The sequence below is a fragment of the Luteibacter rhizovicinus DSM 16549 genome, from assembly GCF_001887595.1.
Lineage (GTDB): Bacteria > Pseudomonadota > Gammaproteobacteria > Xanthomonadales > Rhodanobacteraceae > Luteibacter > Luteibacter rhizovicinus.
Genome location: NZ_CP017480.1, coordinates 2,825,925 through 2,881,761, shown reverse-complemented (window position 1 = coordinate 2,881,761; position 55,837 = coordinate 2,825,925). Strand labels below are relative to the sequence as shown.

56 protein-coding genes (1 of these 56 running past the window's edge) are annotated in these 55,837 nt (G+C 64.3%); 35 read left to right on the top strand and 21 right to left on the bottom strand.

The genetic code is table 11. The annotated features are described in order from the left end of the window. From BJI69_RS13090 to BJI69_RS13055, 8 genes are all read left to right on the top strand, one after another. Window positions 1-1,021 carry the 3' portion of a tetratricopeptide repeat protein gene (locus BJI69_RS13090; protein WP_125903049.1) on the top strand. 938 nt of this gene lie to the left of the window's left edge, so 1,021 of the gene's 1,959 nt are visible here — the last part of the coding sequence; its start codon lies beyond the left edge, outside the window; its stop codon occupies window positions 1,019-1,021. Window positions 1,022-1,049: 28 nt separating this feature from the next. Further along, entirely contained in the window at window positions 1,050-3,035 is a 1,986-nt protein-coding gene (locus tag BJI69_RS13085; protein ID WP_052767044.1) for a hypothetical protein, read from the top strand. Window positions 3,036-3,057: 22 nt separating this feature from the next. Next, a complete protein-coding gene (locus tag BJI69_RS13080) occupies window positions 3,058-4,176 on the top strand; it encodes a glycosyltransferase family 4 protein (RefSeq protein WP_046966398.1) in 1,119 nt (372 codons plus the stop codon). Window positions 4,177-4,223: 47 nt separating this feature from the next. Beyond that, window positions 4,224-5,393, top strand: coding sequence for a DegT/DnrJ/EryC1/StrS family aminotransferase (locus BJI69_RS13075; RefSeq protein WP_046966397.1), 1,170 nt, complete (start codon window positions 4,224-4,226; stop codon window positions 5,391-5,393). 3 nt (window positions 5,394-5,396) lie between these two features. Next, entirely contained in the window at window positions 5,397-6,053 is a 657-nt protein-coding gene (locus BJI69_RS13070; RefSeq protein ID WP_125903048.1) for a PglD-related sugar-binding protein, read from the top strand. A gap of 78 nt (window positions 6,054-6,131) precedes the next feature. Next, window positions 6,132-7,496, top strand: a complete 1,365-nt coding sequence (locus BJI69_RS13065) for a lipopolysaccharide biosynthesis protein (RefSeq protein WP_046966396.1) — start codon at window positions 6,132-6,134, stop codon at window positions 7,494-7,496. Beyond that, a complete protein-coding gene (locus BJI69_RS13060) occupies window positions 7,459-8,412 on the top strand; it encodes an NAD-dependent epimerase/dehydratase family protein (protein WP_078023177.1) in 954 nt (317 codons plus the stop codon). Before BJI69_RS13065 ends, BJI69_RS13060 begins: the two co-directional genes overlap by 38 nt. Beyond that, window positions 8,409-9,431 carry a glycosyltransferase family 2 protein gene (locus BJI69_RS13055; RefSeq protein ID WP_046966394.1) on the top strand — a complete coding sequence of 341 codons (1,023 nt, stop codon included), beginning with the start codon at window positions 8,409-8,411 and terminating at the stop codon, window positions 9,429-9,431. Before BJI69_RS13060 ends, BJI69_RS13055 begins: the two co-directional genes overlap by 4 nt. Here BJI69_RS13055 and BJI69_RS13050 read toward each other — a convergent pair. Genes BJI69_RS13050 through BJI69_RS13040 form a run of 3 tightly spaced genes read right to left on the bottom strand, consistent with a single transcriptional unit; the run spans window position 9,428 to window position 12,048 of the window. Next, complete coding sequence (locus BJI69_RS13050) at window positions 9,428-10,207, bottom strand: class I SAM-dependent methyltransferase (RefSeq protein WP_046966393.1); 780 nt, start codon at window positions 10,205-10,207, stop codon at window positions 9,428-9,430. The two genes, BJI69_RS13055 and BJI69_RS13050, sit on opposite strands and share 4 nt — an antisense overlap. A gap of 3 nt (window positions 10,208-10,210) precedes the next feature. Next, on the bottom strand, window positions 10,211-11,188 hold the full coding sequence (locus tag BJI69_RS13045; RefSeq protein ID WP_052767042.1) for a glycosyltransferase: 978 nt from the start codon (window positions 11,186-11,188) through the stop codon (window positions 10,211-10,213). Between the two features lie 5 nt (window positions 11,189-11,193). Next, window positions 11,194-12,048, bottom strand: a complete 855-nt coding sequence (locus tag BJI69_RS13040) for a glycosyltransferase family 2 protein (RefSeq protein ID WP_046966392.1) — start codon at window positions 12,046-12,048, stop codon at window positions 11,194-11,196. A 171-nt stretch (window positions 12,049-12,219) separates the two neighbouring features. On the opposite strand from BJI69_RS13040, the gene pilB reads away from it, so the two are divergent. The 4 genes from pilB (at window position 12,220) to coaE (ending at window position 16,910) form a co-directional block, all read left to right on the top strand. Further along, the gene (gene pilB, locus BJI69_RS13035) at window positions 12,220-13,947 is read left to right on the top strand and encodes a type IV-A pilus assembly ATPase PilB (protein WP_046966391.1); all 1,728 of its coding nucleotides are present in this window, start codon (window positions 12,220-12,222) and stop codon (window positions 13,945-13,947) included. Between the two features lie 144 nt (window positions 13,948-14,091). Continuing rightward, window positions 14,092-15,357 carry a type II secretion system F family protein gene (locus BJI69_RS13030; protein WP_046966390.1) on the top strand — a complete coding sequence of 422 codons (1,266 nt, stop codon included), beginning with the start codon at window positions 14,092-14,094 and terminating at the stop codon, window positions 15,355-15,357. An 81-nt stretch (window positions 15,358-15,438) separates the two neighbouring features. Beyond that, complete coding sequence (locus BJI69_RS13025) at window positions 15,439-16,308, top strand: prepilin peptidase (RefSeq protein ID WP_046966389.1); 870 nt, start codon at window positions 15,439-15,441, stop codon at window positions 16,306-16,308. Next, window positions 16,305-16,910 (top strand): dephospho-CoA kinase, encoded by a 606-nt coding sequence (gene coaE / locus BJI69_RS13020; RefSeq protein WP_046966388.1) that lies wholly within the window; start codon window positions 16,305-16,307, stop codon window positions 16,908-16,910. The genes BJI69_RS13025 and coaE overlap by 4 nt, the downstream gene beginning before the upstream one ends. Before the next feature lie 110 nt (window positions 16,911-17,020). Here coaE and BJI69_RS13015 read toward each other — a convergent pair whose 3' ends face one another. Continuing rightward, window positions 17,021-18,274: a putative bifunctional diguanylate cyclase/phosphodiesterase gene (locus BJI69_RS13015; protein WP_052767041.1), complete on the bottom strand. Its 1,254-nt coding sequence runs from the start codon at window positions 18,272-18,274 to the stop codon at window positions 17,021-17,023. Further along, a complete protein-coding gene (locus BJI69_RS13010) occupies window positions 18,271-19,503 on the bottom strand; it encodes an HD-GYP domain-containing protein (protein WP_046966387.1) in 1,233 nt (410 codons plus the stop codon). Before BJI69_RS13010 ends, BJI69_RS13015 begins: the two co-directional genes overlap by 4 nt. Window positions 19,504-19,683: 180 nt before the next feature. Here BJI69_RS13010 and msrA point away from each other — a divergent pair, with 180 nt between their 5' ends. Continuing rightward, window positions 19,684-20,358, top strand: a complete 675-nt coding sequence (msrA, locus tag BJI69_RS13005; RefSeq protein ID WP_046966386.1) for a peptide-methionine (S)-S-oxide reductase MsrA — start codon at window positions 19,684-19,686, stop codon at window positions 20,356-20,358. Between the two features lie 48 nt (window positions 20,359-20,406). Here the strand turns inward: msrA and hutU are convergent, their stop codons facing one another. Continuing rightward, window positions 20,407-22,080: a urocanate hydratase gene (gene hutU / locus BJI69_RS13000; RefSeq protein ID WP_046966385.1), complete on the bottom strand. Its 1,674-nt coding sequence runs from the start codon at window positions 22,078-22,080 to the stop codon at window positions 20,407-20,409. A gap of 101 nt (window positions 22,081-22,181) precedes the next feature. Continuing rightward, window positions 22,182-22,625, bottom strand: a complete 444-nt coding sequence (locus BJI69_RS12995) for a hypothetical protein (protein ID WP_046966384.1) — start codon at window positions 22,623-22,625, stop codon at window positions 22,182-22,184. A gap of 56 nt (window positions 22,626-22,681) precedes the next feature. Here BJI69_RS12995 and BJI69_RS12990 point away from each other — a divergent pair, with 56 nt between their 5' ends. From BJI69_RS12990 to BJI69_RS12970, 5 genes are all read left to right on the top strand, one after another. Further along, entirely contained in the window at window positions 22,682-23,944 is a 1,263-nt protein-coding gene (locus BJI69_RS12990; RefSeq protein WP_078023175.1) for an alkaline phosphatase family protein, read from the top strand. A 9-nt stretch (window positions 23,945-23,953) separates the two neighbouring features. Further along, window positions 23,954-24,346: a putative signal transducing protein gene (locus tag BJI69_RS12985; RefSeq protein WP_046966383.1), complete on the top strand. Its 393-nt coding sequence runs from the start codon at window positions 23,954-23,956 to the stop codon at window positions 24,344-24,346. Next, the gene (locus BJI69_RS12980) at window positions 24,347-24,991 is read left to right on the top strand and encodes a biliverdin-producing heme oxygenase (protein ID WP_046966382.1); all 645 of its coding nucleotides are present in this window, start codon (window positions 24,347-24,349) and stop codon (window positions 24,989-24,991) included. Further along, a complete protein-coding gene (locus BJI69_RS12975) occupies window positions 24,984-26,495 on the top strand; it encodes a GAF domain-containing protein (RefSeq protein ID WP_052767040.1) in 1,512 nt (503 codons plus the stop codon). The genes BJI69_RS12980 and BJI69_RS12975 overlap by 8 nt, the downstream gene beginning before the upstream one ends. 102 nt (window positions 26,496-26,597) lie before the next feature. After that, the gene (locus BJI69_RS12970; RefSeq protein ID WP_046966458.1) at window positions 26,598-27,299 is read left to right on the top strand and encodes an arginyltransferase; all 702 of its coding nucleotides are present in this window, start codon (window positions 26,598-26,600) and stop codon (window positions 27,297-27,299) included. 83 nt (window positions 27,300-27,382) lie between these two features. On the opposite strand, the gene BJI69_RS22305 is transcribed toward BJI69_RS12970, so the two are convergent. The 3 genes from BJI69_RS22305 to BJI69_RS22900 all read right to left on the bottom strand — a co-directional run bounded on the left by BJI69_RS22305 (window position 27,383) and on the right by BJI69_RS22900 (window position 28,585). After that, a complete protein-coding gene (locus BJI69_RS22305) occupies window positions 27,383-27,961 on the bottom strand; it encodes a hypothetical protein (RefSeq protein WP_125903047.1) in 579 nt (192 codons plus the stop codon). 46 nt (window positions 27,962-28,007) lie between these two features. Beyond that, complete coding sequence (locus BJI69_RS12965; protein WP_125903046.1) at window positions 28,008-28,310, bottom strand: hypothetical protein; 303 nt, start codon at window positions 28,308-28,310, stop codon at window positions 28,008-28,010. Window positions 28,311-28,405: 95 nt separating this feature from the next. Next, window positions 28,406-28,585 carry a hypothetical protein gene (locus BJI69_RS22900; protein WP_244465204.1) on the bottom strand — a complete coding sequence of 60 codons (180 nt, stop codon included), beginning with the start codon at window positions 28,583-28,585 and terminating at the stop codon, window positions 28,406-28,408. Window positions 28,586-29,227: 642 nt separating this feature from the next. On the opposite strand from BJI69_RS22900, the gene BJI69_RS12955 reads away from it, so the two are divergent. The 5 genes from BJI69_RS12955 (at window position 29,228) to BJI69_RS12935 (ending at window position 33,151) form a co-directional block, all read left to right on the top strand. Beyond that, the gene (locus BJI69_RS12955; protein WP_046966379.1) at window positions 29,228-30,016 is read left to right on the top strand and encodes a cobalamin-binding protein; all 789 of its coding nucleotides are present in this window, start codon (window positions 29,228-29,230) and stop codon (window positions 30,014-30,016) included. Between the two features lie 120 nt (window positions 30,017-30,136). Further along, window positions 30,137-31,534, top strand: a complete 1,398-nt coding sequence (locus BJI69_RS12950) for a DUF3300 domain-containing protein (RefSeq protein WP_052767039.1) — start codon at window positions 30,137-30,139, stop codon at window positions 31,532-31,534. 9 nt (window positions 31,535-31,543) lie between these two features. Next, window positions 31,544-32,455 (top strand): DUF2950 domain-containing protein, encoded by a 912-nt coding sequence (locus tag BJI69_RS12945; protein WP_046966378.1) that lies wholly within the window; start codon window positions 31,544-31,546, stop codon window positions 32,453-32,455. Window positions 32,456-32,714: 259 nt separating this feature from the next. Then, window positions 32,715-32,894: a hypothetical protein gene (locus BJI69_RS22300; RefSeq protein WP_125903044.1), complete on the top strand. Its 180-nt coding sequence runs from the start codon at window positions 32,715-32,717 to the stop codon at window positions 32,892-32,894. 11 nt (window positions 32,895-32,905) lie between these two features. Next, window positions 32,906-33,151: a hypothetical protein gene (locus BJI69_RS12935; protein WP_046966377.1), complete on the top strand. Its 246-nt coding sequence runs from the start codon at window positions 32,906-32,908 to the stop codon at window positions 33,149-33,151. A 27-nt stretch (window positions 33,152-33,178) separates the two neighbouring features. Here BJI69_RS12935 and BJI69_RS12930 read toward each other — a convergent pair whose 3' ends face one another. Together BJI69_RS12930 and BJI69_RS12925 are read right to left on the bottom strand one after the other, a co-directional pair. Continuing rightward, the gene (locus BJI69_RS12930; RefSeq protein ID WP_078023173.1) at window positions 33,179-34,786 is read right to left on the bottom strand and encodes an arylsulfatase; all 1,608 of its coding nucleotides are present in this window, start codon (window positions 34,784-34,786) and stop codon (window positions 33,179-33,181) included. A 29-nt stretch (window positions 34,787-34,815) separates the two neighbouring features. Then, window positions 34,816-35,841, bottom strand: a complete 1,026-nt coding sequence (locus BJI69_RS12925) for an HAD family hydrolase (RefSeq protein ID WP_046966376.1) — start codon at window positions 35,839-35,841, stop codon at window positions 34,816-34,818. A 181-nt stretch (window positions 35,842-36,022) separates the two neighbouring features. On the opposite strand from BJI69_RS12925, the gene BJI69_RS12920 reads away from it, so the two are divergent. Beyond that, window positions 36,023-37,186 carry a BamA/TamA family outer membrane protein gene (locus BJI69_RS12920; RefSeq protein ID WP_071924958.1) on the top strand — a complete coding sequence of 388 codons (1,164 nt, stop codon included), beginning with the start codon at window positions 36,023-36,025 and terminating at the stop codon, window positions 37,184-37,186. A 13-nt stretch (window positions 37,187-37,199) separates the two neighbouring features. Continuing rightward, complete coding sequence (locus BJI69_RS12915; protein ID WP_211258459.1) at window positions 37,200-37,694, top strand: YidH family protein; 495 nt, start codon at window positions 37,200-37,202, stop codon at window positions 37,692-37,694. Here the strand turns inward: BJI69_RS12915 and BJI69_RS12910 are convergent. The 4 genes from BJI69_RS12910 to BJI69_RS12895 all read right to left on the bottom strand — a co-directional run bounded on the left by BJI69_RS12910 (window position 37,691) and on the right by BJI69_RS12895 (window position 42,272). Then, window positions 37,691-38,272 (bottom strand): hypothetical protein, encoded by a 582-nt coding sequence (locus BJI69_RS12910; protein ID WP_046966374.1) that lies wholly within the window; start codon window positions 38,270-38,272, stop codon window positions 37,691-37,693. The two genes, BJI69_RS12915 and BJI69_RS12910, sit on opposite strands and share 4 nt — an antisense overlap. 29 nt (window positions 38,273-38,301) lie before the next feature. Then, window positions 38,302-38,979: a response regulator gene (locus BJI69_RS12905; RefSeq protein ID WP_046966373.1), complete on the bottom strand. Its 678-nt coding sequence runs from the start codon at window positions 38,977-38,979 to the stop codon at window positions 38,302-38,304. 5 nt (window positions 38,980-38,984) lie between these two features. Beyond that, on the bottom strand, window positions 38,985-39,929 hold the full coding sequence (locus BJI69_RS12900; protein WP_046966372.1) for a SphA family protein: 945 nt from the start codon (window positions 39,927-39,929) through the stop codon (window positions 38,985-38,987). Between the two features lie 102 nt (window positions 39,930-40,031). Further along, a complete protein-coding gene (locus BJI69_RS12895) occupies window positions 40,032-42,272 on the bottom strand; it encodes a patatin-like phospholipase family protein (RefSeq protein ID WP_046966371.1) in 2,241 nt (746 codons plus the stop codon). A 241-nt stretch (window positions 42,273-42,513) separates the two neighbouring features. Here BJI69_RS12895 and BJI69_RS12890 point away from each other — a divergent pair, with 241 nt between their 5' ends. From BJI69_RS12890 to BJI69_RS12870, 5 genes are all read left to right on the top strand, one after another. Then, window positions 42,514-44,085, top strand: a complete 1,572-nt coding sequence (locus BJI69_RS12890) for a sensor histidine kinase (protein WP_046966370.1) — start codon at window positions 42,514-42,516, stop codon at window positions 44,083-44,085. Next, complete coding sequence (locus BJI69_RS12885) at window positions 44,055-44,708, top strand: response regulator (RefSeq protein WP_071924957.1); 654 nt, start codon at window positions 44,055-44,057, stop codon at window positions 44,706-44,708. Before BJI69_RS12890 ends, BJI69_RS12885 begins: the two co-directional genes overlap by 31 nt. Window positions 44,709-44,795: 87 nt before the next feature. Beyond that, window positions 44,796-45,227: a response regulator gene (locus BJI69_RS12880; protein WP_052767038.1), complete on the top strand. Its 432-nt coding sequence runs from the start codon at window positions 44,796-44,798 to the stop codon at window positions 45,225-45,227. A gap of 189 nt (window positions 45,228-45,416) precedes the next feature. After that, window positions 45,417-46,397, top strand: coding sequence for a formylglycine-generating enzyme family protein (locus BJI69_RS12875; RefSeq protein WP_125903043.1), 981 nt, complete (start codon window positions 45,417-45,419; stop codon window positions 46,395-46,397). Further along, window positions 46,394-47,065 carry a MarC family protein gene (locus BJI69_RS12870; protein ID WP_046966369.1) on the top strand — a complete coding sequence of 224 codons (672 nt, stop codon included), beginning with the start codon at window positions 46,394-46,396 and terminating at the stop codon, window positions 47,063-47,065. Before BJI69_RS12875 ends, BJI69_RS12870 begins: the two co-directional genes overlap by 4 nt. Here BJI69_RS12870 and BJI69_RS12865 read toward each other — a convergent pair. Together BJI69_RS12865 and pdxH are read right to left on the bottom strand one after the other, a co-directional pair. Then, window positions 47,040-47,480 (bottom strand): secondary thiamine-phosphate synthase enzyme YjbQ, encoded by a 441-nt coding sequence (locus BJI69_RS12865; RefSeq protein ID WP_046966368.1) that lies wholly within the window; start codon window positions 47,478-47,480, stop codon window positions 47,040-47,042. The genes BJI69_RS12870 and BJI69_RS12865 overlap by 26 nt on opposite strands. A gap of 13 nt (window positions 47,481-47,493) precedes the next feature. Further along, window positions 47,494-48,081 carry a pyridoxamine 5'-phosphate oxidase gene (gene pdxH, locus BJI69_RS12860; RefSeq protein WP_046966367.1) on the bottom strand — a complete coding sequence of 196 codons (588 nt, stop codon included), beginning with the start codon at window positions 48,079-48,081 and terminating at the stop codon, window positions 47,494-47,496. Between the two features lie 21 nt (window positions 48,082-48,102). Between pdxH and BJI69_RS12855 the strand changes: the two genes are divergently transcribed. Further along, window positions 48,103-48,915 carry a kinase gene (locus BJI69_RS12855; RefSeq protein ID WP_046966451.1) on the top strand — a complete coding sequence of 271 codons (813 nt, stop codon included), beginning with the start codon at window positions 48,103-48,105 and terminating at the stop codon, window positions 48,913-48,915. A gap of 85 nt (window positions 48,916-49,000) precedes the next feature. Here the strand turns inward: BJI69_RS12855 and BJI69_RS12850 are convergent, their stop codons facing one another. Beyond that, complete coding sequence (locus BJI69_RS12850; protein WP_046966366.1) at window positions 49,001-49,843, bottom strand: NAD-dependent epimerase/dehydratase family protein; 843 nt, start codon at window positions 49,841-49,843, stop codon at window positions 49,001-49,003. Window positions 49,844-49,850: 7 nt separating this feature from the next. On the opposite strand from BJI69_RS12850, the gene BJI69_RS12845 reads away from it, so the two are divergent. The 4 genes from BJI69_RS12845 to hemE all read left to right on the top strand — a co-directional run bounded on the left by BJI69_RS12845 (window position 49,851) and on the right by hemE (window position 52,842). After that, window positions 49,851-50,381: a shikimate kinase gene (locus tag BJI69_RS12845; protein ID WP_046966450.1), complete on the top strand. Its 531-nt coding sequence runs from the start codon at window positions 49,851-49,853 to the stop codon at window positions 50,379-50,381. Further along, window positions 50,381-51,448 (top strand): 3-dehydroquinate synthase, encoded by a 1,068-nt coding sequence (aroB, locus tag BJI69_RS12840; protein ID WP_046966365.1) that lies wholly within the window; start codon window positions 50,381-50,383, stop codon window positions 51,446-51,448. Before BJI69_RS12845 ends, aroB begins: the two co-directional genes overlap by 1 nt. Window positions 51,449-51,515: 67 nt before the next feature. Further along, on the top strand, window positions 51,516-51,779 hold the full coding sequence (locus BJI69_RS12835) for a WGR domain-containing protein (protein ID WP_046966364.1): 264 nt from the start codon (window positions 51,516-51,518) through the stop codon (window positions 51,777-51,779). Then, window positions 51,769-52,842 carry a uroporphyrinogen decarboxylase gene (hemE, locus tag BJI69_RS12830; protein WP_046966363.1) on the top strand — a complete coding sequence of 358 codons (1,074 nt, stop codon included), beginning with the start codon at window positions 51,769-51,771 and terminating at the stop codon, window positions 52,840-52,842. The genes BJI69_RS12835 and hemE overlap by 11 nt, the downstream gene beginning before the upstream one ends. A 129-nt stretch (window positions 52,843-52,971) precedes the next feature. On the opposite strand, the gene BJI69_RS12825 is transcribed toward hemE, so the two are convergent. Together BJI69_RS12825 and mrcB are read right to left on the bottom strand one after the other, a co-directional pair. Next, entirely contained in the window at window positions 52,972-53,484 is a 513-nt protein-coding gene (locus BJI69_RS12825) for a tetratricopeptide repeat protein (protein WP_046966362.1), read from the bottom strand. Between the two features lie 3 nt (window positions 53,485-53,487). Beyond that, on the bottom strand, window positions 53,488-55,815 hold the full coding sequence (gene mrcB / locus BJI69_RS12820; protein ID WP_046966361.1) for a penicillin-binding protein 1B: 2,328 nt from the start codon (window positions 55,813-55,815) through the stop codon (window positions 53,488-53,490). Window positions 55,816-55,837 lie beyond the last annotated feature (22 nt).

The following is a 55,837-nucleotide window of genomic DNA, read 5'->3' as shown; positions in this document are numbered from 1 at the left end:
GATAGCGGCCCTCGGCATCGTGATCTTCCTGGGCTGGCGCTACCGCAAGCGCTATCCGGCACTCGCCATGGCAGTGCTGTTCTACCTTGCGGCGCATCTGGTGGAATCCACGTCGATCCCCCTGGAACTCTATTTCGAGCACCGCAATTACCTGCCAGCACTATTGTTATTCTGGCCTCTTGGACTTGCGCTCAGCAGGTTGCGTTATCGTCTCGGGGCCATTGCGATCGGCGTCCTTCTCTCCGTCGGCGTGGGCACGATCACACTCGGAGTCACGAAGCTTTGGGGCAATCCTGTGGCGCAAGCTTCCATGTGGGCCGAAGACGCCCCGGGATCCGCGCGTGCACAAACCTATGCCGCACAGATGGAAGGCGAAGCCGGGCATCCGCGTCGAGGACTTCAACGCCTGGCTCTTCACCGCTCCGAATTCGCCGCCGAACCGCAGGTCGCGTTGGCGATCCTTGACCTGCGCTGCCAGCTCGGCGACGTAGACGCCGCTGACATTGCATTCGCCGGGACATCCCTGCAGATCGCGCCGCGCGACCCTGGAAAGCTCGTGCTCAATTGGTTCTCTCCGGCGATTGCAGTCGCTCGCAGCGGGACCTGCCACGGGCTGGACGCCGCCACGCTCGAGAGGATGCTGGACCGAGCTGCCACGAATCCACACGTGGTAGCTCTTCCGGGACGGATGCAGGACATCGAGCATCTCCGCGGTGAGCTGGCGCTTGCGCGTGGCGACACAACGGCTGCCCGTGCGCATTTCGACACCGCCCTGCGTCTCCTGCCCGCCGCTAATGTGGCTCTCGAACAAGCGGCCTCCCTCGGGCGAGCCAATGCACCTGACCTGGCAATCGGCCACCTGGACGTGTACGCGCAACTCACCCCACCCGCTATGCGTAGCCCGTCGACGGGCATGGCGTGGGTACACGACCAGGTACTGAGTCATCAGGACTATTGGAACAATGAGTTGGTGCACCTGCGCTCTGCGCTTTCGAACGCTTCAAAGGAGTCTTCCCAATGACCGTACCGTTTCCGGGAAGCATTCACTGATGCGCTTGCCCACGCTCCGTCAGATCGGCGCACTTCCAGCCGCCTGGATGGCACTAGCCGTCATTGCGACAGCGATGATTTATGTCTTGGGCCTTCCGGGCGCGTTCACCTTCGACGACTTTCCCAACATCGTCGATAACACCGATCTTCGCGTTGCCCACGCCTCGGTACCCAGCTTGATCTCGGCGGCCCTTTCGTCGCCGTCCAGCGACTTCAAGCGGCCGCTTGCGTCGCTGAGTTTTGCGCTGAACATCCTCGCCACTGGCATGAATCCAGTGCCGATGAAGATCACCAACATCGTGATCCATCTCTTGAACGGCGTATTTGTCTTTCTACTCACACGCAGGTTACTGGCACGCAATCCGCTGCAACCGGATTTGCATGAAAGCCGCACGGCGATACTCGTGAGCGTGGCCTGGATGGTTTTGCCCATCAATCTGACCGCCGTCCTGTACGTCGTGCAACGAATGGAAAGCCTCGCCAACCTGTTCGTACTTCTCGGGCTGTACGGGTACACCGTGGGTCGACAGCGGATGCTCCGTTCCGGAGACGGACGCCTGACCGTGACCATGAGCCTCGTCGCCTGCACGGCATTCGGCCTGCTCGCGAAGGAGACTGCGGTTCTCACGCCTCTGTATGCCTTCTTGCTCGAAATCTTCGTCTTCCGTTGGCAGACGGCGGCAACGGGTGGCCGCTTGCCGCGATCGCGCTTCGTCATCGCGCTGTTCATCGTGATTCTGATCATCCCTGGTATCGCAGGGGCCATGTGGATCGGTCCCGCACTCCTTCGAGCGTCCACCTGGGCTCCGCGCGAATTCACGATGTCGACGCGACTGATGAGCGAAGCCAGAATCGTGTTCGACTATCTCGCCTGGACGATCTTCCCGTCGCCCGGCAGCCTTTCGTTCTATCACGACGATTTCCGTATTTCGACGGGCCTCCTCGCGCCGGTGACGACCCTCATCAGCATCGCCGGACTCGTCAGCCTGGTCGCAGCAGCCGTACTTGTCCGCAAGCGCGCGCCCCTGGTCGGCCTGGGCATCGCCTGGATGCTTGCCTGCCACACACTGACCGGCACCGTCATCCCACTCGAGCTCATCTACGAGCATCGCAATTACTTTGCGAGCATGGGCGTCATGCTCGCCCTCGTGACCGCTCTGCGCGGCAGAGCGATGACGACCGCGGCAGGCTCAAGTGACGTCACTTCGCCGAGGAGCCGGGGCGTCGCCAATGTCATCCTCGCGTTGGCCATCTTCTACTGGGCTGCCCTCACCGCCTTCACCGCCTATCGGTGGTCCACTCCCGTCGGGCTAGCTGAAGAACTCGCGATCCGCAATCCACATTCGCCGCGAGCGCAGTACGAACTTGGGCGCATGTACGTCATCGGGTCGCAATATGAGCCGTCGTCGCCCTTCACGCCCCTGGTTTCGGGACAGCTTGAACGCGCGGCAGTCCTGCCTGGCGCCTCGACGCTTCCGGAGCAAGCCTTGATTTTCTTTGCCGCACGCATGCATAGGCCAATCAAGGACGCCTGGTGGGATTCCATGGTGGCAAAACTTCATGCCAAGTCACCGACGATCGAAGACGAGAGTGCCATCACGTCCTTGAGCAGCTGTAGCCTCAGCGGCACGTGCGCACTTCCCGCCGATCGCATCGTTCAGCTGTATCTTGCAGCCCTTGCGCACCCGAATCCTCGCGCGAGGCTCCTCGCCGGCTACGCCGATTTTGCATGGAGAGGCCTCCATGACACGCCTCTCGCGTTCCGGCTTTCGAAAGCCGCATCCGCCAAAGAGCCTCGCGAACCTGCGTATCACATCACCGTGATTCGCGAGGCGCTGGCGCTCGGCGACCATGCTGCCGTCGCCGAGCACATGACCGCCCTGGAAGCCTTGAATGTCGGCGGCCGACTGGAGAATTCACTCGCTCCCTTGCGCATACAGGTCGAGGAGAATAGCGAGGGTGCCAAGGAGCTTGACGAACCATGACCGACATCGGCCGGACTCTCGCATGAAAGTCTTGATGATCAGCACCTCCTACCCGGAGGACGAGCGTGACTGGCGTGGCGTCTTCATTCGCCATCTTGCTGGCGGTGTCGCTCGCCGCCCGGATCTCCTGCTGAGCTTATGGGCGCCTCCCGGCAAACTGCCCCCCCGTGTCGAATCGGTGACCACCGCCACGGAAGCGGCCTGGCTGGGCAGTCTCATGAAGGCCGGCGGCATTTCGCACCTGATGAGAGAAAAGGGTTGGCGCGGCTTCGACGCACCGCTGCGCCTGCTTCGCATGCTCTGGAACACCTATCGTCGCGAAACCAGTGCCGACCTCTACCACGTCAACTGGCTACAGTGCGCGTTGCCGCTGCCGGCCGACGGCAAGCCGGTCGTCGTATCGGTGCTCGGCAACGATCTGAACCTCCTGCGCATCCCTGGCATGCGGCATCTCTTGCGACGTACGTTCCTGAACCGACCGGTCGCCCTGTGCCCCAACGCGGAATGGATGGTCCCCGTGCTCGAACGCGCTTTCGGAGACCTGGCTGAAGTCATTCCGGTGTCCTTCGGGATCGACAGCACGTGGTACGACGTGCAGCGGACCATCGTCGAGCCGGCGGAGTGGATTGCGGTGACGCGCCTGACGGCGAATAAGCTCGGCCCTCTCTTCGAGTGGTCGGAACCCTTGTTCCGCCATGGCGGCCGAACGCTGCACCTCCTGGGGCCAATGCAGGAGCAGATCGCGATTCCCGACTGGGTTCGCTGGCATGGGCCGGCCACGCCGGAAGAGCTCGCGACCCATTGGTTTCCGCGCGCTCAGGGCCTGATCACACTGAGCACGCATTCCGAGGGGCGCCCCCAGACCATGCTCGAGGCAAAGGCGGCATCCCTTCCCATCATCGCGTCGGACATGCCCGCCCACGCCACCATGATAGAAAACGGGGTCGACGGTTTCCTGTGCTCCGATCCAACGGGCTATGCCAACGCAATCGCCGCTCTGGAAGATGGCCGAACGAACATCTCGGTAGGCGAGCAGGCACGAAAGGACGCCCTCGCCAAGTTCGGCACCTGGGACGACGCAGGCGCCCGCTATGCGACGATCTACCATCGACTGATGACGCGCGCAGGCCGCGGCCATTGAACGGCAGTCCGGCTAACGTCACACTGGAGCGAATCGTCGGTGAACCCATGAGCATAGACACCACCTTCCCTCTCGCCATCAACGGTGCGCCACCGCGATTTCGCGAGCCGGTCCACGTCGGCCGGCCAAATACCGGGGACCGCAGCGTTTTCCTGGCTCACATGGAAGCGATGTTCGACCGCAACTGGCTGACCAACAATGGCCCTCTCGTCCAGGAATTCGAGCGACGTATCGCTGAGGATCTGGGCGTTCGCCATTGCGTTGCCATCTGCAACGGTACGGTGGCGCTGGAGATCGCCATCCGTGCCTTGGGTCTCACCGGCGAGGTCATCGTTCCCTCGTGGACATTCATCGCCACAGCCCACGCGCTTGCCTGGCAGGGTCTTACGCCGGTTTTCGCCGACGTCGATCCTGTAACGCAGAATCTCTCCCCTGCATCCGTACGCGCCGCCATCACCCCACGCACCACGGGCATCATGGCGGTGCATACATGGGGCCGTCCGGCGGATGTCGAGGGCCTCTCCGCCATCGCAGATGAGTTCGGACTGCAACTCATGTTCGACGCGGCGCACGGCTATCGCTGCACCCACAACGGAAAGCGGATCGGCGGCTTCGGTGCCTGCGAGGTCCTCAGCTTTCACGCGACCAAGGTGTTCAACACTCTCGAAGGCGGTGCCATCGTTACCAACGATGACGCGCTCGCCGAACGCATGCGGCTGATGCGGAATTTCGGATTTGCCGGCTACGACAACGTGATCCACCCGGGCACGAACGGCAAGATGATCGAGGCCAGTGCCGCCATGGGCCTGACCAATCTCGCCTCCCTCGATGGCTTCGTCGCCGCCAACCGGGAGCGCTACGAGATTTATCGCGAGAGACTTTCCGGCGTGCCCGGCGTGACCATGGTCGAGTATGACGACGCGGAGGAAAACAACTTCCACTACATCGTCGCTTCGATCGATGCACCGGCAAGATTGTCTCGCGATAACCTGATCGACGTTCTGCACGCCGAGAACATTCTCGCCCGAAAGTATTTCTGGCCGGGCTGCCACCAGATGAAACCGTACGCATCTCTTCCCTTGCGCGTGCCGCTTCCGGCGACGGAGCGTATTGCTGAGCACAATGTGGTGCTGCCGAGCGGTCCATCACTGAGCCTGGACGACGTTCACGCTATTTGCGATGTCATTGCGTATAGCTGTTCGCGCGGCATCGGCTGAGTGATGGCAGCCCATTCCTCTCACGCGCGATCCGCAAAGCTTGCCATTTTCGGCGCTGGCGGGCATGCCCGCGAAGCGGCATTCATCGCTGAACGCATGGGCATGGCACGCCGCGACCTGGCCTTCGTCGTCGAAGCCGCGCACCGCCGAGAAGAGACTTTGAACGGGATTGCGGTGCACACGCTCGAATCGGGAGAGTGCGATGGATGGCCCTTCGTAGCTGCCGTGGGTGACCCGGCACTGCGCGAGCGCGTGGTCGCGCTGTGTGAGGTTCGTGGCATGACCGCGGTCACCCTGTGCGACCCGTCAGTGCAACGTCACGATTCGGTCCGGATCGGCGACGGTGGCATCATTGCACCAGGGGCTGTCCTGACCGTCGACATCACGCTGGGCGATCACGTGCACGTCAATATCGGCGCCTCGATTTCGCATGATGCCGTGTTGGGTTCATTTAGCATCGTATCGCCCGGAGCCCGGATCGCTGGCCATGTGACGCTGGGCCGTCGCGTATTCGTGGGTGTCGGCGCCACGATCATCAACGGAACACCGGGGGCACCCCTCGTCGTTGGCGACGACGCCGTTATCGCCGCCGGCGCCTGCGTGGTCGGCCCTGTCGCGAAAGGCATCCGCGTCATGGGCGTGCCTGCAAAGGCCGGTTGAGGTGGCAACGTGAGTGCGCCGGGAAGCATCAGACATGCCACTCGATGGAGTGGCTTCGAAATAGGCATTCGTTACGCCTTGCAGTTTGGCGTCACCGTTGTGCTGGCGCATCTTATCGATCCCGCTGCCTACGGCATCGTCGCCATGGTGCTTGTGTTCACAGCACTGGGAAATGTATTCGTCGACTCCGGAACCGGCCTTGCGCTGATCCAACGTCAGCGCACGACTGACGACGAAGAAACGTCTGCTTTCTTCATCAACGTGGCAATCTCGCTGGTCGCCTGCGCAGCGCTGATCGCAGGAGCGCCGTTCATCGCGGCATTCTACGGCAGGCCGGAAGTCTCCCGTCTCTGCCTCGTCCTGGCAGTGGTCTTCCCCTTGAACGCTCTTGCCGTGGTTCCCGATGCACTGCTGACGCAGCAGCTTCGCTTTCAGACGCGGTCTCGAGTTGAAGTCGCGAGCTCGCTGATTTCCGGGGGGATCGCCATTGTTCTTGCCGCCATGGGCTTTGGCCCCTGGGCGCTGGTCTACCAGGCAATCGCCTCTATCGGCTCGAGAGCGGCGATGCTGTACATCGTGTCTGGCTGGCGACCGCGGGGCCACTATCGCCGCGAGGCAGCCAGATCGATCGTCGGATTCGGCGGCTACATGCTGGTCGCCGGCTTGATCGATACCGCTTACAACCGCTTGCAAGCCGTCCTTATCGGGCGGCTGTTCAGTGCACGGGACCTTGGCTTCTATTCACTGGCTCAGAACACCCAACAGGCCCCTACATCGTTTGCTGCCGCACTTCTCAACCGACTTGGCCTACCGTTGCTGTCCTCGGTCAACGGCGATATCGCGGAGGTCCGCAGACTTCTCCGGACAGCGCTGCGAATGAGCCTGTTCGCCTTCGCTCCGATGATGGTGATCCTCGCCATCTACGCCACCCCCGTGGTTCGTCTCGTCTACGGTGAGCGGTGGCTCCCCGCTGGCCCCCTCCTGGCGATTCTGACCCTTGGCGCGATTCCCTGGCCCGCGCACGTACTCAGCCTGGTGGTTCTCAACGCGTTGGGGCAACCCCGCCTTGTGCTTCGCGTAGAAGTAGTGAAGAAAGCCATCGCGGTCGCGCTTCTGCTCGCGAGCGCCCCGTGGGGTCTTCCCGCGATGGCATGGTCGACGGTGATCACCAGCCTTGTGTCCTACCTGCTCAACGCCTACGTCGTGGGCAAACGCATCGGCTACGACGCCCTTAGTCAACTACACGACTTGCTTCCAACGACGCTGGCGACCGCAGGAGCCGCGCTAACCGCCTGGGGCTGCATAGCCTGGCTACCCTCGTCCTTGTGGTCGTTAGGCGCCGGAGCGGCGCTTGCCGGCGCCACGCATCTGATCATCGGCTGGGCACTCGGCCACCCCGCCATTGATGGATTCCTGCAACTCGTCCTCCCAAGGAGTCGGTAGAATGATCACGCGAACATGGCTGGTCGTGGGCGCAGGCGGATTTATCGGGGGTCATCTGGTCAGGGCGTTAGTGACCTCGGGCGACCGCGTGATCGCCTTGTCACCGCGCGCCTTGCCGCCCGGCGACAGCACCACCTGGGTCGATGCGACAACGGTGACCGGGGACGCTCTCGCATCATGGTTCGAGTCCTCGGACGGCGTCATCTGGCTCGCCGGTTCAAGCACACCGAGCTCTAGCGCGGGCCGCCCTCTTGCCGAACTCGACAGCAACCTTCGCCCACTGCTCAACCTCATACAAGCCAGCATTGGCGCACCCGCCCGCCGCGTCGTCTACCTGTCGACGGGCGGTGCGATTTATGGTGATGTCGAGGTTCGCGACGCGACCGAACAGGCACGGCTCGAGCCGAAAAGCTTTTACAGCGCAGGCAAGCTGGCCGCCGAAGCATTTCTCAGTGCGTGGTCACATGAAGGAGATCACGACATCACTGTTCTCCGCCCTTCCAATGTGTATGGTCCTGGCCAGCCGTTTCGCAGCGGGTTCGGTATCGTTCCCACGGCTTTCCATGCAGTCCAGACGGGTAATCCCATCTTCGTTCGTGGCGACGGAACCGCCGTGCGCGACTACCTCTTCGTTGACGACCTGGTCAGCCTTGTGATCAAGGCGCTGTCGAAATCCATATCGCCAGGCTTCCGCACCATCAATGCGTCCAGCCATGTACCGGTCTCCTTGAACACCCTCCTCGACCTCATCGGCGACATCCTGGGAAAGGCTGTTCCGCGCGAGTACCACGATGCTCGCGCGTTCGACGTGCATCGCATCGTTCTCGACAATGCGTTAGCGAGGGACGCCTTTGACTGGGTGCCCCGAACCGATCTGCGCGATGGTCTCGAACGTACCTGGCGAGCCGCCCGATGAATAGCCCGGCCCCGGCCCCGCTCATATCGGTGTGCATCGCGAACTACAACGGCATCGCCATCATCGATGACTGCTTGCGCTCCGTGCTGGACCAGGTAGTTGACGGTTCCATCGAGATCATCGTCCACGACGACGCCTCGACGGACAGCTCCATGGAACTTCTCGCTACGTATCACGGTGTCAAGGTTATTCACAGCGAGAAAAACATCGGCTTTTGCGAATCAAACAATCGCATGGTCGACGTGAGCCGCGGTGACTACGTGCTGCTTCTTAACAACGATGCAGCTCTGCTCCCAGGTGCGCTCCAGGCCTTGCTGGATGACGCCAGGCGGTCGCCGCGGCACGCGATCCTGACGCTGCCTCAACGAGACTGGGCAACGGACCAGCTCGTGGATCGTGGCTGTCTGCTCGATCCCTTCATGAACCCGGTACCGAACGTTCAGGCGGACCGGAACGACGTTGCCATGGTGATAGGCGCCTGCATGTGGCTCCCGCGAGCCTTGTGGGACACGCTGGGTGGCTTTCCCTCGTGGATCGGCTCGATCGCCGAAGACATGTATCTCTGTTGCGCGGCCCGGCAACGCGGCTACGACGTACGATGCCTCCCGGACACCGGATACCGCCACCGGCAGGGCGCAAGCTTCGGTGGCAACCGCGTTGACGAAGGCAGGCTGGTGACAACGTATCGCCGGCGAGCACTAAGCGAGAAGAACAAGACGTTCCTCCTGGCCATATTCACTCCCTCTGCCGCGTGGCTTGTCCTGCTTGCAATCCACTTGCTCGTGCTGCTGGCCGAGGGCGCCACCCTCACGCTACTGCGCCGGGATCGACGACTCTGGAGCGAAGTCTATCTTGCTGCTGCCGCGGCGACGTGGGTTCATCGTGTGCAACTCATGACGCTGCGGCGCGATCTTCAGAAAAAACGCTCCGTCGACGCGAAGCGGTACTACAGCGCATTTACCTGGCTTCCTCGCAAAGTGGCCCTGCTACTGCGTTACGGGCTGCCCACGGTCCGCTAAGCGTCTTTCCGAAACAGAAAGAATGGTTCATTCGGGTTGACGCCATGACGGCGAAAGTCGACATGGCGCAAGAGCTCATCGTGCGTGCTGACGCAGGGCGTCATGCCTGAAAGATGGGCGATATGTTCCACAATATCGCTACCAAACAGCCTCACATGATCCTCCTGCCCGTAGAGTTCGAGGCGCGCAGCATCCGTCTGGATGCCCGCATCCTCGAAAACCCGGTGGAGCACGCGACTGTAAGGCGTCTGGAGAACGGCGAGGCCGCCTGGGACGAGTACACGTGCCACCTCACGTAGCGCGCCCTCGAGATCAGCGACATGCTCGAGTACGTGATTCGCGATGAGCACATCGAATGAATCGTCGGCGAACTGCATAGCCGTCATGTCGACCCGAACCATGTCGGCTGACGTCGGCGCAATATCGGCTCGTATGTAAGTCGTCGGCCGGGCAGCGACAATCCGTTCGACGAGTCTCTTCTCCGGCGCGAAATGCAGCACGCGCCCTCCCGATACCCGTGACATGAGCGAGGTCGCGTCCAGATAGAGGACAAGGTGACGTAGCCGGTCATTGGCACCGCAGCGTGGACACTCGAAGTGATCGACGTCGCTTCCGTTCAACTGGAGCTGCCGCATGGCAGGAGACACGGACGCCATGCCTCGTCGATAAGGAAGAAATCCGCCAACATGGCGTGCACACGCGGCGCACTCATGGTTACGAGGTGTGAGCCAGCCGAGTACGGCCGCGTGCGCCATCCGCAAAAAACGCTTCGACATGGGTTACCGAAAATAAAGTACGCGCAGACGAGCGCGAAGGAGGAAGGACCCCGTTGCCTGGATAGCCTGTCGCATACCCTCGGCAATCACCTGGAGCGCGCAGCGCGCGATAAACCGCGGGCGCGACTCACCGGAAAGGCCCGAAAGAAGGGGCCACCACTCGGTGATCAGCGCGGCGCGGCGAAGGCTCATCGAGCGAAAAAAAACACGGCGGAGGAAGTCCGCGCAGGCCTCCGCCCGAACCTTGGGCGACACCGCGGGCAGCGCCTTCTCGATGGCTTCGAAATACTGGCGACGAACGGCTTCGTTATCACGTCGAAGCATGGAGCCCGCAGCGTTCACACGGTAGCCGACAAAGGGCTTTGACGTGTACAGAATCGGCCCGGCTTCGCTCAACGTGAGATGCATCCGATAGTCGATGAAAGGGGGTGGTAGCGCGAGAATGCGCTCCCGAAACTCAGCGCGGTAGAGCAGCGAACTGTGGTTGAGGAAATTACCGCGCCGGAGAAGTGCAGCAGTATCAAATATTCCCGAGATTGCATTGCTGAACCAGCCCACCGGTTCACGCTCGTCGTCAAAAACCAATGCATTGGTGCAGGATGCGCTGCAGCCCGGAGCCGCCGCCAACGCAGCAAGCTGTTCGCGGAGCTTGCCGGGCAGCCAGATATCGTCGCCATCGAGGTGAGCGACGAAGTCGCCTTCGGCCGCCTCGATGATGGCGCGATAGTTTCCTATCGGCCCAAGCCGCGAGGCGTGCACCATATGATGAACCCGCCCAGGCCAGGCCCTGGCGATGTTGGCGACGATGTCGCTCGTGCCATCGGTCGACATGTCGTCGCCAACCCAAACAAGGACATCGGCGTCGACCTGCTGGGAAAGCACACTGGTCAAGCAATCGGCGATATAGGCCGCGTGGTTGTACGTGACCACACAGACAGCGACGGTCGGGCGCCCTCCGGCAACTTCACTCGTCGATTCCATGACGGTCAATCCGTGCGCCGGTACGTCAACGACGTAATCTGCTCCGACACCAGGCCAATGAGAAACACGATGACGGATGCGCTCCACATGAGCGTGCTGCCGTTGGTCAGGCGACCATAGGTCAGGAAAGTAAAGGCGTAGTTCACGCACCCAGCGAGAAAGAACAGGAAGCTCACGGGCACGAATAATTTCAACGGCGAGTACAGCGTCGCGATCTTGAAGATGATCAACAGGAAGCGAATACCATCTTTCAGCGGCTTGATATGGCTCTTGCCCACGCGCTCGGCCGCCTTGATTGGCTCATAGGCCACGCCGTAGGCGCTGCGGAAGAATGCCATCGTGCTGGTGGTCGGGTACGAAAAACCGTTCGGCAGAAGGTGGATGAACTCACGGAAACGCTCGGCTCGCGCGACCCGGAACCCGGACGTCAGGTCCGCGACGACATGCCCGGTCATTCGGCTGGCCAGCCAGTTGTAAAGGGTATTGGCGAGCCCGCGTCCCACACCGGCCTGGCTCTCCCAGTCGCGCGCGCCAACCACCATGTCAAAGCCCTGGTCCAGACGCGCGACCATGCGATCGATGTCCGCCGGGTCGTGCTGGCCGTCTCCGTCCATGAAAACCAGGATCTCGCCGGAGGCCTTACGGGCGCCCCGCTTGATCGCCGCGCCATTGCCCATCGAATACGGGGAAGACAGGCAGGTAACCGCCGACGCCGCGCAGACGGCGCGGGTGTCATCGGTCGATCCGTCGTCCACGACAATGATCTCGGCGCCCGGCTGGGCGGCCGTCAGACGGGGAAGAAGGTTTTTCAGTGCGGCCGCCTCGTTCTTGGCGGGCAGAATAATGCTGATACGGCTCAAGATATGTCCCCGATGATCGTTGAATCATAAGGGATATGCGGGCCAGGAAACGAGACACGGGGCGCAGGGCCTTCGCCGAATGCCCAGTCCGCACTTTCACGCCTGAGCGCGTGACCAAAACCACAATCTAGAGTAGATTCAGGCGCGTATCTCGGGGAAACGGGACCCAAAATGGCTTCACAAATGCAGTCGCCCATGCTTGCGGGTCTGACGGGTATGGCACGTCGGTTAGTCACCGAGGGTGTCCTGCCCGAGGCGGACGTACGCAAGGCAGTCCAGGACTCGGCCGAAAAACGGGTCTCGCTGTCTGCGTGGCTCGTCGATCACAACCTGGTCGACAGCCCCCGGCTGTCCCAGGTGGCGTCGTCCGAGTTCGGCATGCCGCTGATGGACATCGGCAACATGGCCACGGCCAACATGCCGCTGGACCTGGTGACCGAAGCCCTGATCAGCAAGCACCAGGCCCTACCCCTGTTCAAGCGCGGCAAGCGCCTGTTCGTCGGCATTGCCGATCCGATGCAGTCGCATGCGCTGGACGAGATCAAGTTCCACTCGAACCACATGGTCGAGCCGGTGCTGGTCGAACGCGGCCAGTTGCGTCGCATCATCGACGCCGCGTTGGCATCGATGGGCTCGCAGGTCGCCGGTTACGAAGACGGCGCGCTCGACGAGCTGTCCCTCGAAGGCGGCGACGGTGACGACGAGCCGACCTCCGGCATCGACGCGACGGCGGGCGATGACGCGCCGATCGTGAAGTTCGTCAACAAGATCCTGGTCGACGCGATCAAGCGTGGCGCCTCGGACATCCACTTCGAACCCTTCGAAACCGTCTACCGTGTGCGCCTGCGAATGGACGGCATCCTGCGCATTGTCGCGACGGCGCCGATCAAGCTCGGCAATCGCTTCGCCTCGCGCTTGAAGGTGATGAGCGGCCTGGATATCGCCGAGCGCCGCGTGCCGCAGGATGGCCGCATCAAGCTCAACCTGACCAAAACCCGCGCGATCGACTTCCGCGTCAGCACCCTGCCGACCCTGTTCGGCGAGAAGATCGTGCTGCGTATCCTCGACGGTTCCTCGGCCAAGCTGGGCATCGACAAGCTCGGCTACGAGGAGGTCCAGAAGAACCTCTACCTCGACGCCATCGAAAAACCCTACGGCATGGTGCTGGTCACCGGCCCGACCGGCTCCGGTAAGACGGTGTCGCTGTACACGGCCTTGAACATCCTCAATACCGAGGGGCGCAACATCTCCACGGTGGAAGACCCGGTCGAAATCCGCGTCGAGGGTATCAACCAGGTTCAACAGAACGTCAAGCGCGGCATGACCTTCGCCGCCGCCCTGCGCTCCTTCCTCCGCCAGGATCCGGATGTGATCATGGTCGGCGAAATCCGCGACCTGGAGACGGCCGAAATTGCGGTCAAGGCCGCGCAGACGGGCCACATGGTTCTGTCCACCCTGCATACCAACGACGCGCCGCAGACCATCGCCCGCCTGATGAACATGGGCATCGCGCCCTACAACATCATTTCGTCGGTGACCCTGATCATCGCCCAGCGCCTGGCCCGCCGCCTGCATGACTGCAAGCGCGAGATCGTCCTGCCGGCGACGGCCTTGCTGGCCGAGGGTTATACCCAGGAAGAAATAGACGCTGGGTTCAAGGTCTACGAGGCCGTGGGCTGCGACAGCTGCAACGAGGGCTACAAGGGCCGCGTCGGTATCTACCAGGTCATGCCCCTGGTCGAGGACATCCAGAAGATCATCCTCGAGGGCGGCAACGCGATGCAGATTGGCGAGGTCGCCCGCCGGAATGGCATCAACGACCTGCGTGCGTCTGCCCTGCTCAAGGTCCGCAATGGCATGACCAGCCTGGCCGAGATCAACCGCGTCACCAAGGACTGACACCGATCCAGGCCATTCGGCGCGCTCAAGATGTGCGCCAGATGGCAGAATCACCGACGACCAAAGCTTCACACTAGAATAAGAACAGGGGCCGGCCGATAGGGGGCGGTCCCCTGAAGCATCAACCCGGGGGAACACCGCGTCATGGCCACTGCCACCGCCACTAAAAACGCGCGCGCCATCGGTGCCGCGCGCGCTGAAATAAGCAAGCTCGTCCAGTACGACTGGACTGCCCTGGACAAGCGCGGCAAGCGCATGAAGGGCGAGATGCAGGCGAAGAACGCGGCCATGGTCAAGGCCGAGTTGCGCCGGCAGGGCATGAATCCCCAGACGGTTCGCGAGAAGTCCAAGCCGATATTCGGCGCGTCCGGCAGCCGCGTCAAGCCGCGTGACGTCGCCATTTTCAGCCGCCAGATCGCCGCCATGATGGCGGCGGGCGTCCCCATGGTGCAGGCCTTCGAGATCATTGCCAACGGCCAGAAAAACGCCCGTTTCAAGAACATGCTGGTGGAAATCCGCCAAGCCATCGAGGGTGGTTCCTCACTGCACGAAGCGCTTGGCCTCTACCCGGTCGAGTTCGACGAGCTCTATCGGAACCTGGTGCACGCTGGCGAATCGGCCGGTGTGCTCGACACCGTGCTGGACACGGTGGCGACCTACAAGGAGCGCATGGAGAGCATCAAGGCCAAGATCAAGAAAGCCTTGTTCTACCCGATCATGATCCTGGTCGTCGCCTTCCTGGTGTCGATGATCCTGCTGCTGTTCGTCGTTCCCGTGTTCCAGCAGACCTTCGCCGAAGCCAAGGTGGAACTGCCGGCGCCGACCCAGTTCATCGTCAGTGCCTCGAAGTTCGTGCAGGCCTACTGGTGGGCGATGATCGGCATCATCGTCGGTTCGGTTTTCGCGCTCATCTTCTTCAAGAAGCGATCGCTCAAGTTCGCCCACTTCCTTGATCGACTCTCGCTGAAGCTCCCAGTCATCGGCGACATTCTCAACAAGTCGGCTATCGCCCGCTTCGCTCGTACGCTGGGCGTTACCTTCCACGCTGGTGTGCCTCTGGTGGAAGCTCTCGATGCCGTATCCGGTGCAACGGGCAGCGTCGTCTACGGAGACGCGGTAAAGCAGATGCGCGACGACATCGCCGTCGGCCACCAGCTCCAGCTGGCCATGCGCCAGACCAATCTCTTCCCCAACATGGTGGTGCAGATGACCGCCATCGGCGAAGAGGCCGGCTCGCTCGACCACATGCTGTTCAAGGTGGCCGAGTTCTACGAGGAAGAAGTCGAGACCGCGGTGGACACCCTCGCCAGCCTGCTCGAGCCGCTCATCATGGTCGTCCTCGGCGTCCTCGTCGGCGGCATGGTCATCTCCCTCTACCTGCCGATCTTCAAGCTGGCCGGCACGGTCTGACCCCTCCGCCCTTGCGCCATGCACAATAGGAACCCTTCGCCCTCACAGGCGGAGGGTTTTTTCTTGGATCTCGGATTGCCCATGCTCGATTTACCTCTCGCCCTCTGGATCGGTATCGCCGGTGTCTTCGGCCTGCTGTTCGGCAGCTTCCTCAACGTCGTCATCCTGCGCGTGCCCGAGCGCATGCAGGCGGACTGGCGCAAGCAGGCTCGCGAGGTGCTGGAGATCGATGCTCCCGAGGAACCCCGCCCGCCGGGCATCGTGGTCGAAGGCTCGCACTGCCCCAGGTGCAAGCATGCCCTCGCCGTGCGGGACAACATCCCGCTGTTCGGCTGGCTGATGCTGCGTGGCCGTTGCCGCTACTGCCGTGAACCGATTTCAGCGCAGTACCCGCTGGTGGAGCTGCTGGCGGGTGTCGCAAGCGCCATCGTGGTCTGGCGATTCGGACCGACCATCGGCGCCCTGGCAGCCCTGGCCATGACGTACTTCCTGATCGCCCTGTCCGGCATCGACGCGCGAACCCAATACCTGCCGGACGAACTCAACTACCCCCTGCTCTGGATCGGCCTGGGCCTCGCCCTCATCCCGGGTTGGCAGGCGCTGCCGGTAACGCCCTCCTCGGCCATCCTCGGTGCCCTGATCGGCTACCTCAGCCTGTGGAGCGTCTACTGGCTGTTCAAGCTGCTCACCGGCAAGGAGGGCATGGGCCACGGCGACTTCAAGCTGCTGGCGGCGCTGGGCGCGTGGCTAGGCCCGGTGGCCTTGCTACCGATCATCATGCTGTCGTCGCTGATCGGCGCGCTGGTCGGCGGGGCGCTCATGCTCTTTCGCAAGCACCAGCGCGAGGTGCCGATTCCCTTCGGCCCTTACCTCGCGGCGGCCGGTTGGGTCTGGCTGATCTTCGGCGACACGCTGCTGAGCAGCTACCTGCACCTGGCGGGGATGCGATGAGCGGCTTCGTCGTTGCGCTGACCGGCGGCGTTGCCTCGGGCAAGAGCTCGGTGGAGCGTTGCTTCGAAGCGCTCGGCGTGCGCGCCTACGATGCGGATGTCGCGGCGCGTGCGGTGGTCGAGCCGGGGTCGGAAGCGCTGGCGGAGATCGCACGCGCCTTCGGTACGGATGCCCTCGACAGCGACGGCCGGCTGGATCGCCCAGCCATGCGCAAGCGCGTGTTCGACAACCTGCTGGCCCGGACGACGCTGGAGGGCATCCTCCACCCGCGCATCCGTGCCTGGCTGCACGATGCAGTAAACGCCGACACCGGCCCCTACTGCATCCTCTCGATACCGTTGCTGGTGGAGAACCGCGCGAACTACGAGTGGGTGGACCGCGTGCTGGTGGTCGACGTGCCCGAGGCGATCCAGATCGAGCGGCTGACCCGGCGTGATGGGGTCGACGAGGCGCTGGCACGCAAGATGGTCGCGGCGCAGGCGTCGCGTGAGCGGCGGTTGGCCATCGCGGACGATGTGATCGTCAATGAAGGGAGCGAGCTGGATCTGGCCGGCAAGGTGGCCGAGCTGCACCAGAGCTACCTCGGCCTCGCTGCCCTGTAAGAGCCGATTCATCGGCGATCCCAGGTTGCGACACCGTTAGGGATCGCCGATGAATCGGCTCCTACCGAGCAGGGTCGCGCGATGACGGGTGTGCGCGGTCGCGGGGCGGCTCAGACCGTCGAGGCGGCAGCGATGCGTTCGGCGACGAAGGTCTCGGCCAGCACCGGGCGACCGACGTGGTAGCCCTGGACGAGGTCGCAGTCCATCTCGACCAGGCGACGCAGGGTTTCCTCGTTCTCCACACCTTCCGCCACGGCTTCGAGACCCAGACGATGGGCGACGTCGATCATGGCCTGGACGAGCAGCTCGGTGCGGCGGTCGCCGATCATCGCGTCGACGAAGGTGCGGTCGATCTTCAGCTCGGTCGCCGGGAAGTGGCGCAGGTAGGCGAACGAGGCGTAGCCCGTACCGAAGTCGTCGATGGCCACCCGCACACCGTGGTCGCGCAGGCGGCGCAGCACGCGCACGCTCATGTCGAGGTCGGTGAGCAGCGCGGTTTCGGTGATCTCGATGATCGCCGATTCCGGCGGCACGCCCCAGATTTCCAGCGCGCCGAGCATGTGCTCGGCAAAGCCCTGCTCGACGAAGACGCGCGGGGAAAGGTTGATCGCCACGTCGAGCGGACAACCGCCGCGGTGAAGCGCCGCCGTGTGACGTAACGAAGCATTGAGGCTCCAGCGGGTCAGCTGGACGATGAGGTCGCTGCGCTCGGCGAAGGGAACGAAGTCGCCCGGGGCGACTTCCACACCGGAGCGCGTATTCCAGCGCGCCAGCGATTCCACACGCACCACTTCGCCCGTCCGCAGGTCGCACAGTGGCTGGAAGGCCACGTGCAAGCGATTGGCTTCGATGTCTTCGCGCAGTTCGCCGTAAAGAATTTCGATCGGCGTGACGTCTTGCTGATAGACCGCAAACGGTTCGCCGACGCGGAGCGCCTCGTCGTGCGCGAGCTCGGCGCGCCGGTAGAGCAGCTCCGCCGTCGTGCCGTGCTCGGAGTACAGCGTCACGCCGATCACCGCGCGGCCATGCCAGGGGCGCTCGCCGCGCAGCAGCGGGCTGTCGAAGGCACCGACGATGCGCGTGGCGGCCAGCAGGGCATGCGTGCGATTGCGGATGGCTGGCAGCACGGCGACGAAGGTGTCGTCGCCGGCGACGAAGATCTTGTCGACATGGCGCACGGCCTCGACGATCCGTTCGCGGGCCGCGAGCATGATCTGGCTGCCGAACTCGAAACCGAAGCGGAGCTGCGCCTCTCGGATGCCCTGCAGGCGAATGACCAGGATGCCGCACATGCCTTCGGCGTTGGCCGTGCGGTCGAGGATGGCCTGGACGGCGGGCAGGATGTGTGACCGCTCGCTGGTCATGACAGGAAATACTCCCTGGGTTCGATGCCGTAACTGCCGGCGGCTAGTGTGCGAAGTATCTCGCGACGTACGCCGTCGGTCTGGCGCATGAGGTCGACAATCATGAACTCGTCGAGGTGGTTCTTGTCGGTTCGGGTAAGGATCGCCACGCGCGGTTGCAGGCGACGTGCCTGGTTCTGCACCATGACGATGGCCACTTCGCCGGTGTTGAGCTCCACCAGCGAGCCGGTAGGATACACACCCAGGCAGGCCTGGAACTGCTCCACCAGCTCACCCTGGAATTCACGGTCGCGACCGGAATAGATTTGCCGGATCGCGAGATGCTGCGACACCGCCGGACGGTAAGGCCGCGGCGTCGACATCGCGTGGTAAGTGTCGATGATCGCCGCCATGCGTCCGGCCAGCGGAATGGCCGTGCCGGCTAGGCCATGCGGGTAGCCACTGCCGTCATAGCGCTCGTGATGGGTGAGCACCATGTCGCGGACTTCCATGTCGACGACACCCGAGTGGTCGAGGATGGCCACGCCCTCGTTGACATGCTGGCGCGCGAGTTCCCATTCGGCGTCGTTGAGCGGTCCGCCTCGCTCGAGCATCTCCTCGGGCAGCTGCGACTTGCCCACGTCCATCAGCAGGCCACCGGCGGCGAGACTGACGATGGCGTCACCGGTGAAGCCCATGTGCCGGCCGAAGGCGGCCGCCAGGGTGCTGCAGCCGACGGCATGCTGGTAGGTGTAGCTGTCGCGCTTGCGCAGGCTCTGCATCCAGAAGAAGGCGTCGCCGCTGCGCAGCACGCTCTCGACCATGGGACGCACGGCATTCTCGACGGCGCCCTGGTCGATGGCCCGACCAGCCTGGAGGTCTTCGACGATACGCTCGGCGAAGCTCGCCACCGTGTCGAAAGCCTCCCGTGCGCGCGGCATCTCGTCGTCGAAGGAGGCGGTGTCGGTGTAGCTGTGCCGGGTGACCAGTCGGGTATTCAGGGCGGGGCGCGGTGTCGCGGCGCGCACCGGGACGGCGGCGGAGACGTGCGCTGGCGTGACGCGGCGGTGCAGGTCGACGAAGACGTACTTGCAGAAGCGCCGCAGCGCCTCGATGTCTTCTCGAGAGGCGATCGGCACCCCCTGCAACGGAAAGGGCGTGTCCGACCAATCACAATCGAGACGGCTCACGTACATGCCGATCTCCAGATCGGTCACGAATACGCGTCTCTCTACCAGGTCGTACGCCACGTTTCCCCGCCTCCCTTGCTAAACAAAGCGCGCCATTTTGCCGAATCCGCGCCAAGTCAGCCAACCCACGGTCGTCCGTCCTATATCGGCCGGGGCCCCGGTAACTGTAGCGGGGATGCTTGTCAGATTCCTGCGATTCCCCCGGTCTCATTCAGCAGGCCCCCTCCTTCGGAGATCCGCATGAACCGCCGCTCCCTGCTCGCCCCGCTCCTGATCGCCCTCACAGCCTGCTCCGCCGCCTCCGCCCGCGACGAGGGCGTTCGTCTGCCCGCCCCCACGGTCGATGCCGCTACCGCCCCGGGTGAGGCCACGGCCGTATTCGCCGGCGGCTGCTTCTGGGGCGTCGAAGGTGTGTTCCAGCACGTGAAAGGTGTGAAAAGCGTCCGCAACGGGTACGCCGGCGGCGACGCCGCCCACGCGAACTACGACGACGTGAGCGATGGCGACACCGGTCACGCCGAGTCGGTCCGCGTGGTGTACGACCCGGGCCAGGTCACCTATGGCCAGCTGCTCCAGGTGTTCTTCTCGGTCGCCCAGGATCCGACCCTGCTGAACCGCCAGGGTCCGGACTCGGGTACGCAGTACCGGTCCGCGGTGTTTTACGCCACGCCCGAGCAGAAGAAGGTGGCCGACGCGTACGTCGCCCAGCTGACCGCGGCTCACGCGTTTTCGGCGCCGATCGTCACCCAGGTGACCCCGCTGAAGGGGTTTTACCTGGCGGAGAACGAGCACCAGGACTACATGCGGCTGAATCCGGACGCGATGTACATCGCGATCAATGACCGGCCGAAGGTGCTGGCGCTGGAGCGGATTTATCCGGAGCGGTATGTCGCGACTTGGGCGAACGGGCGCTGAGGCTAGCGCCCATCGCCGATGAATCGGCTCCCACAAGGAGCCGATGCCTTACCCCACCATCGGCAGGTTCAGCCCCTGCTCCTTCGCGCAGGCGATCGCCTCCTCGTAGCCCGCATCCGCGTGGCGCATGACGCCGGTGCCGGGGTCGTTCCACAGCACGCGCGCCAGCCGCTTGTCGGCTGCTTCGCTGCCGTCGGCGACGATCACCACGCCGCTGTGCTGGCTGTAACCCATGCCAACGCCGCCACCGTGATGCAGGCTGACCCAGGTCGCGCCGCCAGCCACGTTGAGCATGGCGTTGAGCAGCGGCCAGTCGCTGACGGCGTCGCTGCCGTCGCGCATGGACTCGGTTTCGCGGTTGGGGCTGGCCACCGAGCCGGAATCGAGGTGATCCCGGCCGATCACGATCGGCGCCTTGAGCTCGCCGTTGCGGACCATTTCGTTGAAGGCCAGGGCCAGACGATGGCGCTGGCCGAGGCCGACCCAGCAGATACGTGCCGGTAGCCCCTGGAAGGCGATGCGCTCGCGCGCCATATCGAGCCAGCGGTGCAGGTGCGGATCGTCGGGGATCAGCTCCTTCACCTTGGCGTCGGTCTTGTAGATGTCTTCCGGATCGCCGGACAGCGCGACCCAGCGGAACGGACCGACGCCGCGGCAGAACAGCGGGCGGACGAACGCCGGCACGAAGCCCGGGAAGGCGAAGGCCTCGGCAAGTCCCTCGTCCTTGGCCATCTGACGGATGTTGTTGCCGTAGTCGAAGGTCGGCACGCCCATGGCGTGGAAGGCCAGCATCGCCTCGACGTGCTTGCGCATGGATTGCTTGGCCGCGTGCGAGGTGCCGGCCGGATCGGACTTGCGACGTTCGAACCACTCGTCCACCGTCCAGCCGGAAGGCAGGTAGCCGTTGACCGGATCGTGCGCGCTGGTCTGGTCGGTGACGGCGTCCGGGCGGACGCCGCGACGCACCAGCTCCGGCAGCACGTCGGCCGCGTTGCCCAGCAGGGCGACGGAGACGGCACGGCCTTCTTTCGCGTAACGGTCCAGGCGCGCCAGCGCGTCGTCCAGATCGGTCGCCTGCTCGTCCACGTAGCGGGTCTTCAGGCGGAAATCGATGCGGCTCTGCTGGCACTCGATGGTCAGCGACGACGCGCCAGCCAGGCTCGCGGCCAGCGGCTGCGCGCCGCCCATGCCGCCGAGGCCGGCGGTGAGGATCCAGCGACCGGCGAGGCTGCCGCCGTAGTGCTGGCGACCCATCTCGACGAAGGTTTCGTAGGTGCCCTGGACGATGCCCTGCGAGCCGATGTAAATCCAGGAACCGGCCGTCATCTGGCCGTACATCATCAGGCCCTTGCGATCGAGCTCGTTGAAATGCTCCCAGTTCGCCCAGGCCGGCACGAGGTTGGAATTGGCCAGGAGGACGCGCGGCGCATCCGGGTGCGACGGAAAGACGCCGACCGGCTTGCCGGACTGGATGAGCAGCGTTTGGTCATCGCGCAGTTCGCGCAACGCCTCGAGAATGGCATCGAAGCATTCCCAGTTGCGCGCGGCGCGACCGATCCCGCCATAGACCACGAGTTCGGCCGGGTTTTCGGCCACCTCGGGATCCAGGTTGTTCTGCAGCATGCGGAACGGCGCTTCCGTCAGCCAGCTGCGGCAGGTGAGTTCGGTGCCGCGCGGTGCGCGGACGGTGCGGGTCGTGTCGATGCGCGTAAAGGCCGTCATCGGGGAGGCTCCGTCGATCCAGGGGAATCGCCGATTATGGGCTTCCTCCGCGGCACCTCGCCAGCCGCGTCGCAGCAAACAACGCGTTAGTGCCCTGCGGATTAGCGTCCTGCGGAGCCCGAGCTGGCCGGCGCGCCCCGCTGGGTCGTGCCGCGCACCCGGGGCACCGTCTGGTCACGCCTTGCGTTCGCGTCCTGCTGGGCCTGGTAGGTCTGCTGCTGGGCGCGATCGGCGTTGTCCAGCTGGGTACGCAGGGCCGGATCCGTCGCTGTGCTGCGTTGTTGGCTCATGTTGTTCTGGCGCAACTGTTGCTGCACGGCGTTCTGGTTCTGCTGGTTGATCAGCTGCTGGCGATTCACCTGCTGCTGGAACTGCTGGGTGTGCGACGGCGTCGCGACGACGGGCCGCGCGACCGCCGGAGGCGGGGCTGGACGGGGGGCGGGAGCCGCCGCTCGCGCGGGCTGCGGCTGGGTTTGCGCCGAAGCCGTCAGCGGCATGGCGGTCGCAAGAACGAACAGCAAAATCTTGTGAGATGAATTGGTCATGGGACTCGTCCATCATGGGCGGATTGCCTGGATATATAGAGCCTACGTCGACCCTCATGAACGCCACGTCGTCCACGCTGCAACGCGTCTTCATCGCGCTTTTCGCAGTGGCCCTGGCCGGATGCGCCACGCGCCCCGCCACGCCTGCCGCTTCGCCCCTCACCCCCGTGCTGCTGGTCTCGATCGATGCCTTCCGTCCGGATTACCTGGACCGTGGCCTGACGCCGAACCTGGTCGCGCTCGCGGCCGACGGCGCACGCGCCAAGTACATGCTGCCTTCGTTCCCCTCGCTCACGTTTCCCAACCACTACACGCTGGTGACCGGACGCGTACCCGACCGCAACGGCATCGTGAACAACACCATGCAGGACCCGGCGCTGGGCAAGTTCAGCCTGTCCAATCACGACGCCACCAGCGATGGACGCTGGTGGGCAGACGCCGAACCGATCTGGGTGACCGCCCAGAAGCACGGACTTCATACCGCGACGATGTTCTGGCCCGGCACCGAGGCCGCCATTCACGGGGTGCGCCCCGACCACTGGATTCCCTTCGACGATTCGCTCACGTCGCGCCAGCGCGTGGACAAGTTGCTCTCGTGGATCGACGAGGCCGGTCCGAAGCCCGCCTTCGATACGCTGTATTTCGACACCGTGGACCACGCCGGGCATGAGCACGGACCGGATTCCGCCGAGCTGAACGCCGCCCTGGGCGATGTGGACGACGCGATCGGCTACCTCGTGACCCAGCTGCGCCAGCGCGGCCTCCATGAGCACATGAACCTGGTGATCGTGTCCGACCACGGCATGGCCTACGTGCCCAAGGGCAACATCGTTTTCGCCGACGATGCGACTGACCTCAAGGCGCTCGATGCGGTGTCCTACGGCGTCATGGCCACGTTTAACCCGAAGCCGGGCGTGGACACCGGCCCGGCCGTGGCGCGTCTGCTCGGCCCGCACGAGCACATGCACTGCTACCGCAAGCAGGACCTGCCCAAGCGCCTGGACTACGGTACCCATGCCCGCGTGCCGGCATTCGAATGCCTGGCCGACACCGGCTGGTCGATCATCAGCCGCGAGGCACTCGCCAAGCGCAAGGACCCGATGTCGCTGGGTGAGCACGGTTACGACAACCTGGACCCGTCCATGCGTGCCCTGTTCGTCGCGCATGGTCCGGCGTTCGCGCGAGGGGTGAGCGTCGCGCCCTTCCCCAACGTGGACGTGTATCCGCTGATCATGAGCCTGCTGCACCTGCCCGCCGAGGCCAACGATGGCCATCTCCAGGACGTGAAGGGCCTGCTGGCGCCCGCGCAAATCCCGTAGAATCGGGGCATGCGCCAGATCTATACCTCACCCCGCCCGGAAAACATCGACCGGATCGTGTCGCTCCTCACCGAGCACGACATCGAGACGACCGTCACCAACCGGTCGACCTGGAATCGCCCGACCTACCAGCGCTTCAGCTATTCGCAGCGCAACGACGACCGCGATTCGTGGCCCCAGGTGTGGGTCAAGAGCGCCGACGACTTCCCCAAGGCCCGTGCCTTGCTGAAAGAGATCGGCATCGAGCCGGTCGTGCGTTTCCAGGAAGAACTGCAGATGCACCGCTCGCCGGACCTGCGTCCCAAGCCCCAGCGCACGGCATCCCGCGTGCGCCTGATGGCCCTGGCCATCGTCGCCGGCGTGGTCGTGGTCGTGGTGCTCAAGGCCGTCCAGGTGCTCTGAGTGGCCGGCGCCGTCGGTTTGACGCCTGCCCATCTATTCCTCCGCGAAGCGACCCGCGATGCCCATGAGGCCGCCGAGGCGACGCCGGGCATGCGCCTGCTGCTCGGCGGTGAGCTCGATCGAGCCGCTTACTCGGCTCTGCTGCAGGCACAGCTAGCGCTGTTCCGTGCATGGGAAGCCGAGCGCCGCGATTGGTTGGCCGGCTTGGCAGACTGGCGTCACGTCTCACGCGCCACATTGATCGAAGCGGATCTTTGCGGGAGCCGATTCATCGGCGATTCGAATTCCTGTGGGAGCCGATTCATCGGCGATTCGGCGCTCGACAACGGCGCCGGTTTCGCTGCGACGCCTATCGCCGATGAATCGGCTCTTACAAACGCGGCTTGCTGGGGTGAGCTCTACGTCATCGAAGGCTCCGCCCTTGGCGGCCGCGTGATCGTCCGCCGCCTGCGCGAGCTCTACCCCGACCTGACGCACCACTACTACGCCGTCGGCGAAAACGCCCCCACCAGCTGGCGACACTTCCAGTCCCTGCTCGACCGCGCCCTCCCCGATGAGGCCTCGCAGGAGGTCGCCGCCCACGCCGCGCAGCGTATGTTCGCGCGCTTTCAACAGACGCTGAAGGATCCTGCAGCGCATGACTGACCTGCCCGATCTGACCGCCTGCGACCGCGAACCCATCCACATTCCCGGCTCGATCCAGCCTCACGGCGTCCTCGTCGTCGTGGATGCGCGCACGCGAGCCATCCTTCAGGTGAGTGAAAACGCCGCCGACGTGCTCGGCGTCGACCCGGCCGTCATGTTGGACGCCCCGCTGGACGAGGTCATAACGCTCCCCTCGGATCTGTTCGAGGACAGCGAACGCCCGGCGCACAGCCCCTGGGTGCCCGTGACGTTTCCGAATGCCACGAAGCCGACCACGTGGTATGCCGCCGTGCATGCCTACGACACGCGATGGATGATCGAGCTCGAGCCGCGCGCCGGCGACTTCGACGACGACCCGGTCCACATTGGCAACGACCTCGCGCAGAAGCTGGAACTCGACGCTACCGTGGAACGCGCGGCCGCGCGGCTTGCACGCACCGTACGCAGCCTGCTCGCCTACGACCGCGTCATGATCTATCGCTTCGATCACGACTGGCATGGCGAAGTCGTCGCCGAAGCACGCAGGGACGACCTCGAGGCCTATCTGGGCCTGCACTACCCCGCTACCGATATCCCCGCGCAGGCACGCGCGCTTTACCTGCGCAACCGCGTCCGCCAGATCAGCAACTGCCGCTATGTGCCGGCACGCATCCTGCCTGCGTACGATCCGGAGACCGCGGCGGCGACGGACCTGAGCGACGTTTCGCTGCGCAGCGTGTCGCCGGTGCATCTCGAATACCTCGGCAACATGGGCGTCACCGGCACCCTGGTCGCGTCCATCATCACCCACGGCAAACTGTGGGGCCTGATCTCCTGCCACCACTACAGTCCGTTCTTCGCCGACCACCGCATGCGCGACATCGCCGACGCGGTGGCACGCGCCTTCGCCTCGCGCGTGGCCGCCATCGAGGAACTGGCGAAGATCGAGATCGAAAGCGTCCTGCTCACCGTGCGCGAAAAGCTGGTCACCGCTTTCAACGAGAGCGATCGTATCGATCCGGAACGGCTTGCCTTGCTCGCCCCCGAGTTGCTTGAAGTCGTCGATGCCGACGGCATTGCCATCTTCTCGGGGAACAAGGTGACGCGTTATGGCCAGCTACCCGATGAAGCTGCGTTGCTGCGCATTCGCGAATGCGCCGGCCGAAGCGCTGCCGGGAACGGCGACAGCGTCACCGGTGTGATTCACACCGACGAGATCGGCGCGCGTTACCCCGAACTGGCCGATCCCGCCGTCGCCACCCTCGCCGCCGGCATCATAGTCATGCCGCTCCCCTCGGACGCAAACGACGCCATCGTGTGGACACGCACCGAGCAGGTGCGCAATGTGCGGTGGGCCGGCAACCCGGCCCTCGCCAAGCTGGAGGTCTACCCCGGTGCGCGCCTGTCACCACGGCAGAGCTTCGACACCTGGCAGGAAAACGTACGCGGCCGTTCGCGCCCCTGGTCACCCCTGCACCTGGAATCCGCGCGCGGCCTGCGCGCGTTGATCGAATTACAGCAGTGAGGGCACCCCCGCCTTCGCCCCCTCACCAACCCGTGGGAGCCGCTTCAGCGGCGAAACCGACACGCGATGACGCCGACCACCCTTCGGCGCTATAACAGCCCCATGACCGACCGCGTCCGCCTGTTCCAGACCCTTCCGCACACCTGCGGCTACTTCGCCGAGCGGACGGCGCAGAACCTCGTGGTCGATCCGGGCGCGCCGAATCTCGACAAGCTGTACGGCCCGGCGCTCGCCAAGGGCTTCCGCCGCGCCGGCGGACACCTCTACCTGCCCCAGTGCAGCGCCTGCCAGGCCTGCGTGCCCTGCCGCATCGACGTGGACCGCTTCACCCCCGATCGCGCCCAGCGCCGCTGCCTCAAGCGGAATGCCGACCTGACCATCCGCGAAGGCATCCCCGGCTTCACGCCCGACCGGCATGAGCTCTACGAACGCTACCTGCGCGCACGCCACAGCGGCGGCGGCATGGACGGGGCGGACGAGGAAGATTTTCAGCGCTTCCTGGCGGCGCCATGGAGCCCCACCCTCTTCCTCGAGTATTACCTTGGCGATCGCCTACTCGGTGTCGCCGTGACCGACATCGCCCTTGCCGGTGTTTCTGCGGTCTATACGTTCTTCGATCCCGATGAAGAAGCGCGCGGACTCGGCACCTTCGGCATCCTGCAGCAGGTGGAGCTGGCCCGGCGGCGTGGCATTCCTTACGTCTACCTTGGTTTCTGGATCGCCGGGCATCCGAAGATGGATTACAAGCGGCGGTTCCGGCCGCTGGAGATTCGGAAGCATGGGCGTTGGATTGAGATGCCGTGAGGCTCGATCAGCCCATTAGAGAAAACTCACGGCTCTCGGCCCTGATCCATCGCGCCCGTTGCCCATTGCAAATGACTATCAAACTAAAAGACGGCGCACTCGTCGACGTCGATCTCACCGCCATCGCCCTCGTTCAGGTTAGAAAGCACAACACTTTTTTCGCCGACATAGATGACTCCATCACGGACAGAGATCAGCACCGATTTGCCGCTCAGTAACTTCATGTCAAAGGGATGGCCTTCGTCAATCGACACTCGCCCATCCAGATCTCCGCCACGGGGAAAGTAATTGACGCTAACTAATTGTTCATTCTCTCTGTATATAGCCAGCTGCCCTTCGAAGGCATGGTCATAGATATATCTAGACGACGAAGCACGATTCAGCAAGCCGTTTAAGTACGCGCGGTCAGCACCTGAGCAGGTTGAATCCCTGGGAACAAGAAAGCTTACGTAACCGGCCTCAATATCAGTCCGCCGGATCGTTGAGAGACGCAAGATGTCTGCAAACAGGGTCGACGTCTTGCTACGAGAGAGAACTGTCAAGATCGGTGGCGTTTCTGGAGAATATGGCGAGGGAGGTTGCACGGAAGAGGCCTGCGACCGCATGCCGGACACTACCAACAGACCAAAAAACGTCCCCGCCAACAACACGATCGATTTCACTGTTGCCTCCAGCACCCGAGACTAAGACCCACCCCCGCAACGGGGATCACTTCGTACCGCCATGCTCCCGGTAGTACTTGAGGAACGAGTCGCGGTACGAAAGATCCGGGCCAGCGAGCTCACTTTGGCCGTAGACAGTGCCGATGGCCGATGCCGCTTGTTGCATATTTATCTCCCTATTGGCGAAGCGTTGATATTCAGCCTCGTAACGAGCGTGATTGGCCTCGTTGCCTGACATACCAATATCATCACCGCCAGACGCCAGAATCTCGTGTCGAACTCGCTCGTTGCTCAAGGTGGCGAAGCCCTCGCCAATGAGGCCCTCGTTGATGTAGTGCTGCGATGTCACCTGGGACGGCTCGAGACGGACAGCGTGGTCGACGTGCCCCAATTCATGTGACAGACCTCTAAGAAAAGTGCGAATACTGTCTTTGTGCGCACTGTTTAAAAGGCAGTCCCGCTTTCCGATTGCTGACGAGTGAGCTTTAGCTGTTGCGCAAACTGCTGAAGTTCGCGCTTTAAGAGAGCCTCGCTCCTCCGAAGCCCTTCCTTCTGCACGATGGCGATTCGATCGAGATCGAGCATCTCGGTGTCCAGCGCTGCCCTTTGCAGGGCGAGACTCATGGCCGCGCCAGATCCAGTACTCCCCATCGCCCGGCTATTCTTGTCGCCGGAGATTCGTAGAAGGGCTTGCCCAGCGCCAACCTGCTGCCCCTCGGATACCAGAACCTCTGAGACCACACCGCCGTCCCTCGCCGATAGTCGGACGAGGCCATCGCGCGGGACTAGGCTGCCTAGGGCACGCTCGCGACGCGTGTAATGGCCGAAGACCAAGAGCGCGACGATCATCGTCGCGGAAACGACAGCGCATGCGACCCAAGCCATGTGTGAGGGCGGGGATGCGACGGTTACCCGACCGAATCCTGTGTTCTGTCTGCCCTCCAGCAACTGCGAGCGAAATAGTGGTGCATCCATGCGAGCTCTCATTGTCTCCGTAACGTCGCGCCCGTGCGGCGGTGAGGTACAAGCTGTCGTTGAGTATGCGAGAAATCATGAGCCCATCAGATTGCTCTGGAGACTGCCTTTCACGACCTCACTGTCGACAATTTCGCCTCGATAACAACGCGTTAGGCGCGGCGACTACGAAATGCCGACACCAGATCGAGGGCTTGACCGACGCATCACGACGACCGTAACTAGCAAGGACCGTCGGACAATCGCAGGGCGGTGTCACAATTGCCGCTCAAGCCAAACCTCGGAACCCCCATGGGCCCGCGCCGCATCGTCTGCCTCACCGAAGAACCGACCGAAACCCTCTACCTCCTTGGTGAGCAGGATCGCATCGTAGGAATCAGCGGCTTCACCGTACGGCCCACCGAAGCCCGTCGCGACAAGCCCAAGGTCAGTGCCTTCACCAGCGCCAAGGTCGACAAGATCCTCGCCCTGAAGCCCGACCTCGCCATCGGCTTCTCCGACATCCAGGCCGATATCGCGCAGGCACTGATCAAGGCCGGCGTGGAAGTGTGGATATCCAACCACCGTAGTGTGGAAGGCATCCTCGAATACATCCGCCGGCTCGGCGCGATGGTCGGTGTCGCCGATAAAGCCGACAAGCTGGCCGCGACGCTCGAACGTGGACTCGACGAAACACGCGAAGCCTCTGCGCTCCTCTTGCGCCGCCCACGCGTCTATTTCGAAGAATGGGATGAACCGATGATCTCCGGCATCCGCTGGGTGTCGGAGCTGGTCGGTATCGCAGGTGGCGACGATGTGTTGCCGGGTCGCGCGGTGCAGTCGCTCGCCAGGGACCGCATCATCGCCGACGCGCAGGAAGTGATCGACACCGCACCGGACATCATTATCGGTTCGTGGTGTGGCAAGCGGTTTCGTCCCGAGCAGGTTGCTGCGCGGCCGGGCTGGGAGAACGTGCCGGCGGTTCGCGATGGTCAGCTGTACGAGGTCAAATCGCCTTTGATTCTCCAGCCGGGGCCGGCGGCGTTGACGGACGGGCTGGCCGAGTTGCGGCGGATCATCCATGGGTGGGCGGTGAGGTAGCACAGGCGTAAGTAGTTTTGCGGAAGTTCGCTACGCACAACTGCGCTGTCGCGCTCATCGATGCGGATCGATGCTCTTCCACGGGATTCGTATCGTGGGAGAGCGCTCGTGAATGCACGCATGGCTTGGCGGCTTGGCATGGCGATCCTGCTTGCCCTCGGCGCGTCGGTCGCCTCGGCCCAGGCAGCCGCACCCGCCGCACAGAACGCAGCGGCGACAGCACCGGCAAAGGTGTTCCCGAAGGAACAGATCGACCAGTTCATGGCGCCGATCGCGCTCTATCCGGACGCCCTTCTCTCCCAGATCCTGATGGCTTCGACCTATCCCGCCGATGTGGCGGATGCCGCGACCTGGTCGAAAGCCAACCCCAAGGCGTCCGGCGATGCCGCCGTGAAACAGGTGGCCAGCCAGCCCTGGGATCCCAGCGTGCAATCGCTGGTGGCTTTCCCCCAGGTGCTAGCGCAGATGGGCGCCCACATCGATTGGGTACGCAACGTCGGCGATGCCTTCCTCGCCCAGCCCGATGACGTGATGGGTTCGGTGCAGCGGCTTCGTGCCCAGGCGCAGAAGGCCGGCAACCTCAAGAGCACCGAGCAGCAGAAGGTGATCGTGCAGCAGAGCACGCCGCAGACGACGATCATCCAGATCGAACCGGCCGACCCGCAGGTGGTCTACGTGCCCTCGTACAACCCCACCGTGGTGTACGGCACCTGGGCGTACCCGGCGTATCCGCCGCCGTATTACCCGCCACCCCCGGGCTATTACCACCCGGTCGCCACGGGACTGGCCGCCGGCCTCGCGTTCGGTACGGGTATCGCCGTGGCCAATTCGCTGTGGGGCGGCTGCGATTGGGGACACAACGACGTCAACATCAACGTCAATCGCTACAACAATCTCAACGTCAACAACCGCATCAGCGGCAACGGCAACACCAACTGGAACCACAACGCCGCCAATCGTCGTGGCACGCCGTATCGTGGCGCGGCTACCCAGCAGCGCTTCAACCAGGGCGTCGGCGGTGCGCAGCAACGTCAGGCCTTCCGCGGCCAGGCCGGCACCGCCGATGCCAGCCGGCAACGGGCGATGCAAAGCTTCGACCGGACCACGGGTGGTGGCGCGGCGGCCTCGGCACGGCGGCCAGGTGAGACCTTCAACGGCGGACGCAACGCCGGTGGTGCTGCCGGTGCCGGCAATCGTGGGGACCTCGCCAATCGCAGCGGCGGTGGCGACCGACAGGGTGGCTTCAACCGCGCCGGGGACAACAACGGCGGCCGCGACGGTGGGCTGAACCGTCCCGGCGCGAACGGCGGCGGTGTGCAGAACCGGCCGAATGCGCCGCAGGCGCGGGCCAATGCCTTCTCCGGCGTGCGCTCCCCTGGCAATGCGCCTGCGCAGCGCGAGCAGGGACAACGCAGCATGCAGAGCATGGGTGGCCAGCGTGGCGGTGCCGCCGCCGGCCGCCAGATCAATCGGCCTGTCCCCGCCCGCGCTGGCGGCGGCGGATTCCATCGTCGCTAGGAGCACGACATGTCCCGATTCCTTGCCAAACGGTTCGCGCAGTCACTCCTTGCAACGTCCCTGTTTGTCGCGCTGGGCGCCTGGGCTGCTGCGGCTACCTATCCGACCCCCGATGCGGCGACCAATGCCTTCGTCGCCGCGCTCAAGGCACACGATCAGCCTGCCCTCGCCCGTGTCCTCGGCGACGACTGGCGCACGTACATCCCGACCGATGGTATCGATCGAGCCGATGTCGATGCCTTCATCGCCGACTACGACAGCGCACATAAGATCGTCACCGTCGGCGATACCAATCACCTCGCCGTGGGCAGCGCCAACTGGGTGCTACCCATCCCCCTGGTGAAGGGAGCGAGCGGCTGGTCGTTCGATACGAAGGCCGGGCACGAAGAGATCATCGCCCGCCAGATTGGTCACAACGAAACCTCGGTACCCCAGGCCCTGCTCGCCTATTACGATGCACAGCGCGATTACGCCTCCAGCACCCACGACCAGGATACGGAGCCGCATTACGCGAGCAAGCTGATCAGTACCCCGGGCAGGCATGACGGCCTGTACTGGGAGGCGAAGGACAACGCGCCGGAGAGCCCTTTAGGCCCCTACTTCATCACGCCACCTACCGGGGGCGGCTACTACGGCTATCACTACCGCATCCTCACCGCGCAGGGGCCATCCGCGCCCGGCGGCGCGTACAACTACATGCAAGGCAAGGTGCTGGCCAATGGCTTCGCGCTGATCGCCTGGCCGGTGCGCTACGGCGAGACAGGCGTGATGACGTTCGAGATCAGCCATGACGGGCAGATCTTCGCCAAGAATCTTGGCAAGGATACCGAGCACGCTGCCGCCGCCATCAACCGCTTCGACCCGGACTCGAGCTGGACCGAAGTGCAGGCCGACACGCCGACCGCAGGAGATACCCAGTGAACGCTCGCCCCCTGATCGCCCTGCTCGCCCTCGCTACCGGCACCCTCGTCGCGACACCGGGTCATGCCGAGGCCACATTGAAGTGCACGATGCGCTTCGACCTGGCGTCGTGGTCGATCCTCTACAAACACGCCTCGGGAACGGGGACCATCACCTGCGCGAACGGCAGTCACCTCAAGGTGAAACTCACCGCCAACGGCGGCGGCCTCTCGGTAGGCAGTCCACGATCAAGGATGGCAAGGCCAACTTCTCGCACGTCATGTCCATCGACGAGACGCTCGGCACATATGTCGCCGCCGAAGCGAGCATGGGTATACCCAAGAGCGGTGAAGCACAGATCATGACCAAGGGCGAGGTGAACATGTCCCTCGCCGGCGCCGGCAAGGGCTTCGGCCTGGGTGTCACCCTTGGCGGCATGACGATCGAGAAAGTGCCCTGAGGTACAACGCCATGCGCAAGGTCAAACTCGACTACTCCTACGAGGTGAGTTGCGTGCGGCACCTGAGCGATTCGGGTGCTTCGTGCTTTTCGGCGGACGTGGTCATTCGCGATGCCGACGGCAAACAGGTGACGAGACTGGTCGGCAAGCGCCTGCACAGCTACGTCGAAGCCGCCGAAGACGAGGCGGTCGAAGAGGCCCGCCTGGAGATGAAAAAGCTTCAGGCGCACAAGCCGGCCAGCGACGGTTCGCGCTGACCGCGAACCGTCGCCACGCGCGGCCAGCTACCTCCCGGTCACCGCGTCGTTGAGCTTCTCGATCGCCTGATCAGCCGTAAACGTGTTGGGCTTCTGGACTTTCGGGAAGTCCACGAACGTCTGATTGAACTTGGTGAGAAGCGCGATCGCGCCGTACACGATATAGACGTGCTTGATGAGCCAGTCCCAATAGGTGTTCGATGTGACGTCCGCGAACTCGTAGGGGTCTGTCCTCAGGTTGTAGATCTTGGGAACACGCATGGCCGTGAACGGTTCCCCCCAGATCGCCATCGTGCCTCTGCACCTTTGTTCGATGAACGTGACCTTCCAGTTGTCAAAGCGAATACCCAGGATGTCGCCGTCGTCGGAGATGTAGACGAAGAGCTTGCGCGGTGACTTCGCCTCCTGGCCGGTCAGATAAGGGAGCAGGCTCACGCCGTCGATGTGGTTCTTGTACGTGCGACCAAGCGTCTTCACGCCCTTCTTGAGATCGTCGACGACCGTGGTGTTACCCGCGAGCTCGAGGAACGTCGGCAGCCAGTCGTGATGCTGGACGATCTCGTTGGACACGGTGCCCGGCTCGATCTTCCCCGGGTAACGAACAACCAGTGGAATACGGAAAGCACCTTCCCAGTTCGTGTCCTTTTCGCTACGGAAAGGCGTCATCCCACCGTCCGGCCAGGAGTTCCGGTGCGGGCCGTTATCCGTGGAATACAGGACCATCGTGTCGTCGGCGATACCGAGTTCATCCAGGTAGTCCAGAAGTGTGCCGACGTTCTTGTCGTGGTCGATCATGGTGTCGTGATAGGGCGATTGCCAACGTCCAGCCTGACCCAGGCTCTCCTCCTTGGTATGCGTGTACAGATGCATGTGGGTGAAGTTGACCCAGACAAAGAACGGCGTCTCGTCCTCGGTCGCCTGCTTGATGAATCCTTTCGCCCGCTCGGCAAAGTCATCGTCACAGGTGAGCATGCGCTTCGTGTCGAGCGGACCCGTATCTTCGATCTTCTGCTTGCCGATCCTCCCCCACCTTGGCTGTTCGGTGGGATCGTCGACGTCGGTGGCGAAACTATGGATGACACCGCGTGGCTTCACCGTCTCGATGAAAGCGCCGAAGTCCGCCTCGGGGAAGTAGTCGTACATCTCCGGCTCCTCCTCGGCATTGAGATGGTAGAGATTGCCGTAGAACTCGTCGAAACCATGATTGGTCGGCAACATATGATTGAGGTCGCCGAGATGATTCTTACCGAACTGGCCGGTTGCGTAGCCCTCTCTTTTCAACAGGGCGGCGATCGTGACGATCTTCTCGCTCATTCCGACCGGGGCGCCGGGTATGCCGACTTTAGAAAGGCCCGTGCGCATGACGCTTTGACCCGTGATGAAGGAGGATCTTCCCGCCGTGCACGACTGCTCGCCGTACGAATCCGTGAACATCATGCCTTCCTTCGCGAGGCGGTCGATGTTCGGCGTTTGATACCCCATCAGGCCGTGGGAATAGCAGCTCAGGTTGGAGATGCCGATATCGTCGCCCCAGATGACCAGGATGTTCGGGCGTTTACCATGTTCCGACCCGCCTCCTTTGGCAGGCTCGGCCTTCTTCTTGTCTTTCTTGTCGCTCTTGCTTGCGCTTGCCATGGTCGCTTCTCCACAAATGCACCGATGGGTCAGGGGGCCGACGGACGTGGGTTCACCGACGGATCGAACACGGTCTTCCAGTCGTTCTTCATGCTGACGACGCGGAAGTGGTAACGCGTGGCGGCGGCAAGGGAGTCGCCGTTCTTTTCGGCATAGGCGAATTCGCGCGCGGCGTCGTCGTGATTGACAAGCAGCGCGAACGACGGACCGCCGCGGTCCATGGCATAGCGCATCATCGCCACGTCGCCCACGCCGCCGACATTGCCGCCGACGAAGACCGGCCGACGACCGATAGCCAGATGGATGACGGGCGGCTTGCCCTCGCGATCGGTGACGTGCTCGATCTTGCCGGTGTACGTCAGCACGGTCTTGCCGTCGCGCTCGCCGAAGCGCGTCTGCAAGGAGCTGCCGATCACCCGCTCCGGAGGAATGCCGAAGACCTCCTGCGACATCCCACGCGTGTACGCGACCGGAGAGCCGCTGCATATCCAGGTCTGAAAACCGTTGGCCTCGAGGTAACGCAACAACTCGACCATCGGCCGGTAGGCCAGTTTCGTATAGGGCTGGCCAAAGTGTGGATTCGGCGCAGCGCGTTCCTCACGCGCCATATCGACCGACACCTCGTCGGCCGTACGATCATCCACCGCGGCCGCAACGATCTGCGCAAGCCCGCTTTCGCCGAGTGCCTGCAGACCCTTGAGATCACCCGCGAGGAGCGCCGCCACGCCGGGCTGCTGTTTGAGCTCGGGATGTCTGGCCACCGCTGTCTTCACATCCGCCACCAAGGGCAAGACGGCACCCGGCAGGGGCTTCTCCGTCATCAGCGTGCCGTCCATGTCGAACACCGCGACGCGAGCCTCGGGGGCGATGTAACCCGCATCGCCGACTTTCGAGGCGGCCGTCACGAAATCGATGACGGCGGTGCGTGTCGGGCCGTCGTTCCACGAGGGCAGCACGTCGCCCGTGTCCGAATGAGCCCGCCCTGTCGTGACAAGGACGAGCAGCAACCCGAGCACGGCGACGCTATGACGCGTTTCCCATCGATAGCAAAGCATGGACACACTCCCTCCTCTGGAGCGTCCGATGATCCGCAGATGACTGAGATTGTCGAAGCGTAGTAGCGCGCATAAGACCGTAAGTAAATCTACGAGGGAAGCGCAGGCTAGGTAGAAATACCCAGCCGTTTCACGATGGTTTGCTCTGTGTCGGGAGCTCATCGGCCGCGAAGATCAACGCATGCGAAGCGCGACGATCCCACGCCTCTGGTGCAGCGCGATGTTCGCGCTGGTGCCCGCGCTTGCCGTCGCCCAGGAGGAACCGACTGCCAAACCCTCCTTCTGGCAGCTCATGCACGACCCGAACGACCACGCCATCGACATGTCCCGCTGGCTGCTCCAGCACAAGGGCGCCCTGATCGTGCCGATCGTCATCACCGAACCGGCGGTCGGAAACGGAGGTGGCGCGGCGGCCGTGTTCTTTCGCCCCGCAAAGCAATCGCAGGCCTCGAAGGACCGTGGTGAACGCATCGCACCGGACATCTATGGTTTCGGCGCGGCCAAGACGCAGAATGGAACCTATGGCGGAGCCCTCGCCGGCGAATTTCACTTCCGCGACGATCGCTGGCGATACAAGGCGGCGCTGGGCAAGGCGTCGGTCAACCTCGACTTCTACACGCAGGGGCTGGTGCTCGCGCCGCGGAAGATCGGTTACAACCTCAATGGGTACTTCTCGTTCCAGCAGGTGCAGCGCCGCGTGGGCGACACGCCGTTGTACCTGGGCGTGCGCTGGATCTACATCGATCTCAACAGTCGCCTGAACATCGAAAGCAACCGCCAGTTCTTCCAGCCGAAGGACTTTGCCAGCAAGGCGTCGGGCCTTGGCCCGGTGATCGAATACGACAGTCGGGACAATACCCTGACTCCGTCGAGCGGCCTGCTGGCGATGATCGACACCACGTTCTACATGCCGGGCATCGGCAGCAGCAACACGTTCCAGTCCTATCGCGCCCATACGCTGGGCTATATCCCGATCGGCACCGCACTGGTGCTCGGCCTGCGCGCGGACTACCGCACGGCGCCGGGCAATGTGCCGTTCTACCAGTTGCCATCGATCGACCTGCGGGGCATTTCCTATGGCCGCTATCAGGACACCTCGGTCGGCATGGTCGAGGCGGAAGTACGCTGGAACATGACCAAACGCTGGGCCACGTTGGCCTTCGCCGGCGCGGGGCGCGCATGGGGCAGGCATAACGCGTTCGACAGCGCACCCACGGAGACGACCACGGGAGTCGGCTTCCGTTACCTCATTGCCAGCGCACTTGGCCTGTATGCCGGTGTGGACTGGGCCTGGAGCCACGACGACCACGCCTGGTACCTGCAGGTCGGCAGCGCCTGGCGCTAATACGGAGACTGCGATGACTACACCGGGCGACTACCGTTACACCCCTGCCGCCATCGTCGGCAACCCGGACGACCGGGGCGATCCCGCCGTCGAACTCTCGGCGCGGCGCACAGGCATGTCGTTCCAGCGTACGCGCATGAGTACCGACCGCACGCTGATGTCGGTGATGCGTACGTCGATATCGCTGATCAGCTTCGGCTTCACGATCGGGCAATTCTTCGAGCGCCTCCGAACGTCGAAGATCCTGCCGCAGGAGAGTCATGCACCCCGTAATTTCGGCGTGGCCCTGGTAGCACTCGGAATCTTCATGCTCGTGTTGGGGATCATTTACCACTTGCACTACATGCGCACGCTTCGCCACGAACGGCTCGCGATGACGCGCGAGGGCCTGATCCACGGCGAGACGCCCTATCCCGTATCGATGACCCTGTTGGTGGCGGTCGTGATGCTTCTTCTGGGCGTGCTCGCCATTATCAGCATGACGACTCACATCGATCCCTTCGACTAGCGGATGACGCCGTCGGCCTTCATCTTGGGGATGAGGGTCTTCGACAGCTCGTTGGTCGCCTTGGGAATGTCGTTGCTCGCCAGTCCCTGCGTGGTCACGGTCCAGACCAGTTTCTGGCTGCGCACATCCCACAGGCTGGTCTCCAGGGTGACGACCGTGGTCTGGGTGATCTCGGGCGTGTTGTCCCAGGCACCGCCATACCAGCCGTAGAAGCCGCCGTAGCCTGGACCCGGGCCGGTCGGCGTCACATTGATGCGATCTTCCACGCGCTGGACGCGTGTGACCAGTACCGCGTCGCTGCCGGTACTGCGGACCACGTCGCCGAGTTTCGCCGAGCCGTCGTGGCCGGACGGGATGGCCGCGTAGCTTGCCTCCGCGCGTACCCCGGCGGCGCTGAGGTCACGGGCGAAGGTATCCTCGAACAGCCGGCGCATGGTGTCGCTGCGTGCGACACCGATCACCAGGATGTTCGAGGCCGGCGGGCCGGACCAGCTCGGGTCCTTCCATTCGTTGGTGACACTGAACGTGGCGCAGGCCGACAGCAGCAGGGCGACGATGAGGCTTGCACGGTATTTCATGATCGGAGCTCCTCGGATGATGACGGCTTCTACGGTGTGCTCTCGTCCCTCGCCGCCGTGTAGGGACCGCCCGGATCACGGATCAGTCCCATGCGAATCGCTTCGCGCACCAGCGCGACGCCGCTGTGCACATGGAACAGATCCAGTAGCGATTGCCGATGACTCTCCACGGTCCGCACCGAGATGCCGAGTTCGATGGCGATGTCGCTGGCTCGCAGGCCATTGGCCATCCGTTCGAGCACCTCGCGCTGGCGACGGGTCAGGCGATGGACGGAAGGTGGTGCGTTGACCAGCGCTGCCATCAAACCCGGGCTGACGTAGCGATGACCGTCCAGGACGTCCCTGACGGCATCCAGTAATTCGTTGCGTGGTGACTGCTTCAGCACATACGCCCAGGCACCCGATTGCATCGCGTCCTGCACGATCAGCGGCTCGTCATGACCCGAAAGGATGATGAAGCGGCTGCCGTCGCGACGCTCGGCGATCCGCCGGACGGGTTCGAGGCCAGGCATGTCGGGCAGGTCGATGTCACCGACGATCACCATGCCAGGCTTCACGCATTCGAGCAGCGCGCTGGCCGAATACACCAGGACGACGGAACGGACGTGCGGCGCAAGCAAGGCCGATACCCCTTCCGCCACCACACGGTGGTGATCGGCGACGACGACATCGACCGCCAGGGCTGGGCCTTCGCGTAGCTCGTGCATCGTCGTCAGAGCGCGAGATTGATATTCAGCACAAGCGGCTCGCCCTTGATCCGGTTCTTCACATCGAACTCCTTGACCCAGCGCAGGGTGAAATCGATGCTGCTTTCCTTGCTGAAGGATTTTTTGTAAGCAAGCGCAGGCCCGGCGCCATACGAACGGCCCTTGAAACCATTGAGTCGATCCGCCGTCGCCCCCTTGTCGTCATCGATCTGGCGAATCACACCGATGACGCCGCCAAAGCCCCAGCCACCCGGCGTGCGCTTCATGGCCAGCAGGTCGAGGTGGAAGACGGCGCCGTTCTGATAGTCGGTGGCGTGATTCTTCGAGTAGAAGTCGATACCGGCCAGGGCACTGAATTCGATGCTTCCCTTGTCGTAGAGATGCGTGTATCCGACGGCCGGCGTATACGTCCAGATATTCAGGCCTTTGTTTGCCAGCCGGTTCTTCTCGTAGTCCGCGGTAGGCGCGTAGACATACACGCCGAATGACCAATGTTCGACTTCGCTCACGTGGTAGCTGGCGATCACCGGTGCAAAGTACAGGTCGAAAAGGCCGGACGCCCGGTCATTCACACTGCCGGAGCGCTGGCCGACGAAAAGTGACGCCGACACGGAAGGACGGATGTAAGGCACGGTGAACATGGTGGCGAAGTTCCAGCGTCCCTTCCCCGTATCCCAGATGTACGCGAAAGTCGCCGCATAGAGATCGACCTTGGCGTGCAGGTTCAGCGCCGTACTGCCGCCGATCGGCACCGGCCGGCTCGCACCGATACTGCCGTCGTAATTGATGTAGCTCACGGAGACGTTCAGCCCCGGTGTCGGCGGAATGATGCCGACATAGGGCGTGACCTGCGCACCCGTGATCGAACGGCCCAGTGCGGCTTCCGTGGCGTGCGCCGCTACCGGCGACAACGCCGTGGCGATCAGGGCAAAGACGAGTCGACGGTTCATTGGTCACGATCCGGCATCGTTGACGGTATACGCAGAGTGCGGCCCACGCACCCGTGCGATAAGCGAACTTTCACCCTGTACGCATAGGTAAAACTACCGGCCTCACAAGCGCGGTCTCAGCAGGGAACCGAAGCTCAGGTACACGGCGGTGTGTCCACCCGCGGCGTGACCGAGTCCCAGGAACACCGGCCCCAAAGGCGATTGCACGCCGGCGAAGATGCTCCCGGCATAGATCAGGTTGCCGAAGCTCACATCGCTCTTGCTCTGCCATGTGTTGCCGGCTTCCAGGCTCATCCCGATGAAGATCGGCGTCGAAAACAAGGCATCGAGGTTACCGGTACGGCGATACAGGACAGCGCGTCCCAGGGCGGACTGATTACCTCTCAGCGATCGTTCGCTATAGCCGGAGAGATTGAGGAAGCCACCCAGGAAGTCCTGGGCCTCGAAAAAATTCGAGTTGTCGACGGCACTCGAAGCACGCACGCCGAGCAGGAGGTGATAGCGTCCGTCGCTCATGCCCAGGTTCGGTACCCAGTCGGCGACGAGACGTGCCACATCGCCCTTCACGTCCCCGCCGAGTACCGGCCTGTAGCTCTCGTAATCGAGGTTGACGTGCGCACCACGGGTGGGAAACGCCGCGTTGTCCAGGCTGTCCCAGTCCACCTTGACACCGAGCGAGGCGAAGTCCGAAGAGCCGCTCGGGAACGTCGTCGGCGTCCCCACGCGGAGATCCCCGTTGTCCCTTCCGCGCGCGAAGACGGTCGAGACGCGCCAGTAGGACGCCGGCGTCCAGCCGAGTTCGAAGCCTGCATTGCGACGACGGATGCGGTATTCCGCCAGCTGGTGATCGGCGCCATGGTCGAAGACCGGTACGTCCTCGTTGCGTAGTACCGCGAACGGCATGACATAGGCTGTCGCGCCTTGTCCGAACGGCTGATAGAACTCCGATCGTATGCCGCCGATGCGGCCGCTCCATAGCGTGTTGCGCCACTCGCCGCCGCTGTCGTTGAGGTTGGCCGCGGTGATCTCTGCCGAGATCAGGTATTCGCTGCGGCCGTTGAAATCGTCGTCGAGCTGGAAGCCCATCTTCCCGTAGATCGGCCCCCACGACTTGTCTACCGGCGTCAGGCGGATGCCACGATCTTCCCCGCGCTCGACGAGGTGGTAGTCCACCTGCTGGAAGCCACCCTGCCCGTAAATGCCGCCGATGCGCTGTTCGACATCCTTCGGATCGAAGACCTTGCCGACCTCCGGTTTCAGGCGATTGGCGGCGAACTGACCGCTGGCCGTGCTCTTGGTATCGACATCGATGAAGGCCACCAGCTTCGGATCGAAGCTGCGCTGGCGATGGTTTTCTTCGAATGCCTGCCAGGACGACGGCGACGCGGTGAGTTGACGAAGACGCGGAAGCGCGGCCTCCGCGGCGGCGCGGCCGATGGCGATCGCCTCTTGCGCCCGATTGAACTCGCCGGCTCCCAGCTTGCCCAGGGCCGGCCGGATAAGGATGTCCCTGTCGTTCAACGCGGCCAGTTGTCGGGCCGTCTTCTCTGCCATCAACGCACTGACCATCTGGTTGAGCAGGGCGACGGGGTTGGTCAAGGTCGACTGCTCGGCCAGGGGCGACCCCACATCCACGACAATCAACCGGTCAGCGCCCATGTCGCGCACCACGTCGATCGGGACGTTGTCCATCAGCCCGCCGTCGACCAGCAGTTTCCCGTCGACATTGGTCGGCGCGAATGCCCCCGGCACGGACATGCTCGAACGAATCGCCAGCGGCAGGTCGCCGTGGGAGAACACGACCGGTTGGCCTGCCACGATGTCGGTCGCCACGGCGCGGAACGGCACCGGGAGGTCGTCGAAGTCCGTCACGTTCCAGGTCGACAGCAACAGGCGACGCAGCAGAAGAAGCAGCTTCTGGCCCTGGACGACACCGGCGGGCGTGACGATATGGCCGTTCTTGTAGCCGACCTCGAAGTTCAGCAGATACCGATAATCGGCATCTTTCCGGCGCATAGGCTCCTCGACGCGGTCCGGATCGTCGGAAAACAGGTCCTTCCAGTCGAGTTGCCCGATCACATTGGCCATCTCGTCGGAGCTGTAACCGGCCGCGTAAAGGCCGCCGACGATCGAGCCCATGCTGGTGCCTGCGATGCGACAGATGGGGATGTGCTCGCGCTCGAGCACCTGGATCACGCCGATGTGGGCGGCACCCCGTGCACCGCCCCCGCCGAGGACCAGGCCGATGCACGGTGAGGGATCGCGTGGGGCGGCGTGCACGCTCGCCGTGCCGAGCAAGAGGCAGGCTGCCAGCGTCGAAAGCCACGGGGTAGACAGGTGCATGCGGGTTGCCCTTGTCGCGATCGGTTCCGCAGTGTCGGACAGACCGACCGTGCAGGGCAGCGAAGAACCGGACCCGGGAACTGCGCAGAACTACTTAGACAGAAGTGGGACGGCCGACCGAGGGGCAAAGACACTCTTGGCCCGATGCACGCGTATAGTCCTCCGGGGGTGTGGCAGGGGCCGCCCTTTGAAGTCATGACAGCTGTTCGGGGGCCACCGTGACGAGGTGGCGGGAGAGGCGATGACGCAGACCTTGGCATCGACGCAGAGCGCGGCCCATTGGTGCGGGGGCGTTTTCGTGGGCGCCATCGTTGCGCAGCTGCTCTCGGCCGCCTTGTGGAGCCATCAGGGCGGCACGCATATCGTCTGGTTCCCGGGGGCCGTCCTGCTCGGCGCCCTGCTCGCCACGCCGCGACGGATGTGGCCGGCGTTGATGGGCGCCGCACTGATGGGCCTGGTCGTCACTGGCGTGAGTTTCGGGCTGCCGCTGGCGGATACCGCCCTGGTCGTGTCGCCAGCCGTGTTGCTCACGCCGGTCGCCGCGTGGCTGCTCCAGCGTGTGCCCTCGCGTGTCCCGCCGCTGGAGGATTTCACGCGGCTCTATATTTTCGCGGCGGTCGCCGTCATTACCCTGCCCGCCGTATGCGCGACGCTCATCGAGCACGCGAGTCGCTACACGTCGTTTCGCGGCTCGATCCTCAGCGACTGGCCGAACATCGCACTCGCCCATGCCCTTGGCTACGTGCTGTACGTCCCGGTCTGGGTGAGCGTGCGAAGTCCGGACGCGGCCGTGCGCCACGAACCGCGACTGCCCACCGAGTTCTACCTGCTCATGGTCGTCTCGATCGCCCTGCTCGGCGTCATCTGGTACGGCTACGGGAATCATGCGGAGCTCGTGCCCGTACTCTGCCTCGCGCCGGCGCCGATCATCATCGCGGCGATCATCCGGGCACAGATGACCGGCAGCTCCATCGCCGTCTTCGTCATCGTGATCATGGCCGGACACCTGAGCATCGGTGGCCACGGCCCTTTCATGGCCGCCACGCCGCAACAGACGACGCTCGCCCTGCAGCTCTGGACCCTGACCGCGGCCCTGTCCGCACTGACACTCGGCGTGGTCGTCGAGCAGCGTTTCGCCAGCCGTCGCGCCTTGAGCCATGCCCATGACGAGCTGCGCGAGATGACCGGACGGCTCATCGCCACCCAGGAACAGGAACGCGCCCGCCTCGCGCGCGACCTCCACGACGACATCAACCAGCGCCTGGCCGCGGCATCGATCGGCCTCAGCTCGTTGCGCCGACGTGTTGCACCGGCGATACAGGCCGAGGTCAACCACATCCAGCACCAGGTGATCGCCTTGTCCGAGGATGTGCGCCAACTCTCACACGAGCTTCACCCCAGCTGCCTGCACCATGCGGGCTTACGCGATTCGCTCGAAGCGCTGTGCCATACCTCGCGCCGTCCGCGGGCGCCACACGTGGTCTTCATCGCGGACCGTGCCATCGATGTGCTCTCGGCGGATATCGCGCTTTGTTTCTACCGGGTCACCCAGGAAGCATTGACGAACGCGTTGCGTCACGCCGATGCAAGCCAGGTCACCATCAAGGCGTCCGTGACCAGCGGACTTGCTTCGCTGTGGATTTTCGACGACGGTAAGGGCATCGATCCCGAGATCTTGCCATCGACGGGGCCAGGCATCGGCCTGATCAGCATGAACGAACGAGCGAAGCTGCTGGGGGGCAGCTTCGAGTTGCGTACTGCACCGGGGAAGGGAGTGGATCTATGTCTGCGCATTCCGTTGGAAACGAGTTGAGCTGCGAGGCGTTGCCGCGCATCGTCTTTGCCGATGACCACCGCATGGTCGCCGAAGGGATCGAGCGCCTGCTCGACGACGACTTCGAGCTGGTCGCCCTGGCCCAGGACGGTCGCAGCCTGCTCGACATCATCGAGCGCGAAAACCCGGACCTGATCCTCTCCGACATCAACATGCCCGGTGGCAATGGCCTCGAAGTGCTCAAGACCCTGCGTGCCCGCGGGGACAGCACGCCCTTCGTCTTCCTTACCATGCATGCCGAGCCCGCCCTGGCCGCCTCGGCCATGCGGTCGGGCGCCAACGGTTACGTCCTGAAGGTGTCCGCCGGCGACGAACTGCTCAGCGCGCTGCGCCAGGTGCTTGCCGGCGGCACGTATGTCACCCCTTCGCTGGGGGCACGCTACCTGCGCGGTCGCATGGCCGATCTGCACGAACTCACGCCGAAACAGCGCGAAGTGTTGCGCCTGGTCGGCTCCGGCCTGCGTTCCAAGCAGATTGCGGCGCAGCTGGGGCTTTCGGTGCGCACCGTCGAAGCCCACAAGTACACCATCATGCAGATCCTGGACGTGCACAGCACACTCGAGTTGGTGCGCCGATCGGAGGACCTCGGCCTGCTGTTCTGACCGGGAAACACGGAAGTAGATATACGCAGCAGTAGTCGCGTGGCTTTACGCTGGTCCGCATGCGCTGCCAGGTGGAGAGTGACTCTCATGGACGACTTACGCCACACACGTTTCAGGGCCAGCGTTGTTCTTGCGGACGACCATCCGCAGACCGCGCTGGAAATCGAGCGCCTGCTGCGCGAAGACTTCGACGTGGTCGGCGTGGTCGGCAACGGCGTCGCGCTCGTCTCGCTGGTCGAGATCCTCCGGCCCGACGCTGTCGTCACCGACATCGCCATGCCGGGCATGGATGGCCTGGAGGCGGCACGCCGCATCGCCGTCAACTGCCCCGGCCTGCCCGTGATTTTCGTCAGTTGTCACGACGATGCCAGCGTTGCCCGGCGGGCGCTTTCCGTCGGCAGCGCGTTCGTCGTGAAGGCATCCGCCGGCGAGGACCTGCTCGATGCCGTGCACGCGGCACTCCGCGGCGATGCCTACGTCTCATGCTCGGTCCGCGCCGGCTATCCCGACACACCGTAGTTCTACTTGGGGGCGGGACCGTAGTTCCTCGGTCGCACGCGGCCGGTCGACGCGCGAGCATGCAAGCCGACATCCTTTTCCCGTTCGCCACGCCCGGCGGAACACGGAACATGGCCACCACCACCCCCGGTGGTCTGCCGTCGGTGTGGTGGACGGGTTCTTTATCGAGGCAACCTCCAGGGAGTGCTCATGGCCCTCGCCGATCCTGCGCGCCGCTTCGTCACCACGCCGGAGAACGATGGCATGGTCCGACTGGAGGGCGGCCTGTTTCGCATGGGATCGGACCGATTTTATCCCGAGGAACAGCCCGTGCACCGCGTGCGCGTGAGCTCCTTCCTGATCGATCGCACCCCGGTAACGAATGCGCAGTTCGCCCGCTTCGTGAAGGCCACGGGGTACGTCACCTTCGCCGAGATTCCGCCACGCGCCGAGGACTATCCGGGCGCTCTCGCCGACATGCTGCATCCGGGTTCGCTCGTCTTCATACAGCCGCCCGGTCCGGTACCCATGCAGATCGATCGCTGGTGGCGATTCGTGCTCGGTGCCGACTGGCGACACCCGACCGGTCCGGACAGCGATCTCGACGACCTCGACGATCATCCCGTCGTGCACGTCACCGCCGCCGACGCCGAGGCTTATGCGGCCTGGGCAGGCAAGCGCCTGCCCACCGAAGCCGAGTGGGAGTTTGCCGCGCGAGGCGGCCTCGACCAGGCGGAGTACGCCTGGGGCGATTTCCTCGAACCCGCGGGTCACTTCATGGCCAATTACTGGCAAGGTCGCTTTCCGTACGAGAACACGGCGGACGACGGCTTCGAGCGGACTTCGCCGGTCGGCTCGTATCCCGCGAACGGCTATGGTCTCGTCGACATGGTCGGCAACACCTGGGAATGGACGGCCGACTGGTACCGAGCCACCCACGCCGCCGAGGTACAAAAAGCCTGCTGCGTACCGGCCAATCCCCGCGGCGGGAGCCGGGAGCACAGCCACGACGCCCGCACCGCGGGACCCGCCATCCCAAGACGCGTCCTCAAGGGCGGGTCGCACCTGTGTGCGCTGAACTACTGCCAGCGTTATCGACCGGCGGCGCGCTACCCCCACCCCATCGATACGTCCACCAGCCATATCGGCTTTCGCTGCGTTGCCGACATCGCCCCGGAGGCTTCAGCGTGAATGCCACGCCTTTACTCAGCCTTGCGCAAGTGTTCACCCTGCTCTTCGTCGTCATGGGGCCGCCGTTGAAGACCCCGCTGGCCTACTACGCGCGCATGCAATCTTTCGACGCCGCGACACGCCGCAGCCTGGCCTTGAAGACGGCCCTCCTGGCCACGGTGGCGGTCTTGATCGGCGGCTTTCTCGGCCTTTCGTTACAGCGCAGCTGGCAGATATCGGTGCCGGCCATGCTTCTTGCCGGCGGCCTGATCTTTCTTCTCGTCTCGCTGCGCACGGTGCTGGAGCAGTACACGTCCAGTGCTGTCCCGCATCCGGTGCCCGAGGGCGCGGTGCCGGCGCATCCGTCTGCGCCCAGTGCCTTCGATCTCGCCGTGCCGATGATCGTGACGCCGTACGGTCTTGCCGGCCTCATCATCCTGCTCGCTTCCAGTCACAGCACGGAGCGCACGATGGGCGTGGTCGGCATGCTCATCCTGGTGATGGTCCTCCACCTGCTGGCGATGCTGTTTTCCGGACCGATCGTGCGGAGCATCGGGCCATTGCCCTTCAAGCTGTTCGGTACGGTGATCGGCTCGCTCACCGTGGGCCTGTCGGTGCAGATGATGATCTTCGGTTACCAGATGCTGGCCCTCACACCCGCTATCAGTGGCCCGATATCGTCACCGTGATCTTGCGCTGGTGCGCTTCGTGGCGATGCTCGTAAAGGAACACGCCCTGCCACGTACCCAGCAAGGGGCGTCCGCTGTGCACCGGGACCGACAGCGAAACACCGGTAAGTACGGCGCGCACATGCGCCGGCATGTCGTCCGGGCCTTCGTCCTGATGGCGAAACAGCGGATCGCCATCGGGCACCAGCCGCGCGAAGAAACGTTCGAGGTCGGCGACGACCGTCGGGTCGGCGTTTTCGCCGATGAGCAGCGACGCGCTGGTGTGTTGGACGAACACGTGCGCGATACCCGTCGCCACGCCGCTGGCCGCCACCGCGTCGGCGAGGCGGTCGGTGATCTCGATCAGCGACCGCCCGCGCGTGTGCACGGTGAAGGTGGTCTGAGCGATGTGCTGAACAGGCTGGGCGCGGCTCATCGCGAACTCCGGGTCAGGGATAAAGCAGGCGGCTCGTCCACTGCGTATCGTGTTCGGCGTGCACGATGCGTTCGTGCAGGCGGAACTCGGCGCCGTACCAGAACTCCACGCGATCGGGCTTGAGGATGTAGCCGCCCCAGTGCGGCGGACGCGGCACGTCACGTCCATCGAATTCCTTCTCGAAATGCGCCACGCGGTCTTCGAAGGTCTGCCGGTCCGGCAGTTCCTGGCTCTGCTTCGACGCCCACGCACCGATCTGGCTGCCGCGCTGGCGACGCACGAAATACGCATCCGACTCGGCCGCGCTGGCCTTGCTCACACGGCCTTCGAAACGCACCTGGATACCGTCACGAATCTGCTTCCAGTGGAAGCACACCGCGACCTGGTCGTGCGCGGCCATCTCGCCGGCTTTCGCGCTTTCATAGTTGGTGAAGAAACCCAGCCCGTTCTCATCGATGTGCTTGAGTAGCACGATGCGTGAATGCACGCGGCCGTCGGCATCTAGTGTGGCGAGGTTCATGGCGGTCGGTTCGCGATCGCCACTGGCCTTCGCTTCGTCGAGCAGGCCGCGGAATGTGTCGAGGATCTCGGGAGTCAGCATGGGTAGGCTATGCTTGCCGGTATGGAATCACCCGATGCTATCACGCTCGCCGAACGGGTCCTGGGGCGTTTCGCCGCGGCGATCGGGCATGCCTCGACACCGTTCATCCTGGGCGTCTCCGGCTTGCAGGGCAGCGGCAAGAGTACGCTGGCCGCGGCGCTGATCGAGGCCGCCAGGGAACGCGGCTGGTCCGCCGTCGCCCTGTCGCTGGACGATGTGTACCTGACCCGCGCCGAGCGCGAGGCGCTGGCCCGCGAGGTCCATCCGCTGCTGCGTACCCGCGGGGTTCCGGGGACCCACGATCTGGCCTTGCTCGCTTCCACCCTGGACGCGCTCGACAAGGCGGCGCCTGAGCGGCCCGTGTCCATCCCACGCTTCGACAAGGGTCAGGACGACCGCTACCCAGCGGCGCTGTGGCCCGAAGTCCCGCAACCACCCATGCTGGTGATCCTCGAAGGCTGGTGCCTGGGCCTCGAACCGCAGTCGGACGCCGACGCGATCGAGCCGATCAACGCGCTGGAGCGCGAGGACGATCCCGAAGGGATCTGGCGCCAATGGGTCAACACCAAACTCGCCGATTATCTTTCGGTCTGGCGTCGTCTCGATGCGCTCGTGCTGCTCCAGGCGCCATCGTGGGATGTCGTCACGCGATGGCGCGACGAAGCCGAGTGGCCGCTTCGCGCCCGGGGCGAGCCGCAAGCGATGGACGAAGACGAGATGGCACGCTTTCTCCAGCACTACGAACGCCTCAGCCGGCATGCGCTGGCGACGTTACCCGCGAAAGCCGACCTGGTCCTGACCCTCGACCCGAATCGAGACACCCCGCCCTTGTAGGAGCCGATTCATCGGCGATCCCGCGGCAGCGGGCCAGGTTGTGCAAGCACTCAATCGCCGATGAATCGGCTCCCACAACAGCGCGCTACAAAAGTGCGGCGTAACCCATGCGCGCATCGGGCCACCGGCACTTGAATCCTGTGGCACGCAGCCGCGCATTGGACATCCGCTTGTTGCCGATGCCAGCTGCGGGTGGACCGTCGAGCGGTGGCACGGCGCCAAGCAGGCCGGCGAGATAGTCGTAGAGTTCGTCGATCGGCAACGGCGTATCGTCGACGCCGACATAAAGTGACTCGTGCACGTCCAGCGACAGCAGGTGCGCGATCGCCGCTGCCGCATCGTCGACATGGATGCGATTGGCGAAAACGCGACGCCCGCGTGGCACGGAGACCTTGCCCTCGCGAAGCCGTTCGAGCAATTGGGTTCTGCCTGGGCCATAGAGGCCCGCCAGTCGCAAGGAAATGCCGCCGACACCACGCGATGCCAGCCAATCCTCCGCTTCGACCAGAACACGTCCGTTGAATCCGGGAGGATCGGTGGGCGTGGCTTCATCGACCCACTCGCCGGCATGCTCGCCATAGACGGCCGTCGAGGAGACGAACACCGTGCGGCTCGGTGGCGCCGGAAGCGCATCGATGAGGTAGCGCAGTCCGTCGACAAACACCGCACGGTAGGCCGCCTCGTCGCGGGCGTCGGGCGTGGGCGCAAAAACCACCGCATCGACCTGCGGCAGGCCGCGCAAGGTGTCGGGACGGGTCAGGTCACCGCGCAGCCAGCGTATCGACGGGTCCGGCGCGACCTCACGGCGACGCAGGGCGAAAACCTGCTTCCCTTGCGCCACGAGACGTCGGGCCGCACGGATACCGACATCGCCGGCGCCGGCGATCAGCACGGTCTCGTTCTTCTGCGGATAGCTTATTGCTAGCATGGGTGCGATGAATCCTTCGCCCAACCTGTTCCTGGTCGGCCCCACGGGGGCCGGCAAGACCACGATCGGACAGCGCCTCGCGGCGCACTATGGCCTGCCTTTCGTCGACCTCGACGTGGAAATCGAGGCACGCTGCGGCACGACGATCGCCGCGATCTTCGAAAACGAAGGCGAGGCGGGTTTCCGGGCGCGCGAACGCGCGCACCTGGACGAGTTTAGTCTGCGCAACGGCATCGTGCTCGCCACCGGCGCGGGCGCCGTGGTAGCCCCTGAAAACCGCGAGATCCTCATGAGCCGCGGCACCGTCTTCATGCTCGGTGTCGACGTGGAGGAACAACTCGACCGACTCCAGCACGATCGCGTGCGCCCGATGATCGCCGGCGACGACCGCCGTGGCCGGCTGGAGCACCTCGCCCACGATCGCAATCACCTCTACGAGGAAATCGCCGACCTGATCTTCCGTGGTCGGCACGAAGGCGTCGACGACGCCGCGCCCCGGGCCATTGCCCTCCTCGACCGCCACTGGAAACGCCACTGATGGAAACCGTCCACGTCGCACTTGCCGGCCGCGATTACAGCGTCTGGATCGGCCCCGGCCTGATTGCCGACAACGCGCGCTGGCGTGCCAGAATTCGCGGACGGCATGTGCTGGTGGTCAGCAACACCACGGTCGCGCCGCTCTACCTTGCCGCGCTGACAAAAGGCCTTGAAGGCCTGACCTGGTCGTCCTACCTCATCGACGACGGCGAAACCCACAAGACCTTCGCCAACGTCGGGCGTGTCCTCGAAGCCCTCGGCGAACTCGGCGCTACGCGAGACGCCTGCGTGATCGCCCTCGGTGGCGGTGTGGTCGGCGACCTCGCCGGCTTTGCCGCCGCGTGCTGGATGCGTGGGATCGACTTCATCCAGGTACCCACCACCCTGCTGGCCATGGTCGATTCGTCCGTCGGCGGCAAGACCGGCGTAAACCTGCCCGCCGGGAAGAATCTCGCCGGGGCCTTCCACCAGCCGCGCGCCGTCGTCGCGGATGTGGACGTCCTCGCCACCCTGCCCCAGCGCGAATATCGCGCCGGCCTGGCGGAAATCGTCAAAGGCGCCGCCATCGGCGATCCCGCCTTTTTCGCCTGGCTGGAAACGCATGCCGATGCCCTGGCCGCGCGCGATCCCACCATCCTGATCGAGGCGATCGCGCGCAAATGCCGCTACAAGGCAGGCGTGGTCGCGCGCGACGAAACCGAGCAGGGCGAGCGCGCCTTGCTCAACCTCGGCCACACCTTCGGTCATGCGCTGGAGACAGCGGGCAACTACAGCGAGATCCTGCATGGCGAAGGTGTCGCCATCGGCATGGTCCTGGCCGCGCGACTGTCGGAGAAGCTCGGCATGGCCGCCGCTGACGACACGCAACGCCTCACCCGGCTGCTCGAACGTCTCGGCCTGCCTACCACGCCATCGCGCGAACATGCCGCCAGTCGCCTGCTCGACCTCATGCGCCTGGACAAGAAAAACACGGCGGGGACGCTGCGCCTGATCCTCTGGCGCGGGATCGGGCATGCGGAAATCGTCTCCGGCGTGCGTGATGCGGACGTCCTGGCCGTGCTCGATTGACGCATACCGTGCGTACCCTGGAGCGACCACCTACAATGATCGGCCCTGCGCCAGCCCGGATCGTTTGATGCGGATCTACATGCAAACCATGCCCGAAGCGGTGACGGAAGCGCCCCGTTTCGTCCAGATCACGCTGGAGCAGGACCTCCTCGGCGGCTGGACCCTGTACCGCGAAAGCGGCGTGCAGGGCGGCAAGACGACACTCAAGCGTGAGGTCTACCTCGAACGCGACGCCGCGCAGGCCGCCTTCGAGAAAGCGCGCGACGCGCAGATCAAAAAAGGATTCAAAGTGATGTTCAGCCAGGGTCAGGAGTCGGCGCATGGCCGCTGACGTCCTCCGCAACGACCGTTTCCTCCGCGCACTGCGCCGCGAGCCGACCGACACCACGCCGATCTGGGTGATGCGCCAGGCGGGCCGCTACCTGCCGGAGTACCGCGCCACGCGCGGCCGTGCCGGCAGCTTCATGGGCCTGGCAACCAACCCCGAGTTCGCCTGCGAAGTGACCTTGCAGCCGCTGGTCCGGTTCGATCTGGACGCGGCCATCCTGTTTTCGGACATCCTGACGATTCCAGACGCGATGGGCCTCGGCCTGTCGTTCGCCCAGGGCGAAGGCCCGCGCTTCGAACGCCCGCTGCGCGATGCCGCGTCGATCGAAAAACTCGTCGTTCCCGACATGGATGGCGAACTGCGCTACGTGATGGACGCGGTCCGCCTGATCCGCAAGGAACTCGACGGCCGCGTCCCGCTGATCGGCTTCTCCGGCAGCCCGTGGACGCTGGCCTGCTACATGGTCGAGGGCGAAGGTTCGCGCGATTTCGCGCGGGTCAAGGCACTCGCCTGGAACGAGCCGGCACTCGCCCACCACCTGCTCGACACCGTGGCGCGTTCGGTCGCCGCCTACCTGATCGCGCAGGCGCATGCCGGCGCGCAGGCACTGATGATTTTCGACACGTGGGGCGGCCTGCTCGGCCCGGCACCCTTCAAGGCGTTCTCGCTGCACTACATGGCGCAGGTGGTCGACGCACTGAAGGCCGACCCGGTCAGCCGCGACCTGCCGGTCATCCTGTTCTCCAAGGGCGCCAGCGGCCAGCTCGAAGCCCTCGCCGACACCGGCTGCACCGGCCTGGGCGTGGACTGGACCATCGACATCGGCGAAGCCCGCCGTCGCGTCGGCGACCGTGTCGCCCTGCAGGGCAACCTCGATCCCGCCGTGCTACGCGCCTCGCCCGAGATCGTGGCACGCGAAGCCCGCGCGGTCCTGGACGACTTCGGCAACCACCCCGGTCATGTGTTCAACCTCGGCCACGGCATCACGCCCGAGGTCGATCCCGAGAACGTGAAGGTGCTGGTCGATACCGTGCACGAGCACGGCCGGGTGATTCGGAGCCGTTGAAGCGGCTTCGCGGTGGAAGCCGGGTCGTGGAAGCCGGCTCTTTGTGGGAGCCGCTTCAGCGGCGATTCGGGGCTCGCGGCAAGCACCCTGTCGCCGACAAATCGGCTCCCACGCAAGGCACCGGTCCGATTAGAACCGGTTCGGGCCCGCGATATGGCACTTACCGACTTCCGCCCGAGCTGCCATGGCCTGTGCCTGGTCATTGGCCTGCATGCGCATCTCGTAAATCGTCTGCCAGTTGCGTGCGCACAGGCTGCCCGACTTCGGGCCCATCTCGAAGGACTGCCTGGAGAGCTGCTCGGCCAGCGGGAAGTTCTGCATGCGAACAGCCACTTCGGCGCGATCCTGGATCAGCTCCGGCGCCTGCGGCGCCAGCTTCAGGGCCTGCACGAGCTTGGCGTCCGCGTCGGGATAGCGACCGGCCTGTTCATCCACCTGGGCGGACTTTTCCAGGCCCTGCACGCCGGGATCGCGCAGCGGGGCGACTTCGATCGCTGACTTTTCGCGCTCACCCGCGGCGCGGATCTGGGCGACGATGTCGTAAGCGGGCTTGCTGGGACGGGTAGCCTGCGGCGGGGCGGGCTGGCTGCACGCGGCGACGAGCGCGACGGCGGCGATGGCACAAAAGCGAAGGCGATGCATGGGTCAATCCGTAGGATTACTGGGAACGGGCGACGCCGGCTGGGCGTCACCGCCGCCGAACATACCCTTGAATTGCTGCCAGAAACAGCCCTCCTCGGCATCCGGCACGTAACCGGACACGAAGGGGAACTGCCGCGCGCCCTGGCACGACGGGTCGGTGCGCTTGCCGGTCTGCGGGTTCACCCAGGCCATCTCGAGGCCATCGCCCGGTGCGGCGGACAGCGGTCGCGTGGGCAGCTTGCGGAACAACTCCTGCCACACGCGCATGCTGCCGGTGGCGCCGTATAGCCCGGTGGGCTTGTTATCGTCGCGTCCCATCCAGACCACGGCGAGGTGTTCGCCAGTGAAGCCGGCAAACCAGCTGTCGCGCTGGCTGTCGCTGGTGCCCGTCTTGCCGGCCGCATGGAGCGAGCCCAGGGACGAATTGCCGATAGCCGCGGCGGTACCGCTGTTGACCACCTGCTGCATGGCCCACGTGGTCAGGCGCGTGGCAGCCTGGTACTCGCCCTCCCCGCCTTTCACCTCGTAGCGCTTGATCGCCTGACCCTTGTTGTCCATCACGCCACTCACCGCGATCAGCGGCAGCGCATGGCCATCGGCGGCGATGTACTCGTAGAGCTGGGCGACCTGGAACGGCGACAGATCGATCGCGCCAAGCAGGAGCGACGGACTGGGATTGACGTCCTGCAGGCCGAAGGACTCGAGGAAGGCCTTGATCCGCGGCACACCGACCTCGATGCCCAGATGCACCGTGGCGAGGTTCCAGGAATGCACCAGCGCGTCGAGCATCGGCACCTGGCCGTGGATTTCATGGTCGTCGTTCTGCGGCGTCCACGGCTTGCCGTCGGGCTGGGTCATATTGATCGGCGTGTCATCGACGATCGTAGCCAGCGACCACTTCGACGGCTGCGACCACGCGACCAGATACACCAGCGGCTTGACCAGGGAACCGATCGACCGACGGGCATCCAGCGCGCGGTTGAAGCCCTGGTCGCCCGGGTCGCGCGAGCCGACCACGGCGAGCACGCTGCCGGTGGCGACGTCGGTGACCACGGCCGCCGCCTGCGCGGCGGCACCACGCTTGCCCAGGGACTTGGCCGTGGTCAGGATGGCCTGCTCGGTGTACAGCTGGGCGGCCGGATCGAGGGTGGTGAAGATGCTCAAGCTGCCATCGCGCAGCGCGGCCTCGTCGAAGTCGGCCGTGATCTGCGAACGAACCAGCTGCATGAAGGCAGGAAAACGGTTGTGCGGTAGCTGTGCGTTGTCCGCGATGCCGAGCGGCGTGGCTTGCGCGGCCTTGGTTTGCGCATCGTCGAGCAGCCCGGTGTCGTGGAACTGCTGCAGCACGAGGTTACGCCGCGACAGGGCGCGATCCGGGTAACGCCGCGGATCGTAATAGCTCGGCCCCTTGACCAAGCCGACAAGCAGGGCGATTTCCTGCGGCTTCAGATCTTCCAGTCGACGACCGAAGAAGAACTCGCCGCCGGCGGCAAAGCCATGCACGGCCTGGCTGCCCTGCTGGCCGAGGAACACTTCGTTGACGTAGGCCTCGAGGATGCGGCCCTTCGAGTAATGCGCCTCCATCAACACCGAGAGGATCGCCTCGTTCACCTTGCGCATCATGTTCTGGCTGCGGTCGAGGAACAGGTTGCGCACCAGCTGCTGGGTCAGCGTCGAACCGCCCTGCACGGCATGGCCGGCGCGCAGGTTCGCCAGCGAGGCGCGCGCGATCGCGGAGAAGTCGATGCCGATGTGATGATTGAAGTCGCGATCCTCCACGGCCTGCAAGCCCTGCACGAGCAGCGGCGGCACGTTTTCGAGGCGGACGATGCGACGTTCTTCCTGTTGCGCGCCGTAAAGCGTGGCGATGCGCGCGGGATCCAGGTGGATGGCCTTGATCGGCTTGTCGTTCGTGTCGTCGACGATCGCGCCCACCTGGCCGTTAGCCAGGCTGACACGTAGGCGATGCGGCAGCTCGCCGCCGTCCGGACCCGAATAGCCGCGCGACGCGATGAGGAAGCGCGAGCCGTTCTTCGCATAGCTGCCCTGCACCTTGCCAGCGCCGTCGGTGGTGTAACCGGCGAAGGTGAGTTCCAGCTCCAGGGTGGCCGGGGTCATGGCACGGCCCGGTTCCAGCGGTAGCGGTCGCGCGTAGACGCGCGTCGGCACCGCGAACACCAGGTCGTTGAACCGATCCTGCAGGCGGGCATTGAGGATCAGCGTGTAGGGCAGAAGGAAGCCAAACACGAGGCCCATGACGAGCCAGAAGGGAATGCGCAGCCAGGGCCAGCTGGCACGCAGGATGGAGCCAAGACGATTCAGGAAAGCCAACGCGGGGAAGTCCTGCGGAGAG

What these genes read in the sequence shown, in the direction of transcription:
- BJI69_RS13080 (WP_046966398.1), top strand. Translation starts at nt 3,058, where the DNA reads ATGAAAGTCTTGATGATCAGCACCTCCTACCCGGAGGACGAGCGTGAC.
- BJI69_RS12875 (WP_125903043.1), top strand. Translation starts at nt 45,417, where the DNA reads ATGGCCCTCGCCGATCCTGCGCGCCGCTTCGTCACCACGCCGGAGAAC.
- BJI69_RS12825 (WP_046966362.1), bottom strand. Translation starts at nt 53,484, where the DNA reads ATGCATCGCCTTCGCTTTTGTGCCATCGCCGCCGTCGCGCTCGTCGCC.
- BJI69_RS12910 (WP_046966374.1), bottom strand. Translation starts at nt 38,272, where the DNA reads ATGAAATACCGTGCAAGCCTCATCGTCGCCCTGCTGCTGTCGGCCTGC.
- BJI69_RS13070 (WP_125903048.1), top strand. Translation starts at nt 5,397, where the DNA reads ATGGCAGCCCATTCCTCTCACGCGCGATCCGCAAAGCTTGCCATTTTC.
- BJI69_RS12855 (WP_046966451.1), top strand. Translation starts at nt 48,103, where the DNA reads ATGGAATCACCCGATGCTATCACGCTCGCCGAACGGGTCCTGGGGCGT.
- BJI69_RS12995 (WP_046966384.1), bottom strand. Translation starts at nt 22,625, where the DNA reads ATGACCAATTCATCTCACAAGATTTTGCTGTTCGTTCTTGCGACCGCC.
- BJI69_RS12970 (WP_046966458.1), top strand. Translation starts at nt 26,598, where the DNA reads ATGACCGACCGCGTCCGCCTGTTCCAGACCCTTCCGCACACCTGCGGC.
- BJI69_RS12895 (WP_046966371.1), bottom strand. Translation starts at nt 42,272, where the DNA reads ATGCACCTGTCTACCCCGTGGCTTTCGACGCTGGCAGCCTGCCTCTTG.
- BJI69_RS12905 (WP_046966373.1), bottom strand. Translation starts at nt 38,979, where the DNA reads ATGCACGAGCTACGCGAAGGCCCAGCCCTGGCGGTCGATGTCGTCGTC.
- BJI69_RS12890 (WP_046966370.1), top strand. Translation starts at nt 42,514, where the DNA reads ATGACGCAGACCTTGGCATCGACGCAGAGCGCGGCCCATTGGTGCGGG.
- BJI69_RS13025 (WP_046966389.1), top strand. Translation starts at nt 15,439, where the DNA reads ATGCTCGATTTACCTCTCGCCCTCTGGATCGGTATCGCCGGTGTCTTC.
- msrA (WP_046966386.1), top strand. Translation starts at nt 19,684, where the DNA reads ATGAACCGCCGCTCCCTGCTCGCCCCGCTCCTGATCGCCCTCACAGCC.
- BJI69_RS13015 (WP_052767041.1), bottom strand. Translation starts at nt 18,274, where the DNA reads ATGACCAGCGAGCGGTCACACATCCTGCCCGCCGTCCAGGCCATCCTC.
- BJI69_RS12920 (WP_071924958.1), top strand. Translation starts at nt 36,023, where the DNA reads ATGCGAAGCGCGACGATCCCACGCCTCTGGTGCAGCGCGATGTTCGCG.
- BJI69_RS12915 (WP_211258459.1), top strand. Translation starts at nt 37,200, where the DNA reads ATGACTACACCGGGCGACTACCGTTACACCCCTGCCGCCATCGTCGGC.
- aroB (WP_046966365.1), top strand. Translation starts at nt 50,381, where the DNA reads ATGGAAACCGTCCACGTCGCACTTGCCGGCCGCGATTACAGCGTCTGG.
- BJI69_RS13050 (WP_046966393.1), bottom strand. Translation starts at nt 10,207, where the DNA reads ATGTCGAAGCGTTTTTTGCGGATGGCGCACGCGGCCGTACTCGGCTGG.
- BJI69_RS12945 (WP_046966378.1), top strand. Translation starts at nt 31,544, where the DNA reads ATGTCCCGATTCCTTGCCAAACGGTTCGCGCAGTCACTCCTTGCAACG.
- BJI69_RS12900 (WP_046966372.1), bottom strand. Translation starts at nt 39,929, where the DNA reads ATGAACCGTCGACTCGTCTTTGCCCTGATCGCCACGGCGTTGTCGCCG.
- BJI69_RS13085 (WP_052767044.1), top strand. Translation starts at nt 1,050, where the DNA reads ATGCGCTTGCCCACGCTCCGTCAGATCGGCGCACTTCCAGCCGCCTGG.
- BJI69_RS12950 (WP_052767039.1), top strand. Translation starts at nt 30,137, where the DNA reads ATGGCTTGGCGGCTTGGCATGGCGATCCTGCTTGCCCTCGGCGCGTCG.
- BJI69_RS13045 (WP_052767042.1), bottom strand. Translation starts at nt 11,188, where the DNA reads ATGGAATCGACGAGTGAAGTTGCCGGAGGGCGCCCGACCGTCGCTGTC.
- BJI69_RS12925 (WP_046966376.1), bottom strand. Translation starts at nt 35,841, where the DNA reads ATGCTTTGCTATCGATGGGAAACGCGTCATAGCGTCGCCGTGCTCGGG.
- BJI69_RS12845 (WP_046966450.1), top strand. Translation starts at nt 49,851, where the DNA reads ATGAATCCTTCGCCCAACCTGTTCCTGGTCGGCCCCACGGGGGCCGGC.
- BJI69_RS22300 (WP_125903044.1), top strand. Translation starts at nt 32,715, where the DNA reads ATGTCCATCGACGAGACGCTCGGCACATATGTCGCCGCCGAAGCGAGC.
- BJI69_RS12835 (WP_046966364.1), top strand. Translation starts at nt 51,516, where the DNA reads ATGCGGATCTACATGCAAACCATGCCCGAAGCGGTGACGGAAGCGCCC.
- pilB (WP_046966391.1), top strand. Translation starts at nt 12,220, where the DNA reads ATGGCTTCACAAATGCAGTCGCCCATGCTTGCGGGTCTGACGGGTATG.
- BJI69_RS12885 (WP_071924957.1), top strand. Translation starts at nt 44,055, where the DNA reads ATGTCTGCGCATTCCGTTGGAAACGAGTTGAGCTGCGAGGCGTTGCCG.
- BJI69_RS13030 (WP_046966390.1), top strand. Translation starts at nt 14,092, where the DNA reads ATGGCCACTGCCACCGCCACTAAAAACGCGCGCGCCATCGGTGCCGCG.
- pdxH (WP_046966367.1), bottom strand. Translation starts at nt 48,081, where the DNA reads ATGCTGACTCCCGAGATCCTCGACACATTCCGCGGCCTGCTCGACGAA.
- hutU (WP_046966385.1), bottom strand. Translation starts at nt 22,080, where the DNA reads ATGACGGCCTTTACGCGCATCGACACGACCCGCACCGTCCGCGCACCG.
- BJI69_RS12955 (WP_046966379.1), top strand. Translation starts at nt 29,228, where the DNA reads ATGGGCCCGCGCCGCATCGTCTGCCTCACCGAAGAACCGACCGAAACC.
- BJI69_RS13060 (WP_078023177.1), top strand. Translation starts at nt 7,459, where the DNA reads ATGGATTCCTGCAACTCGTCCTCCCAAGGAGTCGGTAGAATGATCACG.
- BJI69_RS12850 (WP_046966366.1), bottom strand. Translation starts at nt 49,843, where the DNA reads ATGCTAGCAATAAGCTATCCGCAGAAGAACGAGACCGTGCTGATCGCC.
- BJI69_RS13055 (WP_046966394.1), top strand. Translation starts at nt 8,409, where the DNA reads ATGAATAGCCCGGCCCCGGCCCCGCTCATATCGGTGTGCATCGCGAAC.
- BJI69_RS13075 (WP_046966397.1), top strand. Translation starts at nt 4,224, where the DNA reads ATGAGCATAGACACCACCTTCCCTCTCGCCATCAACGGTGCGCCACCG.
- BJI69_RS12985 (WP_046966383.1), top strand. Translation starts at nt 23,954, where the DNA reads ATGCGCCAGATCTATACCTCACCCCGCCCGGAAAACATCGACCGGATC.
- BJI69_RS12935 (WP_046966377.1), top strand. Translation starts at nt 32,906, where the DNA reads ATGCGCAAGGTCAAACTCGACTACTCCTACGAGGTGAGTTGCGTGCGG.
- BJI69_RS22900 (WP_244465204.1), bottom strand. Translation starts at nt 28,585, where the DNA reads ATGAGTCTCGCCCTGCAAAGGGCAGCGCTGGACACCGAGATGCTCGAT.
- BJI69_RS12975 (WP_052767040.1), top strand. Translation starts at nt 24,984, where the DNA reads ATGACTGACCTGCCCGATCTGACCGCCTGCGACCGCGAACCCATCCAC.
- hemE (WP_046966363.1), top strand. Translation starts at nt 51,769, where the DNA reads ATGGCCGCTGACGTCCTCCGCAACGACCGTTTCCTCCGCGCACTGCGC.
- BJI69_RS12880 (WP_052767038.1), top strand. Translation starts at nt 44,796, where the DNA reads ATGGACGACTTACGCCACACACGTTTCAGGGCCAGCGTTGTTCTTGCG.
- coaE (WP_046966388.1), top strand. Translation starts at nt 16,305, where the DNA reads ATGAGCGGCTTCGTCGTTGCGCTGACCGGCGGCGTTGCCTCGGGCAAG.
- BJI69_RS12990 (WP_078023175.1), top strand. Translation starts at nt 22,682, where the DNA reads ATGAACGCCACGTCGTCCACGCTGCAACGCGTCTTCATCGCGCTTTTC.
- BJI69_RS12865 (WP_046966368.1), bottom strand. Translation starts at nt 47,480, where the DNA reads ATGAGCCGCGCCCAGCCTGTTCAGCACATCGCTCAGACCACCTTCACC.
- BJI69_RS12930 (WP_078023173.1), bottom strand. Translation starts at nt 34,786, where the DNA reads ATGGCAAGCGCAAGCAAGAGCGACAAGAAAGACAAGAAGAAGGCCGAG.